The organism is Sphaerisporangium sp. NPDC049003, assembly GCF_043197795.1.
Classification (GTDB): Bacteria; Actinomycetota; Actinomycetes; order Streptosporangiales; family Streptosporangiaceae; genus Sphaerisporangium.
On record NZ_JBICTU010000008.1, the window covers coordinates 1 to 57,671 of the forward strand.

At 70.0% G+C, this 57,671-nt stretch carries 47 protein-coding genes and 1 pseudogene (1 of these 48 running past the window's edge); 37 read left to right on the plus strand and 11 right to left on the minus strand.

The window, feature by feature from the left end; translation table 11 throughout:
* Positions 1-111 precede the first annotated feature (111 nt).
* Positions 112-882: an SAM-dependent methyltransferase gene (locus tag ACGFIV_RS10530; RefSeq protein WP_392833850.1), complete on the minus strand. Its 771-nt coding sequence runs from the start codon at positions 880-882 to the stop codon at positions 112-114.
* A 279-nt stretch (positions 883-1,161) separates the two neighbouring features.
* On the opposite strand from ACGFIV_RS10530, the gene pgm reads away from it, so the two are divergent.
* The 5 genes from pgm to ACGFIV_RS10555 all read left to right on the plus strand — a co-directional run bounded on the left by pgm (position 1,162) and on the right by ACGFIV_RS10555 (position 5,360).
* Positions 1,162-2,817 (plus strand): phosphoglucomutase (alpha-D-glucose-1,6-bisphosphate-dependent), encoded by a 1,656-nt coding sequence (gene pgm / locus ACGFIV_RS10535; protein WP_392833853.1) that lies wholly within the window; start codon positions 1,162-1,164, stop codon positions 2,815-2,817.
* A 41-nt stretch (positions 2,818-2,858) separates the two neighbouring features.
* A complete protein-coding gene (locus ACGFIV_RS10540; RefSeq protein WP_392833855.1) occupies positions 2,859-3,029 on the plus strand; it encodes a hypothetical protein in 171 nt (56 codons plus the stop codon).
* A 495-nt stretch (positions 3,030-3,524) separates the two neighbouring features.
* Positions 3,525-4,508, plus strand: coding sequence for a hypothetical protein (locus ACGFIV_RS10545; RefSeq protein ID WP_392833858.1), 984 nt, complete (start codon positions 3,525-3,527; stop codon positions 4,506-4,508).
* 261 nt (positions 4,509-4,769) lie between these two features.
* Positions 4,770-4,940: a hypothetical protein gene (locus tag ACGFIV_RS10550; RefSeq protein ID WP_392833860.1), complete on the plus strand. Its 171-nt coding sequence runs from the start codon at positions 4,770-4,772 to the stop codon at positions 4,938-4,940.
* Positions 4,941-5,012: 72 nt separating this feature from the next.
* Positions 5,013-5,360, plus strand: a complete 348-nt coding sequence (locus tag ACGFIV_RS10555; RefSeq protein WP_392833863.1) for a hypothetical protein — start codon at positions 5,013-5,015, stop codon at positions 5,358-5,360.
* 75 nt (positions 5,361-5,435) lie between these two features.
* On the opposite strand, the gene ACGFIV_RS10560 is transcribed toward ACGFIV_RS10555, so the two are convergent.
* From ACGFIV_RS10560 to ACGFIV_RS10585, 6 genes are all read right to left on the minus strand, one after another.
* Positions 5,436-6,113, minus strand: a complete 678-nt coding sequence (locus tag ACGFIV_RS10560; protein WP_358550535.1) for a uracil-DNA glycosylase — start codon at positions 6,111-6,113, stop codon at positions 5,436-5,438.
* A 41-nt stretch (positions 6,114-6,154) separates the two neighbouring features.
* The gene (locus tag ACGFIV_RS10565; protein ID WP_392833868.1) at positions 6,155-6,634 is read right to left on the minus strand and encodes a hypothetical protein; all 480 of its coding nucleotides are present in this window, start codon (positions 6,632-6,634) and stop codon (positions 6,155-6,157) included.
* A gap of 90 nt (positions 6,635-6,724) precedes the next feature.
* The gene (locus tag ACGFIV_RS10570; RefSeq protein WP_392833871.1) at positions 6,725-7,627 is read right to left on the minus strand and encodes a carbohydrate ABC transporter permease; all 903 of its coding nucleotides are present in this window, start codon (positions 7,625-7,627) and stop codon (positions 6,725-6,727) included.
* Complete coding sequence (locus ACGFIV_RS10575) at positions 7,624-9,165, minus strand: ABC transporter permease subunit (protein WP_392833873.1); 1,542 nt, start codon at positions 9,163-9,165, stop codon at positions 7,624-7,626. Before ACGFIV_RS10575 ends, ACGFIV_RS10570 begins: the two co-directional genes overlap by 4 nt.
* An 11-nt stretch (positions 9,166-9,176) precedes the next feature.
* The gene (locus ACGFIV_RS10580) at positions 9,177-10,496 is read right to left on the minus strand and encodes an ABC transporter substrate-binding protein (protein WP_392833876.1); all 1,320 of its coding nucleotides are present in this window, start codon (positions 10,494-10,496) and stop codon (positions 9,177-9,179) included.
* Between the two features lie 92 nt (positions 10,497-10,588).
* Complete coding sequence (locus ACGFIV_RS10585; RefSeq protein ID WP_392833879.1) at positions 10,589-11,848, minus strand: ABC transporter substrate-binding protein; 1,260 nt, start codon at positions 11,846-11,848, stop codon at positions 10,589-10,591.
* A gap of 131 nt (positions 11,849-11,979) precedes the next feature.
* Here ACGFIV_RS10585 and ACGFIV_RS10590 point away from each other — a divergent pair, with 131 nt between their 5' ends.
* From ACGFIV_RS10590 to ACGFIV_RS10600, 3 genes are all read left to right on the plus strand, one after another.
* Positions 11,980-12,486, plus strand: a complete 507-nt coding sequence (locus ACGFIV_RS10590; RefSeq protein ID WP_358550547.1) for a PadR family transcriptional regulator — start codon at positions 11,980-11,982, stop codon at positions 12,484-12,486.
* A 99-nt stretch (positions 12,487-12,585) separates the two neighbouring features.
* Complete coding sequence (locus ACGFIV_RS10595) at positions 12,586-13,332, plus strand: ABC transporter ATP-binding protein (protein ID WP_358550549.1); 747 nt, start codon at positions 12,586-12,588, stop codon at positions 13,330-13,332.
* Between the two features lie 28 nt (positions 13,333-13,360).
* On the plus strand, positions 13,361-15,637 hold the full coding sequence (locus ACGFIV_RS10600) for an ABC transporter permease (protein ID WP_392833884.1): 2,277 nt from the start codon (positions 13,361-13,363) through the stop codon (positions 15,635-15,637).
* Between the two features lie 39 nt (positions 15,638-15,676).
* On the opposite strand, the gene treS is transcribed toward ACGFIV_RS10600, so the two are convergent.
* Complete coding sequence (gene treS, locus ACGFIV_RS10605; RefSeq protein ID WP_358550553.1) at positions 15,677-17,365, minus strand: maltose alpha-D-glucosyltransferase; 1,689 nt, start codon at positions 17,363-17,365, stop codon at positions 15,677-15,679.
* A 307-nt stretch (positions 17,366-17,672) separates the two neighbouring features.
* Positions 17,673-19,415, minus strand: a complete 1,743-nt coding sequence (locus tag ACGFIV_RS10610) for an asparagine synthetase B family protein (protein WP_358550555.1) — start codon at positions 19,413-19,415, stop codon at positions 17,673-17,675.
* A 113-nt stretch (positions 19,416-19,528) separates the two neighbouring features.
* Between ACGFIV_RS10610 and ACGFIV_RS10615 the strand changes: the two genes are divergently transcribed.
* The 9 genes from ACGFIV_RS10615 (at position 19,529) to ACGFIV_RS10655 (ending at position 33,829) form a co-directional block, all read left to right on the plus strand.
* Positions 19,529-21,520 carry a hypothetical protein gene (locus tag ACGFIV_RS10615; RefSeq protein WP_358550557.1) on the plus strand — a complete coding sequence of 664 codons (1,992 nt, stop codon included), beginning with the start codon at positions 19,529-19,531 and terminating at the stop codon, positions 21,518-21,520.
* 230 nt (positions 21,521-21,750) lie between these two features.
* Positions 21,751-22,959, plus strand: coding sequence for an ice-binding family protein (locus tag ACGFIV_RS10620; protein WP_358550559.1), 1,209 nt, complete (start codon positions 21,751-21,753; stop codon positions 22,957-22,959).
* A 975-nt stretch (positions 22,960-23,934) separates the two neighbouring features.
* The gene (locus tag ACGFIV_RS10625) at positions 23,935-24,651 is read left to right on the plus strand and encodes a hypothetical protein (RefSeq protein WP_392833891.1); all 717 of its coding nucleotides are present in this window, start codon (positions 23,935-23,937) and stop codon (positions 24,649-24,651) included.
* 1,643 nt (positions 24,652-26,294) lie between these two features.
* Positions 26,295-26,882, plus strand: a complete 588-nt coding sequence (locus ACGFIV_RS10630) for a hypothetical protein (RefSeq protein WP_358550563.1) — start codon at positions 26,295-26,297, stop codon at positions 26,880-26,882.
* Positions 26,883-27,008: 126 nt separating this feature from the next.
* A complete protein-coding gene (locus tag ACGFIV_RS10635) occupies positions 27,009-27,863 on the plus strand; it encodes an anticodon-binding protein (protein WP_358550573.1) in 855 nt (284 codons plus the stop codon).
* Positions 27,864-27,990: 127 nt separating this feature from the next.
* The gene (lysA, locus tag ACGFIV_RS10640) at positions 27,991-29,373 is read left to right on the plus strand and encodes a diaminopimelate decarboxylase (RefSeq protein ID WP_358550565.1); all 1,383 of its coding nucleotides are present in this window, start codon (positions 27,991-27,993) and stop codon (positions 29,371-29,373) included.
* 101 nt (positions 29,374-29,474) lie between these two features.
* Complete coding sequence (locus ACGFIV_RS10645) at positions 29,475-30,761, plus strand: homoserine dehydrogenase (RefSeq protein ID WP_358550575.1); 1,287 nt, start codon at positions 29,475-29,477, stop codon at positions 30,759-30,761.
* A 93-nt stretch (positions 30,762-30,854) separates the two neighbouring features.
* The gene (locus ACGFIV_RS10650) at positions 30,855-31,970 is read left to right on the plus strand and encodes a glycosyltransferase family 2 protein (protein ID WP_392833896.1); all 1,116 of its coding nucleotides are present in this window, start codon (positions 30,855-30,857) and stop codon (positions 31,968-31,970) included.
* On the plus strand, positions 31,967-33,829 hold the full coding sequence (locus ACGFIV_RS10655; RefSeq protein ID WP_392833898.1) for a glycosyltransferase: 1,863 nt from the start codon (positions 31,967-31,969) through the stop codon (positions 33,827-33,829). The genes ACGFIV_RS10650 and ACGFIV_RS10655 overlap by 4 nt, the downstream gene beginning before the upstream one ends.
* 138 nt (positions 33,830-33,967) lie before the next feature.
* On the opposite strand, the gene ACGFIV_RS10660 is transcribed toward ACGFIV_RS10655, so the two are convergent.
* Both ACGFIV_RS10660 and ACGFIV_RS10665 read right to left on the minus strand, forming a co-directional pair.
* Positions 33,968-35,641 carry a glycosyltransferase gene (locus ACGFIV_RS10660; RefSeq protein ID WP_392833901.1) on the minus strand — a complete coding sequence of 558 codons (1,674 nt, stop codon included), beginning with the start codon at positions 35,639-35,641 and terminating at the stop codon, positions 33,968-33,970.
* A gap of 300 nt (positions 35,642-35,941) precedes the next feature.
* A complete protein-coding gene (locus ACGFIV_RS10665) occupies positions 35,942-37,144 on the minus strand; it encodes a class I SAM-dependent methyltransferase (protein WP_392833904.1) in 1,203 nt (400 codons plus the stop codon).
* Between the two features lie 329 nt (positions 37,145-37,473).
* Between ACGFIV_RS10665 and thrC the strand changes: the two genes are divergently transcribed.
* The 20 genes and pseudogenes from thrC to atpA form a co-directional block, all read left to right on the plus strand.
* The gene (thrC, locus tag ACGFIV_RS10670; RefSeq protein ID WP_358551059.1) at positions 37,474-38,532 is read left to right on the plus strand and encodes a threonine synthase; all 1,059 of its coding nucleotides are present in this window, start codon (positions 37,474-37,476) and stop codon (positions 38,530-38,532) included.
* Between the two features lie 140 nt (positions 38,533-38,672).
* The gene (gene thrB, locus ACGFIV_RS10675) at positions 38,673-39,602 is read left to right on the plus strand and encodes a homoserine kinase (protein ID WP_358551061.1); all 930 of its coding nucleotides are present in this window, start codon (positions 38,673-38,675) and stop codon (positions 39,600-39,602) included.
* Between the two features lie 451 nt (positions 39,603-40,053).
* A complete protein-coding gene (gene rho, locus ACGFIV_RS10680) occupies positions 40,054-42,090 on the plus strand; it encodes a transcription termination factor Rho (RefSeq protein ID WP_392833909.1) in 2,037 nt (678 codons plus the stop codon).
* A gap of 249 nt (positions 42,091-42,339) precedes the next feature.
* Positions 42,340-43,635 (plus strand): sensor domain-containing protein, encoded by a 1,296-nt coding sequence (locus ACGFIV_RS10685; protein ID WP_358551066.1) that lies wholly within the window; start codon positions 42,340-42,342, stop codon positions 43,633-43,635.
* A gap of 22 nt (positions 43,636-43,657) precedes the next feature.
* Positions 43,658-44,305 carry a response regulator transcription factor gene (locus ACGFIV_RS10690; protein ID WP_358551129.1) on the plus strand — a complete coding sequence of 216 codons (648 nt, stop codon included), beginning with the start codon at positions 43,658-43,660 and terminating at the stop codon, positions 44,303-44,305.
* A 381-nt stretch (positions 44,306-44,686) separates the two neighbouring features.
* Positions 44,687-44,905: a 50S ribosomal protein L31 gene (gene rpmE / locus ACGFIV_RS10695; RefSeq protein WP_358551068.1), complete on the plus strand. Its 219-nt coding sequence runs from the start codon at positions 44,687-44,689 to the stop codon at positions 44,903-44,905.
* Between the two features lie 96 nt (positions 44,906-45,001).
* A complete protein-coding gene (gene prfA, locus ACGFIV_RS10700; RefSeq protein ID WP_358551070.1) occupies positions 45,002-46,072 on the plus strand; it encodes a peptide chain release factor 1 in 1,071 nt (356 codons plus the stop codon).
* 23 nt (positions 46,073-46,095) lie between these two features.
* Positions 46,096-46,950: a peptide chain release factor N(5)-glutamine methyltransferase gene (prmC, locus tag ACGFIV_RS10705; RefSeq protein ID WP_358551072.1), complete on the plus strand. Its 855-nt coding sequence runs from the start codon at positions 46,096-46,098 to the stop codon at positions 46,948-46,950.
* A 59-nt stretch (positions 46,951-47,009) separates the two neighbouring features.
* Positions 47,010-47,643, plus strand: a pseudogene (locus tag ACGFIV_RS10710) (L-threonylcarbamoyladenylate synthase); the annotation flags it as partial.
* Between the two features lie 601 nt (positions 47,644-48,244).
* Positions 48,245-49,921 (plus strand): hypothetical protein, encoded by a 1,677-nt coding sequence (locus ACGFIV_RS10715; protein WP_392833916.1) that lies wholly within the window; start codon positions 48,245-48,247, stop codon positions 49,919-49,921.
* Between the two features lie 16 nt (positions 49,922-49,937).
* Positions 49,938-50,321 carry a hypothetical protein gene (locus ACGFIV_RS10720; RefSeq protein WP_358551076.1) on the plus strand — a complete coding sequence of 128 codons (384 nt, stop codon included), beginning with the start codon at positions 49,938-49,940 and terminating at the stop codon, positions 50,319-50,321.
* A gap of 139 nt (positions 50,322-50,460) precedes the next feature.
* The gene (gene glyA, locus ACGFIV_RS10725) at positions 50,461-51,747 is read left to right on the plus strand and encodes a serine hydroxymethyltransferase (RefSeq protein ID WP_392833919.1); all 1,287 of its coding nucleotides are present in this window, start codon (positions 50,461-50,463) and stop codon (positions 51,745-51,747) included.
* Positions 51,748-51,807: 60 nt separating this feature from the next.
* The gene (locus tag ACGFIV_RS10730; RefSeq protein WP_358551080.1) at positions 51,808-53,049 is read left to right on the plus strand and encodes an MraY family glycosyltransferase; all 1,242 of its coding nucleotides are present in this window, start codon (positions 51,808-51,810) and stop codon (positions 53,047-53,049) included.
* A 206-nt stretch (positions 53,050-53,255) separates the two neighbouring features.
* On the plus strand, positions 53,256-53,678 hold the full coding sequence (locus ACGFIV_RS10735) for a hypothetical protein (RefSeq protein ID WP_358551082.1): 423 nt from the start codon (positions 53,256-53,258) through the stop codon (positions 53,676-53,678).
* Positions 53,679-53,756: 78 nt separating this feature from the next.
* Positions 53,757-53,969 carry an AtpZ/AtpI family protein gene (locus ACGFIV_RS10740; protein ID WP_358551084.1) on the plus strand — a complete coding sequence of 71 codons (213 nt, stop codon included), beginning with the start codon at positions 53,757-53,759 and terminating at the stop codon, positions 53,967-53,969.
* Positions 53,970-54,027: 58 nt separating this feature from the next.
* Positions 54,028-54,819 carry a F0F1 ATP synthase subunit A gene (gene atpB / locus ACGFIV_RS10745; RefSeq protein ID WP_358551086.1) on the plus strand — a complete coding sequence of 264 codons (792 nt, stop codon included), beginning with the start codon at positions 54,028-54,030 and terminating at the stop codon, positions 54,817-54,819.
* Between the two features lie 67 nt (positions 54,820-54,886).
* Positions 54,887-55,120, plus strand: coding sequence for an ATP synthase F0 subunit C (gene atpE, locus ACGFIV_RS10750; protein ID WP_248964339.1), 234 nt, complete (start codon positions 54,887-54,889; stop codon positions 55,118-55,120).
* A gap of 31 nt (positions 55,121-55,151) precedes the next feature.
* Positions 55,152-55,700: a F0F1 ATP synthase subunit B gene (locus ACGFIV_RS10755; protein ID WP_358551088.1), complete on the plus strand. Its 549-nt coding sequence runs from the start codon at positions 55,152-55,154 to the stop codon at positions 55,698-55,700.
* Positions 55,700-56,509, plus strand: coding sequence for a F0F1 ATP synthase subunit delta (locus ACGFIV_RS10760; RefSeq protein ID WP_358551090.1), 810 nt, complete (start codon positions 55,700-55,702; stop codon positions 56,507-56,509). The genes ACGFIV_RS10755 and ACGFIV_RS10760 overlap by 1 nt, the downstream gene beginning before the upstream one ends.
* Before the next feature lie 40 nt (positions 56,510-56,549).
* Positions 56,550-57,671, plus strand: the 5' portion of a protein-coding gene (gene atpA / locus ACGFIV_RS10765) for a F0F1 ATP synthase subunit alpha (protein WP_358551092.1). Its footprint extends 528 nt past the window's final position; the window shows 1,122 of its 1,650 coding nt (coding positions 1-1,122); it begins with the start codon at positions 56,550-56,552; the stop codon falls past the right edge of the window.

The following is a 57,671-nucleotide window of genomic DNA, read 5'->3' on the forward strand; positions in this document are numbered from 1 at the left end:
CCCGCTACGACAAAGCCCCGGAAAGCTACGAGGCCGGACTCCACCTCCGAGGCTCGATCATGTGGCTGAAGCTCCTCACCTCAACCACATGATCCGAACTCCAAACAGCTCCTAGCGCTTGCGGGCCACCCCGCCCCAGCCCAGGGACGCGAAGCGTCTGATCAGGTGGGGCGGGATGAAGTGGCTGGTGTCCAGGAGTTCGAAATCTCCGAAGAAGAGGTTGATCTCCTCGGTGGATCGTGGCAGCACGGGCGTGTTCGTACGGGAGTAGATCTGCCGCAGCCGCTCGGTGTCGTCCCCGCGCTCGCCGGTCGTGGTGAGGTGCGTGATCGCCAGGTAGCTGCCCGGCGCCACCATCTCGCGGAGCCTGGCCACGTGCTCGTGCGGTTCGTCGACGAAGTGGAGCATCGCCACCATCAGCAGGCCGACGGGCCGGTTCCAGTCGATGAGCCCGGTCTGGGAGACCTTGGCGTGGATGTCCTCGGGCTTGCGGACATCGCCGTTGACCATGGCGACCGTGGAGGTCTTGGCCAGCAGCGCCCTGCCGTGGACGCACACGACGGGATCGTTGTCGACGTACACCGTGCGGGCCGCGGGATCCACGGAGTGGGCCACCTGGTGCACGTTGTCCCGGGTGGGCAGGCCCGCGCCGATGTCGAGGAACTGCCGGATCCCGATCTCCCCGGCCAGGTGGCGGACCACCTTGCCGAGGAACTCCCGGTTGCCCCGGACGCCGTCACGGGACTCGGGGAACACCCTGACGATCCGCTCGGCCGCCTCGCGGTCGGCGGCGAAATTGTCCTTGCCGCCGAGCATGTAGTCGTAGATACGCGCCGAGTTCGCCGTGTGGACGTCGACTCCACCCGGGGCCTCACCGATCATCGCGTCCTCCAAGCCTCGCGCCGACGCCATCCGCACGAGCCCCCGTATGCGTGTGGTGCAGCGGCTTCGAGGATACCGGAAACATTCCTTACAGACCGGTTCAAATGCCCGGATCGTATGGTGTCGGACACCCGGAGTACGAGGAGGCGACGGCCGCTGATCGGACGGGCTGAGTACCATCGGCCCTGGCGCACCTCGGGACGATTGATAGCCGTATGAACCGGATGTCACGCGGGTAGTGCCCATCTGACCGGAACGAGCGTGGGACGAGGAGTTCTCATGGTGCACGAGCGCGCTGGGAAGCCGGCGCAGGCGTCCGATCTGGTGGATGTGCCCCGTCTCGTGACGGCGTACTACGCCCTGCACCCCGACCCGGGACGCCCGGGACAGCGCGTCTCCTTCGGAACCTCCGGCCATCGGGGATCGTCCCTCGCCACCGCGTTCAACGAGGAGCACATCCTCGCCACCAGCCAGGCCGTCTGCGAGTACAGGGCGCGGCAGGGCGTCGACGGGCCGCTGTTCCTCGGCGTGGACACGCACGCGCTGTCGGAGCCCGCGCGTGTCACCGCGCTGGAGGTCTTCGCCGCCAACGGCGTCTCCGTGCTGATCGACAGCCGCGACGGCTACACCCCGACCCCGGCGGTGTCGCACGCGATCCTCGCCCACAACCGGGGGCGTACCACCGGCCTGGCGGACGGGGTCGTGGTCACCCCCTCGCACAACCCGCCGGGCGACGGCGGGTACAAGTACAACCCGCCGAACGGCGGCCCGGCCGAGACCGACGCCACCTCCTGGATCCAGGACCGCGCCAACGCGCTGATCGCCGGAGGACTGAAGGAGGTCCGGCGGATCCCGTACGAGCGCGCGGTGACGGCTGAGACCACCGGCCGGTACGACTTCCTCGGCTCGTACGTGGACGACCTGCCCTCGGTGATCGACGTGGAGGCGATCCGCGGGGCATCGGTGCGCATCGGAGCCGATCCGCTGGGCGGCGCGAGCGTGGCGTACTGGGGGGAGATCGCCGAGCGGCACGGGCTGGACCTGACCGTGGTGAACCCCGGGGTGGACCCCACCTGGCGGTTCATGACGCTCGACTGGGACGGCAAGATCCGCATGGACTGCTCCTCCCCGTACGCGATGGCCTCCCTCATCGCGAACCGGTCGGCCTTCCAGGTGTCCACGGGCAACGACGCGGACGCCGACAGGCACGGCATCGTGACGCCGGACGCCGGGTTGATGAACCCCAACCACTACCTGGCCGTCGCGATCTCCTACCTGTGGAGCCACCGTCCCGGGTGGGCGTCCGGCGCCCGGGTCGGCAAGACGATGGTCAGCAGCGGCATGATCGACCGGGTGGTCGCCGACCTCGGCCGCGAGCTGTACGAGGTGCCGGTCGGGTTCAAGTGGTTCGTCGGCGGCCTGCTCGACGGGTCGCTGGGCTTCGGCGGCGAGGAGAGCGCGGGCGCCTCGTTCCTCCGCCGCGACGGTTCGATCTGGACCACCGACAAGGACGGCATCATCCTCGCCCTGCTGGCGTCGGAGATCGTCGCGGTGACCGGGAGGTCGCCCAGCGAGCACTACGCCGACCTGGTGGGCAGGTTCGGCGAACCGGCGTACGCCCGCGTCGACGCCCCCGCCACGCGGGAGGAGAAGGCCGCGCTCGCACGGCTGTCGGCGAACGACGTCACCGCGGCCACGCTCGCGGGCGAGCCGGTGAGCGCGGTCCAGAACTCCGCCCCGGGGAACGGCGCCGCCCTCGGCGGGATCAAGGTCTCCACCGAGAACGCCTGGTTCGCGGCCCGCCCGTCCGGAACGGAGGACGTGTACAAGATCTACGCGGAGTCGTTCAAGGGACCGGACCACCTCGCCCAGGTGCAGGAGGAGGCACGAGCCCTGGTCGGCGTGACCCTCCGCCAAGCGGGCGAGGGCACCTAAAACGCCGGTCATGTAACCCTGGCTGGCCTTATGGTCACGAGTTGTTACACGAGGCGCTGCAGGCGGAGCTGGCGGGCAGGTACGCCAGGCCGCCAGGGGGCATCCGCCAATGCCGCCCGCGCGATTGGCGGGGCGCGCTGATCTTGCAGCATACCGATGCCTCCGATGATGATGAGGTGATCGAGGCCACGGTGATGGCCGCCTTCAGTTGATGCTGGACTGGATGGACGCCGAGCGCGCGCCCGTTCTCCAAGGGCACCCGGGTGGGGTCTCGTAGGCGTCTGATCGAGCCAACGTGGATGGTCGGCTGACCGAGCGCACCATCGAGGTTGCGCAGGGCAGCGGAGGGTTCTGAATTCGGGCGTTGCGGGCGGCTCTGGATTCCTCCCCGTTATGTGGGCCGGGAAGCTGGAGGACAACCAACGGCACACATGAGGCCACCAGCTCGCTTTCCAGGGCGAGGGATGGCCTTTCCCATGTGCTGCCCCGACTTGGCCGTCCCGCCGAAAGGCGGCCGAGATCGTCGACAATCGCACCAGCTCTGTTAGGAATTTCGATCCCGGCTGCACCGCGACGCTCTGGCAATATGTCGGATGGGGGGGCGGGTATATCAACGTGTATCCGAACGGCGCCATCCCCAACCTGGTCAACCTCGGCTTCGACAACAAGGCGAGCTCCCTCACCTGGAGCTGCGGCTGATCCCCGGCATGGCCGATTTCCCCGATACAGATAGCAACAGAGCAGTGGTTATGATGAGCAATAATCACCGGACTAGGTGGCACCGAGTCGCACTCGTGCTGCTTTCCTCTGCCTCGCTGGCCGCGTGCGGCGCCGAGCAGGCGACCACGTTCGTGAAGGCCGGGGCGGGAGCCGAGGCGTCCGTCCAAATCCCCCGCCTTTTGACGACTCAGGCTACGGTACTACCGCTTGACGCGTACAAGCCCACCGGTGAGCAAATGGCGGACCTGACGAGTGCGGTGCGTTACTCCCTCGCCTCCTGCATGAACGGCTTCGGGTTCATGAACTACACGAAGAAGCGGATTCATACCAAGACGGCGCCTTTCCCGAAGGACCGGCGCTACCTGTTCATCGATCCCTCCAAGGCCGCCCAGTACGGATATGCCGGCGCGCCGGACGCGGAACTGAGCGCCAAGCCACCGTCCGCTTCGTCCAGCACCCACTCCTCGAAGATCAGCCCCGAAGAGGAGAGCGTCTACACGGGCAAGGGACAGCGCCTCTACAAGGGCCGTCAGGTGCCGGAAGGAGGCTGTCTCGGCGCGGCCAGGCAGGCCGTCACCCGCGGAGTCGCCGCGGACGACGAATGGCTGATCACACAGTTGGAGGGGCAGGCCTTCCAGCGCGCCGAGGACGACTCCAGAGTGGCCGAAGTTGCGGCGCAGTGGAGCGCCTACATGAAGAGGGCCGGTTACGACTACAGCACTCCTGCGGCGGCGTGGGAGGACCCGCAGTGGCGCAGTCGGCGCGATGGCGGCGCGCTTTTGGACAAGGAGAAGGCCACCGCCACCGCCGACATGAACTGCAAGCTTGAGGTGAACTACCTCGGAGTGCGCGTCGCCGCCGAAACCGAGGAGCAGCAGAGAGCCATCGACGCCCGGGGCGACGACCTGAAGAAATTCCAGTCGAATCTGCAGATCAAGTTGGCCAATGCCAGGAAGCTGCTCGGTGACTGACACCCGCCAGCATCCACCGGCATAGGAGAGGGCCGAATCTTCGGCCCTCTCCGCCGGCGGCCTCACGGAGGTGAGGCGTCCGGACGTCCTCCCATGCCCGGCCGTGGCCTATGTGGTGGGTCGGCCGAGGGCCTGTATCCGCGTGGAAGGGAACAGCGTGTACCTTTTAGGCCGCCGGTTCACCACCCGATTAGTGGCACTCCTGGTCGTTCCCGTGCTGGCCAGACCAACCCCGGGTACTCCACGGTGTACGGCGCCCGGGTGCACCAGGACATCCTGCCGGACAGCGGCAAGGTCGCCATCTCCTACACGGTGAGCACGAGCGCGGCCAACGCCACCTGCTGGACGCGCGGCGACTACTTCCCCGAGAATCAGTACCCGCGCTTCGTCGATGTGCCGGTCACGGCGTTCTTCTCGCCGAAGGTCCCCTAACGGTCCTCACCGTCGTCATGGCAGGCGGCCCGGGCCGGACGAGTGTGCCGCCTGCCGGTTCGAGGGAGGATGATGGCTCTGTCAGCACCCCGTGACAACCGTGCGGTCTCGACCGCGTTGATGGTCGTGGCGCTTGTTTCCCTGAGCGCCTGCCAGATCGGGCCGGACGAGCTGTTCACCGTGGTCAACGGCACCGAGGACACCGTCGTGGTGACCTGGAACGGCCTCGCGTACGCGACGCTACCTCCTGAAGAGCAAAAGCAGATCGCGTTGCCGGGCGACCACTGCGACAGCATTCCTCCACCGGAGGACCGGCTATCCGCCACCTCGGACAAGGGCGAGCGTTATGACTACCCCGGTCCTGTCTGCAACGGCAGGACGTGGCGGGTGGGTCCGGCGGTCTCCCCCTCGCCGAAGTGAAGGGCTCAGGCTGGGGCTTGCGCGGCTCGGTCGATGCGCTCGCTCACCTTGGTGAGCGAGCGCGGGGCGTACGGGTCAGGGGAGCTTCCACTCGACGGGGCCGGCGCCCTGCTTGTCGAGGAGCTGGTTCGCTCGGCTGAACGGGCGGGTGCCGAAGAAGCCGTTGCGCGCGGACAGGGGACTCGGGTGCGCGGACTCGATGCACGGCACCTGCCCGAGCATCGGCTTGAGCGACCGGGCGTCGCGCCCCCACAAGATGGCGACGAGCGGGCCGCCCCGGGCCACGAGCGCGTGGATGGCCTGCTCGGTGACCTCCTCCCAGCCCTTGCCGCGATGGGAGGCGGGCTTGCCGGGGGCCACGGTGAGCACCCTGTTGAGCAGCAGCACGCCCTGCTCGGTCCACGGGGTGAGGTCGCCGTTGCCCGGAGGGGGATAGCCGAGGTCGGCGGTGTACTCCTTGAAGATGTTGACCAGGCTGCCCGGCAGCGGGCGCACGTCCGGGGCGACGGAGAAGCTCAGGCCGACGGGGTGGCCGGGGGTGGGGTAGGGATCCTGCCCGACGATCAGCACACGCACCTGGTCGAGGGGCTGCTGGAACGCCCTCAGCACGTTGGCCCCTGCGGGGAGGTACTGCCTGCCCTCGGCGATCTCCTGCCTGAGGAAGTCGCCGAGCGCGGCGATGCGCCCGGCGACGGGCTCCAGGGCGGTTGCCCACCCGGATTCGACGACTTCGTTCAATGGACGACCGGTCATGTCCGGATCTTAGCCGCGCCGTGGAGCGGACGGACGGGGAACTAGTTGAGTCCGAAGTGGACCAGCAGCAGGTCGAGCTTGCCGTGGGTACCGGCTACCTCGGTTCGGATTTCGGCGACCTCGGCTTGGATTCCGGTGACCTTGGTTTCGATTCCGGATACCTTGGCTTGGAGTTCGGTCACCTCGGCTCGGACCTCGGCGAGCTCGGACTTGGTGACCATCTCGGCCTTCATGTCGCTGACATCCAGCCGGAGGTCGATGAACCGGGTGCGAAGGTCGTTGAGCCCGGATTCGACGTTGACCATGCGCTTGCTGATGTCGTGGACCTGCACGATGAGGTCGTGCTGGCCGTCCTTGAGGTGCTTGAGCTCGCTGAAGACGCCGTCGAGCAGGTGGGAGTGCTTCATCGCCTCTGTGGCGGTGCGATGCGACTCCTGCGCGGTCGTGGCGAGGAGGGCACGCAGGTCGTCGAGCTCGTGAGCCCTGACGACGACCTCGGGGGGTGTCGGTGCTTCAACCATGAGCGTGACTATATCGTCACGCCCCGTGTCGGAGGCGGGATTTCCCGGGTGCCCGCCTGCCCCCGAGAGGCGGGCGCCCGGGAAGACGACCTACTTCACCGAGCCGGCGAGCAGGCCCTGGACGAAGTAGCGCTGGAAGGAGAAGAACAGCACCAGGGGGATGATCAGCGACAGGAAGGCTCCCGGCGCGAGGATGTCCACGTTGGTGCCGAACTGCCGCATCTGCGACTGCAGGGCCTTGGTCATCGGCTGGGAGCCGGTGTCGGCGAAGACCAGGGCGACGAGCAGGTCGTTCCACACCCACAGGAACTGGAAGATGCCGAGCGAGGCGACCGCGGGCTTGGCCAGCGGGAACACCACCGTCGCGAAGATCTTCCACTCCGCCGCGCCGTCCATGCGCGCGGCTTCGAGCAGCTCCTTGGGGATGCCGACGAAGAAGTTGCGCAGCAGGAAGATGGCGAAGGGCAGTCCGAAGGCCACGTGGAACAACACCACACCGGGAATCGACCCAAAAATCCCGAGAAATCCGTACATCTTGGCGATGGGGATCAGGGCGATCTGGATCGGCACCACGAGCAGCGCGATGACCACCAGGAACAGCCCGTCACGCCCCGGGAACTCCATCCAGGCGAACGCGTACCCCGCCATGGCCGCGATGCCGATGACCAGGACGGTCGCCGGCACCGTGATCGCCACGGTGTTCCAGAACGACGAGGTGAACCCGCTCGCCAGCAGGTTGCTGTAGTTCTCGAAGGTCAGCTGCGCGGGCTTGGTGAGGAAGGTCCACCACCCGCTGGAGTTGTTGTCGGTGTCGCCACGCAGCGACACCACCAGCAGGCCGAGCGTGGGGAGCAGCCAGAACAGGGCCAGCACGATCAGGACGACCTGGACCAGCCCGCCGCCGAGCCGGTCGACGACCCTGCCGAGAACTCCCCGCTGCGGTGCGCCCGCGCTGCCGGCCCTGGCCGGCTGGGACGCGGTGAGAGTCGTCATGCCTGGTCCCTCCGGAACCGCCGAATGTTGATGACCATGAACGGCAGCACCAGCACGAGCAGGAAGATCGCCAGTGCGCTGCCCAGGCCCTGGTTCCCGCCGCCGCCGAACGACACGCGCCACATCTCCAGCGCGATCACGTTGGCGTTCGGCTGCACCGATCCCGGAGCGATGACGAAGACCAGGTCGAATACCTTCAACGTATTGATGATCATCGTGACCAGGACGACGAGGAGCACCGGCGAGAGCAGCGGGATGGTGATGCGCCGGAACACCTGCCATTCCGTCGCGCCGTCGATGCGGGCCGCCTCCAGCGCGTCACGCGGGATGGCCGACAGGCCCGCCGCGATCAGCACCATGGCGAACCCGGCCCAAACCCAGATGAAGGCGCCGATGATGGCCGGGGTGATGAGCGCGGGACCGAGCCAGGTGACCCCCGAGAACGGCTGGGCGAAGTTCGACTGCGGCAGCCTCACGTCGTACGAGCCGGCCGGCAGTCCGGCGAAGTGGAAGCTCCCGTCGGGAGCGGTCGTGGTGGTCGCCTTGACCGCACCGCCGGAGACCGCCTCCACGGTCACGTCCGGAAGGCCCTTCTCGTTGCCGTCCATCTGGTTGGCCGTGCCGCCGCCCGGGGTGAAGTCGAGCCACACCGTGCCGGCGATCTCGCCCGGCGCCGCGGACGCGGGCTTGGCGGCGGCGGCGCCGGACGGGAGGGCGTCCGGCTTCATGCCGACCAGCGGGATGAGCACCTGCTGCCCGGCCTGGGCGGGCTGCCTGCTGACGACCGCGCCCTTGTCCACCAGCACGGGCGCCTGGTCGTTCTCGCGGGGCCGGGCGCCGGGGTAGCCGCTGCTCGGGGCGAACACGTCGTGTACCGAGGTGATGATGGCGTTCGCCACGCCCTTGTCGGGGTCCTGCTCGTACACCAGCCGGAAGATGACCCCGGAGGCCAGCAGCGACACCGCCATGGGCATGAACACGATCAGCTTGAAGGCGGTGGCCCAGCGGATCCGCTCGGTCAGCACCGCGAAGATGAGGCCGAGTACGGTCACCAGGCTGGGGGCCACCACGACCCAGATCAGGTTGTTCCTGATCGTGCTCAGGGTGCCCGAGTCGCTGAAGATGGCCCCGTAGTTGTCCAGTCCGACGAAGGTGCCGCCGTTCGCGTCGTACAGGCTGCGGATGATCGAGTAGATGATCGGATAGACCACCCATGCCCCGAGCAGGATGAACGCCGGGAGCAGGAAGAACACGGCGACCTTGGGGGAAGGACCGAGGTTGCCCGAGCCGCCGTAGGCGGCCTTCGCCGCGGCGGGGCCGCCGGTGACGATCGCCGGGGGAGCGCCGCTCGTGGTCCCGTCCTCGCCGGTGGCGACGTCCTCAAGGACGGGGTGGGGGGTGCCGGATGGTCTCGCTTCGGCGGGCGTGGTGCCACCCGCCGCCTCTGTGGTCGCGTCTGGTCCGGGGGAGGCCCCGCGGGCGACGGCGGTCTCGCCGTCGCCACGCGGGGTCTGCGGGCCGTCCAACCGTTCGGTCACGGCCTTCGCCCCTACTTCTTCCAGGCCTTGGCGGCGTCCGCCTCAAGCTTCTCCTGCGTGCCCTTGATGTCCTTGGGGTTGCGCAGGAAGTCCTGGAGGGCCTTCCATTCGCCCTTGCCGTCGGTGCCGCCGAAGGCGCTCGGCGCCAGGTCGGACATGTCATACCGGACGGCATCGCCCGCGGAGATGATCGTCTGCGCGAGCTGCTTGGTCAGGTCGTCCGGGTAGTTGTCGGGGGAGACGTTGCGGTTCGGGGAGAGGTAGCCGGGGTTCTTCGCCCAGATCGAGCCGCCCTCGGAGGAGGCGAGGTACTCCAGCAGGGCCATGGCGCCCTTGGAGTCCTTCATCGCCACCGCGACGTCGCCGCCGAGGACGACGGGGGCGGTGTCGCCGGCCTTGGGGAACGGCATGATCTTGGCGTCCTCGCCGATCTTCGCGCCGGACTGCGCGGCCGAGGAGGCGACGAAGTCGGCCTCGATCACCATGGCGGCCTTCTTCTGGCCGTAGACCTGGGTGGCGCAGGTCGGGAAGTCGGTCTGCAGGGCGCCGGAGGAGCCGCCCAGCATGAACTCCTTCTTGCCGAAGATCTGGCCCATCTTCTCCAGGGCCGTGGTCACCGAGGGGTCGGTCCACGGGATCTCGTGCTTGGAGAGCTTGTCGTAGTTCTCCGGGCCCGCGGTGGACAGGTAGACGTTCTCGAACAGGTCGGTCAGCGTCCAGCCGGAGGCGCCGCAGAGGGCGAACGGGGCGGTGCCGGAGTCGGCCAGGGCCTGCGCGGTCTTGCCGATCAGCTCGTCCCACGTGGTGGCGGGCTGGGTGCCGGCGTCGTCGAACGCGGGGGCGCGGTACCAGATCAGGGACTTGTGCGCGGCCTTGACCAGCACGCCGTACACCTGGCCGTTGGCCGAGCCGAGGCTCTTCCAGTACGGGGTGTAGTTCTGGTCGATCTGCGCCTGGACCTCGCTGGACAGGGGCTTGAGGGAGTTCTGGTCGGCGTACTGCTGCACGAGGCCGGGCTGCGGCAGGACCGCGACGTCCGGCGGGTTGCCGCCCTGGATGCGCGGGCCGAGGTAGGCGCCGGTGTCCTCACCGGTCGAGGCGTAGGTGACCTTGGCGCCGGTCTTCTCCTCGAAGGCGGTGAGCACCTTCTGGAAGCTCTTCTGCTCGTCGCCGGTCCACTTGGCCGCGATCTCGATCGTCGTACCGGCCAGGGACTTGGCGGCCGGAGCGCTGGCGCTGCCCGAGGGGGTGGTGGTGTCACTGGACTGACCGCCGCACGCGGCGGCCGCGAGCATGAGCCCGGCCACCACCGCAGTCGTCTTGGCACGCATGGTGCTACCTCCTGTTGAAGGCCCCGAAATGAAGGATGAGTTTTTTTTGGGATGAGGTGATTCGGGATGATGGGCGGGGGGATCGCCCCCGCCTATTGGGTGCGGATGATCTCGCTGAGTTGCTGCTTCAGGGAGGCGACTGTCTCGTCGCTGGGTTTCCTGAGGTTGAGCGCGTCGGAGACGGCGCTTGAGATGACCAGGCTGACCTGGTCGTATTTGGAGCTGACCGGTCTCGGCCGGGCAGACATGATGCTCTGCTTGAGCACCGGGAGATAGGGATAACGCTTGATGAGGGCGGGGTCGTCGTACAGCTCCGACCACACCGGGGGGAAGGAGCCGTCGGTGAGCACGCTCCGCTCGTTCGCAAGGCCCGTGAAGTAGCGGATGAACTCCAGCGCCGACTTCTGGTGCCTGGAGTACGCGCTGATGGCCAGGTTCAGCCCGCCCAGCGTGCTCGACCCCGGCCCGGTGAGGCCGGGCAGCCGCGTCACCGCGAACTTGCCCGCGATGCCCGACCGCGTGGCGGGGCCGTACGCGTGCGGCCAGTTGCGGGCGAACAGCAACTCGCCCTGCTGGAACGCCAGCCGCGACTCCTCCTCCTTGAAGGAGAGCGCGTCCTGCGGGATCCAGCCCTGCCGGACGCCGTCGACCAGGAAGTCGAGTCCGGTCCTGGCGCTCGCGAGGTCGAGGGTGACCCTGGTGCCGTCCGGGCTGAGGATCTGGCCGCCCGCCGACTGCACGGCTTCGGCGTAGTTGACGGTCAGGCCCTCGTAGGGGAGGAACTGCCCGGCGTAGCCTTCGAGCTTGTACTTCTTGCCAAGGCGGGTGGCCTGGTCGCGCAGCTCGGCCCAGGTTTTGGGCGGCTTGAGGTGCTCGGCGTCCAAGATGTCCTTGCGGTAGTAGAGCAGCCCCGCGTTGCTGGTGTACGGCACCGCGTAGAGCTTGCCCTGGTAGAGAGCCGTGTCCACGACCGGCTGAAGGAACTTGTCGAGCGGGAACATGCTCCGGTCGAGGGGCACGATCCAGCCGGCGTCGGCGAACTCCGCCGTCCAGACCACGTCCAGGCCGAGCACGTCGTAGCGCTCGCTCCTGGCCTGGAGGTTGGCGACCATCTGCGCGCGCTGCTCGTCGGCGGCCTCGGGAAGCTCAAGGAGGGTGACCTGCTCCCTGGGATGCGCGCGGTTCCACCGGTCGATCAGCGGCTGGATGTAGCCGGTCGTGTCACGCCCGGTCGCGAAGGTCATCGGACCTGTGCCGTCCGTGTCCCCGCTCTGGACCTCATGGCGCTCGCCGAGCCCCGCGCAGCCGCTGAGCAGCACCGCCGCCAGCAGAAGGGGAGCCAAGCGTCGCACGTGTCCTCCGGGTTTTGATTAGGTTACATGCGTGTTATGTAGATGCATGCATGTTATGCATAGCGATAATGTGAACGTCAACGGATTACCCCGTAACACTCAGGTAACGTGAAGCCCGAGGGAGGTGGGGCGTGCGGCTCCATTTGCTGGCGCTCCTGTCAAAGGAACCTGCCCACGGGTACGAGCTCAAACAGGCCCTTGAGCAGGTGTTCGGCTCCGCCTACCCCTCCCCCAACATCGGGCAGATCTACGTCACGCTGGGCAGGCTCGAAAAGGACGGCCTGGTCCGCAGCGTCGACGTCGAGCAGTCGAACCGCCCGAACAAGAAGGTCTACTACTGCACGGCCGAGGGCCGTGAGGCCCTGGACGAGTGGGTCGACTCGCCCACCGAGGGGCCGAGGGTGAGGGACGAGTTCTTCATGAAGCTCGTGCTCGCGCCCCTGACCGGTATCGCCGACCGCATGGCGCTGATCAACCGGCAGCGCCGGCATTATCTCGCTATCATGCGCGATCTGGTAGAACTCGCCCAGCAGACCGACCGGGAGAACCGCCCCGCGCAGCTGCTGATCGAAGGTGCCATGCTCCATCTCCAAGCGGACCTGGACTGGCTGGAACGCTGCCAGGAGGACCTGGCCTGACTGAGTGAAGTCGCGGGTGAGGGCAACGGCGCCCTCATCCCGCGTGAGCGGAGCGATCGCCATGCACACCATGCACGCCATGCACAGGGAACCACCGCGGTGACCGCGCCCAGTGCCATCCACACGGTGAACCTGGTGAAGATCTACCAGACCGGCGGCCTGCCCGTGCCCGCGGTGCGGGGCATCGACCTGCGGGTCGAGCCCGGGGAGTTCGTGGCGATCATGGGCCCGTCCGGCTCGGGCAAGTCCACGCTCGTCCACATGCTCGGCGGCCTCGACACGCGCACCAGCGGGGAGATCTGGGTGGAGGGCAGGCGCGCCGACACCCTCAACGAGAGCGCGTGGGCGATCCTGCGCCGCCAGAAGATCGGCTTCGTCTTCCAGTTCTTCAACCTCGTCGACAACATGACGGTCGCCGACAACGTCGAGCTTCCCGCGCTGCTGGGCGGCGCGTCCCCCAAGCACGCCCGCGAGCGCAGGGAGTACCTCCTCAGCGAGCTGGGGCTGACCGACAAGGCCGACGCCGCCCCCGCCCAGCTGTCCGGCGGCGAGCAGCAGCGGGTCGCGCTGGCCAGGGCGCTCGCCAACCACCCCCACGTGCTGCTGGCGGACGAGCCCACCGGCAACCTCGACAGCCGCAACACCCGCGACGTGCTCCGCCTCATCGCCGAGGTGCACCGGCAGGGCCAGACGATCGTCATGGTCACCCACGACGCCCGGGTGGCGGGGCTGGCCGACCGGGTGGTGACCCTCCTCGACGGCCAGATCGTCGACGACGGAGCCGTCGGCCATGTCCGCCGCCGCCCCAAGGGCGGGGCCGGCGACGTGGTCGAGTTGCGGGGATAGGGCAGACGATGAGGCACGGCGAGGCTCGATGAGTCACAGCACGACCAGGGCCGAGTACCGGTGGATCCGCGCCGACCTGCGGGCCAGGCGGGCACAGGCGCTGCTCACGGTGCTCGCGGTGGCCGGCATCGTCAGCGCGCTCATCACCGCCGCCACCCTCCTGGAGGACGGCACCAACCCCTGGCGCGGCCTGTTCGAACGTGGCGACGGCGCCCACGTGTGGATCCACACCAAGGACGCCCCCGACCCCGCGACGCTCAGGGCCCTCGACGGCGTCACCGATGTGGCCGGGCCGTACCGCAGCGCTCCCGCGACGCTGGTCCAGGGCGGGAAGAAGACCCCGGTCGCCCTCCAGGAGATGGCGGCCGTGCTTCCCGCGGTGGGTCGTCCCCTCGTGCGGGAGGGCCGCTGGCTCGACCCGGGCGACCCGGAGGGCGTGGTGGTGGAGCGGTCGTTCGCGCAGGCGACGGGCCTGCGCCCCGGCGGCTCGTTCACGGTCATCGGCCTCAACGGCGCCACGCACGCGCTCAGGGTGACCGGGCTCGCCGAGAGCGGCGACCAGGGCTTCTACCCCGAGTGGACCCCCGGGCTCGCCTGGACGCTCGCCGGGACGCTCGACCAGGTGGAGCCCGCGCTCGGGCGCAGCGAGTCAGTGACCGGGCTGCGGCTGGCCGACCCGGCGGCGACCTCCCTGATCGTCCAGCGTACGATCACCAAGCTCGCGGGCCAGGTGCAGCGGGTGTCCACCTGGCGCGAGGTCCAGGCCTCCATGGCGCTGGACAACCGGCTGCTCGGGGTGCTGCTCGCGCTCTTCGGCGTCGCCGGGCTCGTGGCCGCGGCCCTTGCCATCGCCAACGCGACCGGCGGCCGGGTGCTCACTCAGCAGCGCGACATCGCCACGCTGAAGTCGCTGGGATTCACCCGGCGCCAGGTCGTCCGCATGCTGCTCGCCGAGCACGGCACCCTCGGGCTGGCCGGCATCGTGCTCGGCGTGGTCTGCGGGCGGCTGATCACCGTGTACGCGCTGGCCGAGACCGTGGTGGTCCCGCTCTCCTCGGCCCCGCTGCTGGCCATCGCCCTCGGTACGGCCCTGGTGGTGCTGGTGGCCGTCTGGCTGCCCGCGTGGCGCGGTGGCCGCACGCCGCCGATCCCCGCCGCCCCGGCCGCCCCGCCACGCGGGCACCTGTCGCGCATGGCCCGGCTGGCCCTTCTCGTACGGCTGCCGCCCGCGCTGGTGCTCGGGGCCAGGGACGCCTTCACGCGAAGGCTCCCGGCCCTGCTGACGTCGTTCGGCCTCGCGATCCCGATGATGATGATCACCATCGGCCTGGGCTGCTGGGCGTCGCTGGACGCCTTCAAGAGCCATCCGGAGCAGGTCGGCCAGGCCGCCGCGCTGACCGTACGGCCCGGAAGCCTCACCTCCGAAAGGGCCAACCGGGTGGCGCTCGCCGACGCGGACGTGGTGGCCGCCTACCCCGGGGCCGAGGTGGACGCGCTGGTCCCCGGGCAGACCCGCACCGTGCGCACCAGGGCGATCGGCACCATCACCGACCCCTACCCCTTCTCGGTCGTCGAGGGACGCCCGTACCGCGACCGGGGAGAGGCCGTGGCGGGCCAGGGCCTGCTCGACCTGCTGAACGTGCGCATCGGCGACCGCACGCGGCTGACGATCGGCGGCACGCCCCTGATCGTGCGCATCGTCGGGCGCGTCCTTGAGCCCGAGCAGGACGGTGAGGTGCTCTCGGTGGCGATCGACAGCCTCGCCCCGAAGGACGCCCTCCCGCCGCAGTTCTACGGCCTCGTGCTGCGCCAGGGGGCCGACCCCGCGGCCGTACGGTCACGGCTCCAGGCGCGGTCGCTGGAGGTGTCCCAGGTGGTGAACCCGGCCGACCGGCTCTCGGTCATCCGGGTGATCATCGTCGCGCTCGTGGTGGTGCTGGCACTGCTCGGCCTGGCCAACCTGCTGACGGCGAGCGCGCTCGGACTGCGTGACCACGCGCTGGACCTCGCCGTGCTCAAGGCCATGGGGCTGACCCCGCGCCAGGTCATGGCGACCCTGGTGACCGGCACGGGGCTCCTCGCCGTGCTCGGCGTCGGCGCGGGCGCGGCGGCGGGGGCCCTGGTGTCGTCGGGGCTGATCGACCTGCAGGGCGCCTCAAGCGGCATCGGGGCGGGCATCGGCCGCTCGCCGGCGCCGCTGGCCCTGCTCGTCGCGATCGTGACGGTCGTCGGCGCGGCCCTGCTGGTCGCGCTGATCCCCGCTCGCAGGGCCGCCCGCGCCCGGATCCCGGTGACCCCCCGCTGAGGGTCACCGGGCCGGTGCGTCGCGTTTCCGCGCGCCGTCTCAGCGCTCGGTGAGCGAGAACCAGTAGAAGCCGTGCCCCGGCAGGGTGAGCAGGTAGGGAAGCTCACCGATCACGGGGAAGGCCACGTCGCCCCGGCACTCCACCGGCGTCATGCCGGCGAACCGCCGCAGGTCCAGCTCCACCGGCTGGGGGTGCTTGGAGAGGTTGTTGACGCACAGCATGCGGTCGTCGCCCTCTTCCCTGACGAACGCCAGCACGCTGTAGTTCGGCGACCACAGCTCGGTGTAGGCGCCGGTGCCGAACACCGGGTGCCTCCGCCGCACCTCCAGCATCTTCTTGGTGAAGTGCAGCAGGGACGAGCCGCTCTTCATCTGGGCCTCGACGTTGACGGCCTGGTAGCCGTAGATCGGGTCCATGATGGCCGGCAGGTAGAGGCGGCCGGGGTCGCCGCTGGAGAAGCCGGCGTTGCGGTCGGGGCTCCACTGCATCGGCGTGCGGACCGAGTCGCGGTCCTCCAGCCAGATGTTGTCGCCCATGCCGATCTCGTCGCCGTAGTACATGACCGGGGAGCCCGGCATGGACAGCAGCAGCGCGGTGAACAGCTCGATCTGGTCGCGGTCGTTCTCCAGCAGCGGGGCGAGCCTGCGCCGGATGCCCAGGTAGGCCCGCATGCGCGGGTCCTTGGCGTACTCCGCGTGCATGTAGTCGCGCTCTTCCTCGGTGACCGTCTCAAGCGTCAGCTCGTCGTGGTTGCGGAGGAAGATGCCCCACTGGGCGGTCTCGGGGAGCTTGGGGGTGCGGGACATGATCTCCGAGATCGGCTCCCGCGACTGCCGGCGCACCGCCATGAAGATCCGCGGCATGAGCGGGAAGTGGAACGCCATGTGGCACTCGTCGCCGCCCACGGTCGGGTCGCCGAAGTACTCCACGACGTCCTCGGGCCAGCCGTTGGCCTCCGCGAGCAGCACCCGGTCGGGGTACAGGCGGTCCACCTCGGCCCTGACCCGCTTGAGGTAGGCGTGGGTCTCCGGCAGGCCGGAGCACGCGGTGCCCTCGCGCTCGAAGAGGTACGGCACGGCGTCCAGGCGGAAGCCGTCGATGCCCAGGTCGAGCCAGAACCTCAGAACCTCAAGCATCGCGTCCTGAACGGCCGGGTTCTCGTAGTTGAGGTCGGGCTGGTGGTGGAAGAACCTGTGCCAGTAGTACTGGCCGCGCACCGGGTCGTAGGTCCAGTTGGACTCCTCGGCGCCCACGAAGATGATGGGAGCGTCCGGATAGCGGGTGGGATCGTCCGACCACACGTAGAAGTCCCCGTACGGCCCGGCCGGGTCGTGCCGGGACGCCTGGAACCAGGGGTGCTTGTCGCTGGTGTGGTTCATCACCAGGTCGGTGATGATGCGGATGCCCCGCTGGTGTGCCTGCTCGATCAGCTGCACGAAGTCCCCGAGGTCGCCGAACTCCTGGAGGATCTTCATGTAGTCGGCGATGTCGTAGCCGCCGTCGCGCAGCGGCGACTCGTACAGCGGCAGCAGCCACAGGCAGTCGACGCCGAGCCACTGCAGGTAGTCGAGCTTCTCGATCAAACCCCGCAGGTCCCCGGTCCCGTCGCCGTTGGAGTCACGGAAGCCGCGCACGAGCACTTCGTAGAAGACGGCTCTCTTGTACCACCGGGGGTCGGACGAGATGAAGTCTTCAGAAACGGATTCCGGGCATGGTGAAGCGCTCATAGGTATCGCTCGCATCAAGAGAGTAGGGCGGTGCAAACACAAGGGGGCTCGCGCCGTCGGAGCCGTCATCCCTGCGGCTCCCGCCCCACGTCGGCACCGAAGGGGTGGCTCGGTGCGCAGCGTGTTTCGGCGCTGTTTCGCGGAAGACTAGCAGGCCATAAGGGTCATCCGAAGACGATCAGCCTGGGACGGGCAGCGTCCCAACCGCGTAATCGGTCACAGTCCCGAGATCGCCCACGTAACGCCCCGCGTACCCTCCGTGTCTCCGCAGGTCGGAAGGCGGTTCCGGGGCGGGTGGCAAAGGGGTTCACGGCGTGCCCGGCCACGGTGGCGTGAGGTCGCCGAGCACGTCCTCGTAGTCCGTCAGCCAGGAACCGAAAAGCACCAGACCCCGCAGCCAGAAACGCGAGTTCCACGAGCCGAAGGCGGTCAGCGCGTCCGGCCCGCCGGCGATCACGTCGAGCATCCCCTCCGACATGAGCCCCCGGACGGTCGCGGCCTTCAGCAGCATCCGGTGGTTCCACTCGCGGGCGGCCGGGCCGCTGGACCGCAGCGGCACCCGGCGGTGCGGCAGCGCGCCGTTGGTGGAAGGAAGGGCCGCCACGCGCGGGTTCGCCGCGCGGAGGATCTCGCGGTAGAACTTCCCGCCCTCCTTCCGTTCCACGGGTACCGACAGCGTGGCGTCGAAGAAGTCCGGATACAGGAAGGGGAAGACCGGGGTGGCCTCGGGGCCGACGAGGTTCACGGGGGAGCGGGCGATCCCCCGGGCCGTACGGGTGTGGAGCACGCTCAGCGGGAGCTCCGACCTGTGGCCGCGCAGCATCGAGGTCGCCTGGGAGAACGCCGCGCCGACCCGGTCGTCCACGAAGGCGAGCGCGGGCTCCGACAGCATCGGCAGGTGCGGCTCTCCGGTCGCGAGGGCGGCGAGCAGGGCGGCCTGCCTGTCGGCGGAGGATCCGGCGCCCACCGCGTCCGCGGTGATCAGGAAGTTCTTCATCAGCGGCCCGCCCGCCAGGCCGTCCACGACCGCACGCCCCGCCTGGTGCACCTCCCTGGCGAAGGGGGAGTACCAGGCGTGGTGGCTGGTCAGGTACTCCAGCCTGCGCGCCGCCCACCGCGCCTCGCCGGGGTAGGCGGAGGGGTCCTGCGGGACGATCCGGTGGGAGATGCCCAGCTCGCGGGTGATGTAGCGGGCGAAGTCGATGTCGTTGTCCAGGCCGTCGTCCGGGCTGGTCGTCCACGACTCGACGTCCATCTTGCGGGCCGTCGCCACCGAGGCCAGCAGCCGCGAGTCGTACCCGCCGCTCACCGGCACCAGCAGCGGCCGGTCGTCGAAGGGCTTGAGCGCCTCGTGCAGCAGCGCGACGATGTCCCCGGCCGTGACGCCCCGGTCGAACGGCTCTTCCCGCACCCACCGGGGGGTCCGCTTCTCCACGGTGATCCTGCGGGCCGAGCGCGACCAGATCAGGGCGGTCGAACCGGGCAGCCGCCTGACCTCCCGGTAGGGCGTGTCCTCCAGCAGCGGGTAGGTCAGCTTGAGGATGGCCGCCCAGGCGTCCCAGTTGACCTCGTACGGCCTGCGGGCGAGCGCCAGCAGCGGCTCGATGTTGCCCGCGAAGTAGATCGCGTCGCCGTCGGACAGGTAGTAGACGTCGATCAGCCCGAACGCGCCCGTGTGCAGGGTGACGGCACCGGGTTCGTCGATCAGCCCGGGGGTCTCCCACGTCTCGCCCGCCGCCCACCAGGACATCGCTTCCGCCGGCCGCCGCTCCGCCCAGGCGAAGCGCCTGCCGCCGCCGTCCGCGGCGAAGCGCCTGTCGCCGCCGTCCGGAGCGGGGCGATCGCCGCCGCCGTCCGGGGGGAGGCGCCTGTCGTCGCCGTAAGGGGCGAGGGGCGAGGAGCTCAGCAGCGCCGCGTCCGGCGCACGGTGGACCTCGCGCACCTCGGGGCCCGCCTCACGGAGCAGTTCCAGCCTGGCCGGGTCGTAGGCCCCGATCGCACCGCAGACGTACGGCCGCGCCGCGTACTCCGGCCACTTGCCCTTGCGCACTGGATCTCCCCCCTCAGCGAGTACCTGCCGAGTGTACGGACTTGTCGGGGTTCGAGATGGTCGGCCCAGATCTGCGATTATTCTTGCTCGACGTCTGGGGACACGGTGATGGCATGAGTGAAGAGTTGGAGAGCGCCCGGTCGGCTCTCGAAGCGGCCGTGGCGGCGGCTTCCGGCGCCGCCGAGCTCACCCGCCTGCTGGCCGACTACCAGGAACGGCTCGCGCGGGCCGCCGTGTCGGAGGCCGAGGCCGTGACGCGCATGCGGGAGGCCGAGGCCCGGCTGAAGGCCGCCGAGCGGCAGGCGGCGCAGTTGGCGAAGAGCCTCGCCGAGCAGCGCTACCAGACAGAGGTGGCCCAGTGGCGCCTGGAATCCGTGCAGGCCAGCCGGTGGTCCAAGCTGGGCGACGCCATCCACACCAAGAAGCCCGGCGAGGTCGCCCGCACCCTCCGCACCCCTGTCAGCAAGCGCCCGGCGCCGAGGCGGTCCGACTTCTCGCCGGTCCCGCCGCCCGTCGAGGTCCCGCCCGTCGCTCCGGTCGTCCCCGAGACGGCGGGGCCGGTGGTGTCCACGGCCATGGCCGAGGGCTTCGTGGTGCCCAAGGGACCCCTCGCGCGGCCGTACCTCACCGTGGCCGCCATCGTGGACCGGCAGTCCGAGGCCCTGTTCCGCTACGAGTGGCGCCAGGTCACCAACTTCGGGCCCGACAACTGGCGGGCCATGCTGGACGAGCACCGGCCCCACCTGCTGTTCGTCGAGTCCGTACGGCCGGGGCCCCGGCAGGGCAACGGCGGGCGGTGGCTGGAGGAGCTCGCCGGACGGTCCCGGGGCCTGCGCGACCTGGTCGAGGAGTGCGGCCGCAGGGGCATCCGGACGATGTTCTGGCACTCCGGCGGCCCGATCTCGACCAGCGTGCCCGTGGCCTCGCTCTTCGACCACGTGCTGGCGACCTCGGAGGCCAGGGCGCGCGAGTGGCGGGCCGCGCTGCGCCACGACCGCGTCGGGATCCTCTCCCACGCCGTGCAACCCCGCGTCCACAACCTCATCCCCGCGGCCACCGCACGGGCCGGCGTCGGGCTGCTCGGCACCGCCGTCCTGGGCTACCCGCCGCCGGACACCGGATGGCGACCGCTGATCACCGACAAGGCGACCTATGACGACCTGCTGACCGCGTACCGCTCGGTCTCGATGGTGCTCGCCGGCCCGGACGCCGACGCGCGGACCGTGGAGGAGCTGTACGCCTGCGGCACCCCGATCATGCAGCTCGCCGCCCCGGTCGCCGGGGACGAGGCCTCGCTGCGGCGGGCCGTGGACTCGATCGGCGAGTACCTGGCGGCCGACTTCGAGTGCGCGTCGGAAGCCCACGTGGCCTGGCGTGCCACGGTCCCGGTCACCCCGCTGCTCGACCCGCTGCTCGACACCGCCGGGCTGCCCTCCGTACGGAACTCCGCCACGGTCACGGCCGTCACGGCGGTCACGAACGCCACGGAGCTCGACCACCTGCTCGCCCAGCTCCGGCGGCAGGCCCATGCCCCCGGCCAGCTCGTGATCGTGGCCGAAGGCCTGGACGCCGCCGTAGTCGAGAAGGCCGCGCGAGCGGTGTACGGCGGTGAGGTGGTGGTACGTGACACGGGCTCGCCGGTGACCCGGGGCGCCGCGCTCGACCGGGCGCTCCGGCTGGCCGACGGAGACCTCGTCGCCGTCCTCGACCCCCGCGACCTGTACGGCGAGCACCACCTGGCCGACCTGGCGCGGTACTTCTCGGCGGTGGAGGCCGAGATCCTCGGCAAGGCCTCGTTCTACGCGCACATCCCGGCCACGGGGGCGACGCTGCTGCGCCGGCCCGGCGCCGAGCACCGCTTCCTGCCCGAGCTCGCCGGCGGAACGCTGCTGGGCCGCCGCCAGACTCTGGTCGATCTGGGCATCGCCGATGTTTCGGAAGAATGGGACGACGTGCTGATGCGCCAGTGCCGCACTGACGGCATCCGCGTCTACTCGGCCGACCGCTATTCGTATGTGTGCGTCCGAGGCGCCGCCGAGAGCAGGCTCCTGGCCTCCTCCACCCTCACCGGCTATCTCCCCGCCGAACCCCTTGCCATGATCTGATTCTCCCGTGCTCGGCGTGAGCCCCTCATGCGCCGATTCTTCTATGTCGGTCCGTACGGAAAAACCTGCTGTTTCAGGATCGTTTCGTGTATTTCCAGAAACGGCCCCCGGCTCAGGACTTCCGCATGTCGGACGACGATGGCCTGGCGAGTGATCAGTAAGGTCGGAAGGTGTGACGCGGCATCGGTAATGCGTCTGGACTGGGCAATACCGAAAGAAGGGGGAGTTCGATGCTGGACTCCGGTCGCCCTCGCGTCGTGCCGAGGAAAATCGTCCGTTCCACGCTGGCGGGAGCTCTCACGGTATTGGTCGCGATGGGCGCGGTGACGGCGAGCCCTCGTACGGCGAGTGCGGCGGCCACGCCGCCGGTCGCGCTGGGTACGGCCGCGAACTTCGCGGTACTGGCCCAGACGGCCGTGACGAACAGCGGCGCGAGCGTCGTCACCGGAGATCTGGGGCTCACCGCGAGCGCGGCGGTGACGGGCTTCCCGCCCGGCGTCGTGGTCGGAACCATCCATACCGCCGACGCAACGGCTGTGCAGGCCGGGATCGACCTGGGCGTCGCCTACGACGACGCCGCCTCCCGCACTCCCGACGCCACCATCCCGACGGAACTCGGCGGAACCACTCTGACGCCCGGCGTCTACAACTCCGCCTCGGGCACCTTCCAGATCACCGGAAACCTGACGCTGGACGGCCAGGGCGACCCGAACGCGGTCTTCATCTTCCAGGCAGCCTCCACGCTCATCACCGCAGCCGCCAGCACGGTCACCCTCATCGGCGGCGCGCAGGCGTGCAACGTCTTCTGGCAGGTCGGAAGCTCGGCCACCCTTGGAGTCGGCAGCGCTCTCGCCGGCGACATCCTCGCCCAGACCTCGATCACGGTCACGAGCGGCGCGACCGTGAACGGCCGGGCTCTGGCCCGCGACGCGGTCGTCACCCTGGACACGAACACCGTCACCCTGGCCGTCTGCCAGGCCCCTCCCGACAGGTCCACCACGACCACGCTGAACTCGACGTGCGCCATAAACCAGAACAGTCCGATCACCTTCGTCGCGACGGTCACGTCTTCCGGTTCGACCATCCCGACGGGCTCGGTCGAATTCTTCAGCGACGGAGTGAGCATCGGCACGGCCCCGGTGGACGCGACCGGCCACGCCACGCTGACCGTCGCGAACCTCGCCGAGGGCACGCACCAGATCGTCGCCACTTACTCCGGCTCGGCCGACCTGGATCCCAGCACCTCACCGGTGTTCGTCCAGGGCGTGGACTCCCAGGGTTTCTGCCTGATACAGCCCTGCGGGTGCCAGACATGCACGTCGCCGGCAACGGGCCTGTCCACCAAAGCGAGCAGCCGGCCGGCGCCTCGTACGGGCCTCTCTTCCGGCCGGCCCTTCCTCGGACAGGGCGGCGCTACTCGGAGTACGGGCAGCCTTTAGGCCGAGAACTCTCTGTGGCACCTATCGAGGAATGCGGCATAAACCCGTTTATGTGCGATAGAATATCGGCTTTTTCCGTCTTCATGGTGTTAATTTAACATCCGGGCATCGGGCGGGCGCATTCCAAAGGATCTATCGGGTATCTCGCTGTGGCCATCGCTGAAGCGTCACAGAGGCCGCCCTCGCGGCCCCAATAGACACGGAATGAAATGAATTCGAGTGGTAACAGGCATATTCTGATCGCGCAGTCCGGCAGGCGCGCCCAGACGTGGGGTGTCGTCGCCGCCATGGTCGGGTCCTTCCTCGCGGCATCGTGTCGGGAGTACACCCTCACGGAGAAGCCGGGAACCATTCGACTCAATTCAGATGCCAAATACGACGAGACGGTTCCCTACCGCCATTCCGGCGCGACCTCCCAAAAGCCGCACCTCCATGTGAAGCCCCACTGCCGGAAGACCTGCTGTAAACGATGCAAGGGCAAAAAGGCCCACTGCGCATGCCCCCGCGGCCCCCGCCTCCCTACAGCCAAGAAGAGCCCGAAGAGCCCGAAGAGCCCAAAGGGAACAAAAACCGCGAAAGGTCCGATCGGTCCGAAAGGTCCGATCGGACCAGAAGGCCCCGTTGGCCTCGAAGGCCCTCTGGGACCCGAAGGCCCTAAAGGACCCATCGGACCCGAAGGACCCATCGGACCCGAAGGACCCATCGGACCCGAAGGACCCATCGGACCCGAAGGACCCATCGGACCCGAAGGACCTACGGGACAACAAGGATCGATCGGACCAGAAGGACCCGCAGGCCTGCCGGGACCACTAGGTCCACAAGGGGTGGCGGGCCCACTAGGTCCACAAGGCGTGGCAGGGCCGGCGGGGCCGGCAGGCGCGGCGGGCCCGATAGGCGCGACAGGCCCGGCAGGACCCGTAGGGCCAGAAGGCCCGGCAGGTACGACTGGACCTGCGGGCCCGCCAGGACCAGAGGGTGTCCCCGGACCGACAGGTGCGACAGGTGCAGCAGGCCCGGCAGGCCCAGCAGGCCTGGCAGGCCCGGCAGGGCCGGCAGGGCCGGCAGGGCCGGCAGGGCCGGCAGGGCCGGCAGGGCCGGCAGGGCCGGCAGGGCCGGCAGGGCCGGCAGGGCCAGTGGGTGCAGCGGGTCCGGTGGGTCCCGTTGGACCGATCGGTCCTGCAGGTGTTCAGGGTGAGACCGGCCCTGCGGGACCCGAAGGCGCCACCGGACCTGCGGGTCCCACAGGTGCGACCGGGGCAACGGGAGCCGCAGGTCCTGCAGGTCAGACGGGTGCCACAGGTGCGCAGGGTCCCCCAGGTCCGGTTGGTCCGGCTGGGCCGCAGGGTGTGGTCGGGCCAGCAGGGCCTCAGGGTGTGGCAGGGCCTGCGGGTCCGGTGGGTGCGGCGGGGCCGATGGGTGCCACAGGTGCCGAGGGTCCTGTGGGTCCGATTGGTCCCGCAGGGCCGCAGGGTGAGATTGGTCCTGCGGGCCCGGTCGGCGCAACAGGCGCGACGGGTCCGGTTGGTCCGGCTGGGCCTCAGGGTGTGGTCGGTCCGGCTGGGCCTCAGGGTGTGGCGGGGACTGCTGGGCCTCAGGGTGAGATTGGTCCTGTGGGTCCGGTCGGTGCGACAGGTGCGACGGGTCCTATTGGTCCTGCGGGTCCGGTTGGTCCGGCTGGGCCGCAGGGTGTAGTCGGTCCAGCAGGGCTTCAAGGTGTGGCGGGGCCTGCGGGTCCGCAGGGTGCGATTGGTCCTGCGGGCCCAGTCGGCGCAACAGGCGCAACAGGCGCGACGGGTCCCATTGGGCCTGCGGGACCGATGGGCGCGTCGGGTGCGACGGGTCCAGTTGGTCCGGCTGGGCCGCAGGGTGTGGTCGGGCCAGCAGGGCCGCAGGGTGTGGTCGGGCCAGCAGGGCCGCAGGGTGCGGCAGGCCCTGCGGGTCCGGTGGGCGAGACAGGTGCGACGGGTCCGATTGGTCCTGCGGGTGCGCTTGGTCCGGCTGGGCCGCAGGGTGAGATTGGTCCTGCGGGCCCGGTCGGCGCAACAGGCGCAACAGGCGCAACAGGTGCGACGGGTCCCAGTGGTCCTGCGGGACCGGTGGGCGCGTCGGGTGCGACGGGTCCGATCGGTCCTGTGGGTCCGCTTGGTCCTGCTGGGCCGCAGGGTGAGATTGGTCCTGCGGGTTCGGTGGGCGCGACAGGCGCGACAGGTGCGACGGGTCCGATTGGTCCTGCGGGTCCGGTTGGTCCGGTTGGGCCGCAGGGTGTGGTCGGGCCAGCAGGGCCTCAGGGTGTGGCAGGCCCTGCGGGTCCAGTGGGCGAGACAGGTGCAACGGGTCCGGCCGGTCCTCCGGGTGCGCTTGGTCCGGCTGGGCCGCAGGGTGTAGTCGGTCCGGCCGGGCCTCAGGGTGTGGCGGGGTCTGCGGGTCCGCAGGGTGAGATTGGTCCTGCGGGTCCGGTCGGCGCGACAGGTGCGACAGGCGCGACGGGTCCGGTTGGTCCGGCCGGGCCTCAGGGTGTGGCAGGGCCTGCGGGTCCGGTGGGTGCGGCGGGGCCTGCGGGTGCCACAGGTGCCGAGGGTCCCGCAGGGCCGGTGGGTCCTGCGGGTGCTCAGGGTGAGACCGGCGATCCGGGCCCCGTGGGTGCAACAGGTGCGACGGGCCCTGTTGGTCCCGCGGGGCCGCAGGGTGAGACTGGTCCTGCGGGGCCGGTCGGCGCGACAGGTGCCACCGGCCCTGCGGGGCCGGTTGGTCCTGCCGGGCAGCAGGGTGTGGTCGGTCCGCCTGGGCCGCAGGGTGTGGTCGGGCCAGCAGGGCCTCAGGGTGTGGCAGGGCCTGCGGGTCCGGTGGGCGCGACGGGTGCAACAGGTGCAACAGGTCCTGAGGGTCCAGTAGGCGCAACGGGTGCAACAGGTGCAACAGGTGCAACAGGTCCTGAGGGTCCAGTAGGCGCAACGGGCGAAACGGGGCCGCAGGGCCCGATAGGGGCTGCGGGTCCTCCTGGTCCGACAGGTCTCACTGGTGCGACAGGAGCGGTGGGCCCGGTGGGTCCTATTGGGCCAGCTGGTCCGACGGGTCCGATCGGTCCGACGGGTCCGACGGGGGCAACCGGTGCGACAGGGGAGTTGGGGCCGGAGGGTCCTGCTGGTCCTGCTGGTCCCACGGGTGCCACGGGGGCGGAGGGGCCTGTGGGGCCGCAGGGGCCGCCGGGGAGTTGTCAGCTGACGTGTGCCGGCGACAAGTGGGGTGTCATCGGCCGGAACTCGTCGGGTGGGCCGAGCGCCGTCTACCGCACCGGCCCGTACGGCCGAAACCCTGCCGGGAACTCCGCGGCCACCGTGCCGCCGCCCTACGGCGTCGGCAGCCTGGGAATCATCGTCAGCGACACCGACACGATCGCCTTCGGCAACGAGACGGATTTCGCGGAGCTGCCGATCAGTGACATCACCATCCTGAAGTACTGGGCGTTCGCCGGAACCAACTCTCCCGCTGACGTCTCACCACCGGGGATCAACATAGAGGTGGACCCCAATGTGGGTTCGACGGACTACGCGACCCTGATCTATCTGCCCGATACCTCTACCAGCCCCTCGGCCCCCGCCCCCCAGCTTCCCAACACCTGGCAGCAGTACGACACCGGCGCGGCGGGCAGCCAGTGGTACGCCAGCGGAGCGACGGGCAGCCTGATCAACTGCACCATTTCCTCTCCATGCTCGTTCGACGTGCTCAAGTCCAGGTTGCCGGACGCGGTGATCACCCTCAGCCTGGGGTTCGCCAAGGGCATGGGCAGCCCCTTCATAGGTGCGATCGACGGACTGCAGGTGAACAACACGATCTATGACTTCGAGCCTTTCGGAGTGCGCAAGACGGCCCTGGTGCCCGCGCCGGTGCCGGGCGAGGCCGCGAAACCCGCGTCGAAAAGGTGAAAGATCAGCGCATAGATCCACGAACCGGCCGAACCCCCCCCACCCCTTCCCCGGCCGAACCGCCGGGGGGAGGGGTGCGCTGACCCCGGGCATCTCGGTGGGTCCTAATAGGCTGCGTGGGTGTTCATGCGCGCGTTGGGCGTGGTGCTCGGGTCGCCGCCCGTTCCGCAGGGTTCCTGGGAGCGCCGGGCGGAGTACGTCTCCGCCGTGGCGCTCCGGAGGGCTGACAGGGCCCCGCGCGAGGTGGCGGAGGAGCTGGCGGTACGGCTTCGCCCGCTGGCCGGGGTCCGGGCGGTCGACGTCCGGGCTAACGGTTTCCTGGTCATCGAGGTGGCCGTACCGGGTGAGATCGTGCGCGAGATCCTGGCCGAACCCCTCTCCCCGCCACGGGGAGCCTGTGAGCAGGGTGCCGATGAGGCGGGTCCGTGGCCGGACTTCCCCCGTACATGGGACAACCCTGGATTTGTCGTCAGATACGCCTATGTACGGGCGGGAGCCGTACTGCGCTGGGCGCGTGATCTGGGGCTCTGGGGGGTGGAGGGCCGCCGGACGGGGGCGCGGGACGACGATCTGGGGTACGAGCACGACGATCACGGCTTCACGGCGGGTGAGAGCGCCGGAGCGCCGGACCACGGGCGGCTCGACGATCATGCCCTGAGCGAGCCGGAACACGATGCCGAGGCGTGCAAGCCCGCCGTTTTCCGGCCCGAGGCGCTCGCCGATCCTCGTGATCGGGCGGTGCTGAGGGTGCTGGCCGAGCTGCCGAGCAGGCGCGAGAGCCGGGATCCGGGCTGGCAGGCGTACCTGGAGCGGCTGGCGGAGGCCTACCACGACGCCTTCGAGCACGCGCCCGCGCTTCCCAAGGGAGACGAGGCGCCGACCGCCGCCCACGGAGCCCGGCTGTGGATGGCGGCGGCCGTACGACGGGTCATCGGCGAGGGGTTGACGGAGTTGCGTCAGACCGCTCCCCACAAAATATGAATAAAGCGGGCAAAACGCCGGAAGCGGTATGCCTGGCGGCTTACCGTTCTGGAGATCTTTCAGGTCGTCGTCTCGCTGGTTGGGCAACGGGCGCGGTGGGATCACGGGGTCGGATAGCCTCATGCGGGTGAGTCGATTCGCCCATCCCGCCGGTGACCGGCACGCGGAGGTGCTGCCCGAGGAGCGGCCTCCGCAGGCCCCCGCCGACCTCAACATGCTCGTCCCCACCATCTGGCCGCGAATGTCCGGCCGTGTGGACGGAGCGATCACGATCGCCGGCGTGGACGTCCGCGATCTCGCCCGTGAGTTCGGCACCCCTCTGTACGTGGTCGACGAGGACGACTTCCGTTCCCGCTGCCGCGACTACAAGGCCGCCTTCCAGGGCGACGACGTCTATTACGCGGGCAAGGCGTTCCTGTGCAAGGAGGTCGCCCGCTGGGTCGACCAGGAGGGCCTCGGGCTCGACGTCTGCAGCGGCGGCGAGCTCGCCGTGGCGCTGAGCGTCGGCTTCCCGCCCGAGCGCATCGCCCTGCACGGCAACAACAAGTCGTACGCCGAGCTTGAGAGGGCCCTGCGGGCCGGGGTCGGCCACATCGTCGTCGACTCCTTCGACGAGATCGCCCGCGTCGGCTACCTCGCCGAGGAGCTGGGCGTGCGGCCCAAGATCCAGATCCGGGTGACCACCGGCGTCGAGGCGCACACGCACGAGTTCATCGCGACGGCCCACGACGACCAGAAGTTCGGCCTCTCGCTCAACAGCGGCGCGGCGGCCGAGGCCGTGCGCCGGATCCTGGCCCTGCCACAGCTTGAGCTGGTCGGCCTGCACTCCCACATCGGGTCGCAGATCTTCGATACGGCGGGCTTCGAGGTCGCCGCCCGGCGCCTCGCGGTGCTGCTGACGCAGATCAAGCGGGAACACGGCGTCGTCCTGCCGGAGCTCGACCTCGGCGGCGGCTACGGCATCGCCTACGTCGAGGGTGACGACGCGCCCGACATCAAGGTGATCGCCGACAGCCTGCGCGAGATCGTCGCCCGGGTCTGCGAGAACGCGGGCCTGCCCGTCCCCCGGCTCACGGTCGAGCCCGGACGGGCCATCGCCGGGCCCGGCGGCGTCACGGTCTACGAGGTCGGCACGGTCAAGGACGTCGAGGGCCTGCGGTCGTACGTCAGCGTCGACGGCGGCATGAGCGACAACCTCCGCACCGCGCTGTACGGGGCCGACTACACCTGCGTGCTGGCGTCCCGCACCAGCGACGCTCGCCCCGTCCTGTCCCGCGTGGTGGGCAAGCACTGCGAGAGCGGTGACATCGTGGTCCGCGACGTGTGGCTGCCGAGGGACATCGCGGCGGGCGACCTGCTCGCGGTCCCGGCCACGGGCGCCTACTGCCGGTCGCTGGCGCACAACTACAACTACCTCCCGAGGCCCGCGGTGGTCGCGGTGAGGGACGGCGTGCCGCGCGTGATCGTCCGCAGGGAGACCGAGGACGACCTGTTGAGGGGGCAAGCGTGAAACCTTTCGCACCGGAAGGGTCCGAGGGCGCTCAGGAGGTCCACGAGCCGGCCTCCGACAAGCGCGGAAGGCACGAGAGGCCGGGCGAGGCCGGCAGGCCGCTGAAGGTCGCGCTGCTCGGCTGCGGAGTCGTCGGCTCGCAGGTCGTGAGGCTGATGCACGAGCAGGCCGACGACCTCGCCGCCCGCATCGGCGCCCCGCTGGAGCTCGCCGGGGTGGCCGTCAGGCGCCTCGGCCGCAAGCGCGAGGGCGACGTCGACCCGGCGCTGCTGACCACCGACGCCGAGGCCCTGGTGACCAGGGACGACGTCGACATCGTGGTCGAGGTGATCGGCGGCATCGAGCCGGCCAGGTCGCTCATCCTGGCCGCCATGTCCACGGGCAAGTCGATCGTCACCGCCAACAAGGCCCTGCTCGCCGAGGACGGCGCCACGATCCACGGCTCCGCCAAGGAGAACGGCGTCGATCTGTACTTCGAGGCCAGCGTGGCCGGGACGATCCCGCTGGTCCGCCCGCTGCGCGAGTCCCTGGCGGGCGACCGCGTCCACCGCGTGCTCGGCATCGTGAACGGCACCACCAACTACATCCTCGACAAGATGGACACCTCGGGCGCCTCGTTCACCGACGCGCTCGACGAGGCCCAGTCCCTCGGGTACGCCGAGGCCGACCCGACGGCCGACGTCGAGGGCTTCGACGCCGCCGCGAAGGCCGCCATCGTCGCCGGGCTGGCCTTCCACAGCCGCGTGACGGCCGCCGACGTGCACCGCGAGGGCATCACCGAGATCACCGCGACCGACGTGGCCAGCGCCAAGGCCATGGGGTACGTCATCAAGCTGCTGGCCATCTGCGCCAGGTCCGACGACGGCCGCTCGGTCGGCGTCCGCGTCCACCCTGCGATGATCCCGAGGAGTCACCCGCTGGCCGGGGTCCGCGAGGCGTACAACGCGGTGTTCGTCGAGGCCGAGTCCGCGGGCCAGCTGATGTTCTACGGCAAGGGCGCCGGGGGGGCGCCCACCGCCTCGGCCGTGCTGGGCGATCTGGTGGCCGTCGCGCGCAACCGCCTCGCGGGCACCCACGGGCCGCAGGAGTCGACCTACGCCGACCTGCCCGTGCACCCGATGGGCGAGACGGTCACGCGCTACCACGTGTCCCTGGACGTCGCCGACAAGCCGGGCGTGCTGGCCAGGGTCGCCGACATCTTCGCCAAGCACGACGTGTCGATCCAGACCGTGCGCCAGGAGGGCCACGGCGACGACGCCCAGCTCGTGCTCGTCACGCACAGGGCACACGACGCCGCGCTGTCCGCCACGATAGACGACCTGCGCGAGCTGGACATCGTCAGAGGCGTGACCAGCATGATGCGCGTCGAGGGCGACGACACGCGCTGACCTCGGGCTCGGGTGCCAGGTCTGGACGGCGGGCCTGGGTGACGACGGCCGTCTTCCCCCGCCCCCCGCGGGGCCGGATTGAGAGGTGGCGTGTTGGGAGAGGGCGACCCCACACCGCTCGGCTACGTACGCACTCCCTCGGCCGGCCCTGCCGACCTGGCCTTCGAGGACGGGCGGCCCCTGCTCGCCGGTGAGGCCGCCGGTCTCCCCCTGAGCGCGGCCGACATCGTACGGCTCCGTCCCTTCGACGGGCTGCGCGTCCGCTGGCCCGAGGGACGGGCGGGGGTGCTGGAGACCATCTACGGCCTGGCCTCGGCCGGGGTCCCGGTGTACGCCGGCGAGGTGCCCGCCTGGGTCGGGCAGGCCGATGCCGGGCTCGCCCGGTTGCTCACCTCCTGGGCACCCGGCCCGCGCGACGAGTCGCTCCGGTCGGTGAGCGACCTGCGCAGGGAGGAGCACAGCCTGCGGCTGCGGCGTCACGCGACGCCTCCCGTGCGCCCGTCCGGCGCCTCCGTGCCGAAGGTCAGCGTGGTGATGTCGAGCAAACGGCCGCACCTGCTCGGGTCGGCGCTCGACCAGATCGCCCGCCAGCGCCACGTCGAGGTGGAGGTCCTGCTCGGGCTGCACGGCGTCCCCGCCTCTCAGCAGGACGTGCGCCGGGCGCTCGACGGCTTCCCGCTGCCGGTCACGGTGGTGGAGGCGGACGAGGCCACGCCGTTCGGCGAGGTGCTCAACCAGGCGGCGGCCAGGGCGAGCGGCGACGAGATCGCCAAATGGGACGACGACGACTGGTACTCCCCGGAGCACCTCTCCGACCTGCTGCTGGCCCGAGGGTACAGCGGGGCCGACATCGTGGGCACGACGGCGGAGTTCTTCTACCTGGAGCCGCTGAACGTCACGGTCCGCCGCACCGACTACACCAGCGAGATCTGGTCGGACCACGTCGCCGGCGGCACGATCTTCCTCGCTCGGGCGAAATTTCATGAAATAGGCGGGTTTGAGGGGGTGCCGCGGGCGGTGGACGCCCAGTTCCTGAAGACCGCCCACGCCGCCGGCGCCCGCATCTACCGCACCCAGGGCCTCGGCTACGTCCTGCGCCGATCGCTCGCCGCCGGCCACACCTGGCAGCTTCCCCTCGCGCATTTCCTGCGCGTCGCGGCGAACCAGTGGCGCGGTTTCCGCCCGAGCCGGATCCTGGAAGCCTCATGACACCACGGATCCGCGGTAACGACTACACGGTGCTCGACCCGCCCGCGCTCGGCGCCTGGACGCCGGCCCTGCGGGTGAGCGTCGTGGTTCCGGCCCACAACGGCCAGGAGAAGCTCGACCTGGCGCTCGCCGGTCTCTCCGTCCAGAGCTATCCCGGGGAACTGGTCGAGGTCGTCGTCGTCGACAACGGCAGCAGCCCGGCCCTGCGCCTGCCGCAGATCCGCCCGCCCGGCACCAGGCTGATCGTCTGCGACACGCCCGGGAGGGCCGACGCGCGCAACGCCGGGCTCGCCGCCGCGACCGGCGACGTGATCCACTGGCTCGACTCCGACGTGGTCGCCGACCGGCACGAGGTCGAGGCGCACATGCGCTGGCACCACCTCGCGCCGTACCTGGTGGTGACCAGCTACCTGCGGTTCACGACGGCCGCGCTGCCTCCGCCGGAGGTCGTGGCGGCGGCGGACGACCTCGCCAAGCTCTTCGAGCCCGCCGAGCCCCACGAGTGGCTGGTCGACCTGGTCCAGCGCACCAACGGCCTCACCGAGACCCCCAACCGCGCCTTCAGCCTCCACGTGGGCGGCGCCACCTCCGTGAACCGCCGGCTCATCGACGCCGCGGGGCCCATGGACGAGGAGCTCATCCTCGGCCAGGACACCGAGATGGGCTACCGCCTGGCACAGGCGGGGGCGGTGTTCGTCCCCGAGCCGCTGGCCAGGGGGTTCCACCTCGGGCCGTCGATGCGGATGCGCGACAAGCAGCCCATCGACCGGGTCAGCCACGCCCTGATCGGCGACCGCGTCCCGCAGTACCGCTGGCTCCGCGCCCATCCGACGCGCCAGTGGAAGGTGCCGTACCTGGAGGTCGTGGTCGAGGCCGAGGGCTACGAGGAGACCCGTGCCACCGTGGACGCCGTCCTCGCCGGCACGGTCCCCGACGTCTCGGTGCTGCTGACCGGCCCCTGGGACACCCTGGTCCCCGAGCGCCGGGCCCCCCTCACCGACCCCCGTCTCGACCTGACCCTCGTCCACGGCCACTACGCCCACGAGAGCCGGGTACGGCTCATGCCGTCCGAGGCCGAGCGACTCGCGCCGTTCCGGCTCCGCCTCCCGGCGGGCTGGGTGCCGGGGGAGGACACCCTCGCCCGCCTGCTCGACCTCGCGGTGGACGGCGGGTACGGCCTGGTCAGCGTGCTGCTCGCCGAGGCTCCTGAGGGCGTGGCCGAGGCCCGGCTGGAGCGCCGCTCCGCCTTCGCCCGCGCCGCCCTAGTCACCCACCCGGCCCCCGCCCCCGCCACGCGTCCGAACGGGGAAGGGGACGCGCGTCCGTACGGTGAGGCGGACGCCGGCCCGTACGGTGAGGCGGGCGCGCGTCCGTACGGTGAGGCGGACCTCGGCCCGTACGGGGAGGCGGACGCGCGGCGGTACGACGAAGCGGTGGACGACGTCTTCGGCTCGCTCTGGATCGACGGTGAGACGCTGGGCTTCCTGCCCGCCTCGGAGAGCTCCCCGGGCAAGGGCCGCCGGATGGCCTACCGCGCCAGGCTGGAGACCGAGGCCGAGGTGGTCAAGCTCACCAAGGAGGTCGAACGGCTGCGCGGCCAGGTGAGCAAGTGGCGCGAGGAGTCCGGCCGGTGGCGCAAGACCGCCGTCGATCTTCGCCGCGAGGTCGGCGGCCTGCGGAGGGAGGTCGCGGCGCTCAAGGCGAGCCGCCTGCGCACCATGATCAAACGACTTTCCGCCAGGCGGGCCGGATCATCGCGCCTGGACAACGGCTCCGCGCCGTCCCTGCCGCCCGAGGAGGAGACCGGCCCGCAGACCTCGCCGAGCACCGAGGGCCCCTCACCGCGGCCCGCCGGTTAGCGCCTCACCGCTCCGACCCCGATCAGCGAACCTCTGCCGGCGCCTGCCTGTGAGCGTCCCGCCCGCCGGCGCTTGCCTGTGAGCGTCCCGCCCGCCGGGCGTCCGCCTGTGAGCGCCCCTGCCGGCCGGCGTCTGTGTTCAGCGTCCGCGGAGGGCCGTACGCAGGCGGCTGGCCAGCCTCTCGCGTGCCGGGCGCGAGGCGGCGCGGGCGGGCTGGCGCGTATGCCCCGCCGGCTCCGGCCCTGGCCGGTCACCGGGGGCCGCATCGCTGACCTGCGGCTCCCCGGCCGGCGTGGCCGCAGGCTCTCCCGCCGGTGCGGACGTCGGCTCTCCGGCCGATGTGGTCCGCGCGGCCTCAGCCGTGTCGTCCCCGGCGGGCCTGGTCTTGGGCCTGTTCGCCAGGGGCCAGAATCGGCCGGCCTCGCCGCGGCGTACCCCGTGGGTCCGCTCGATCACCTCTGCGAGATCCTCGCCGGGCGCGGCGAGCAGGCGGGCGCGGTTGAGGGCGTCGGTGCGCTCCAGCCGCGCCGTGCGGCCGTCGGGGAACTCCACCACGAGCAGCCCGGCCCGTTCATCGGTGACCGCCTTGATCATCAGCTCCAGCGAACGGCGTCCCAGCGGCACGTCCACGGGACCGGTGTACCGGAACGGGATGGGAGCCGGGTCGGGGACGACCGCCGGGGCGATGCGGACGTTCTTGTCATACCGGAACTGCTCGTGCACCAGTCGCAGCTCGAAGTGAGGATCGTCGAGCACCGGGTGGCGGTCCTGGGTCAGTTCGGGCCACGGGCCGGCGAGCGTGACCGCCACATCGGGCAGGCTCCCGCCCAGCGCCGCGCTCACGGCCGCGCGCACCTCCGGCTCGGTGGAGCCCTCCGCGTCGAGCACCACCTCGACGTACGGCACCAGCCAGCTCCTGCCGCCCTCCTTGCGCAGGTCGCGGCGGAGCGGAATCCGATGGGCCAGGAACGGGGACACGACCCGGACGGTCGCCTCCTTGTCGACGCGCTGCGCCGGGATCCCGAGGTGGACGGCCCGCGCCTCCATGTCGGGGACGAACACGGCGCCGCTCATCGCGAGCCGGTAGGCGAACTCGGTGTCCTCGCCCCTGAGGACCTCGGGGTCCAGGCCGCCCACCTGGTAGAACAGGGAACGGCGGAACGAGACCGTGGGCCCGGTGCAGACGTGGTACGGGTTCTTGCTGGCACGCAGCCCGTCCAGGCGGCGGATGGTCGACTCGGTCGAGCTGGGCACGGCTCCTGACATGTCGAAGAGCGTGTCGAGCCCTCCCTCACGCACTGCCGCGTGCACCTCGGCCGCCGTCAGGGCGGGCTCCTTCACGAAGACCTTGGCGCCGATCGTCACCACGTAGTCGGTGAGGTGGTGCCAGCGCATGAGGGCCTCGATGTGCTCCCGGCAGACCACCATGTCCGCGTCGAGGCGCTGGACGATCTCCCCTCCGGCGGCCCGCACCCCGGTGTTCAGCGCGTGGGCCGTGCCCCAGCCGCCGGGCGCGCCCGGGACCAGGCGCGTGTGCTCAGGGCGGATCTCGGGCAGCCGCAGCGGCGGTTCGCTGCCGTCGTCGACGACCACGACTTCCATCAGGCCCGACGGGTATGTCTGCGCCGCCAGCGCGGCGAGCGTCAGGTCGAGGCGCCGCTGCCCGCCGTGGGCGGGGATGACCACGCTGACCGGCAGGCCCGGCGTCCACTCGCCCAGCGGGGGCGGGACCAGCGTGGAGTAGTCGTTGTGGCGGATGACGGGCCGGTCGCCCGCCCGGGTCGTGCTGGGGGTTCTCGGGGTGTCAGTCACGAGGAGGAAGCCCTTGCCTCAAGCGTTCGTCGGTGACGTGCTGTGGTGGCGCGATCGACGCGGCGGTCAGGATGGGCGCTCCTTCGGGTCCGGTTCGCCGCCGGGAGCCGACCCTATACAAGGAGCCTGTGAACTTCATAGGAGGCCCTGACACCTCACGATGACCGTCACCTGGGGATCCTTCAATGCCCATGGAATCCGTCCGGTAACCACGATCTTCGGCGTCACCCGGCACGTCCCCGCACCCCGCGTGCGCCCGTTCCCGGGCGCGCGGCCTTTCTCCGAAGAGCCTTCGACGGCCTACTTCGCGGGCGTCACGGGCGCCGGCGCTTCCGTACGGGCCGGCAGGGCGGGCCTCGTCGCGTCCGCCGACCCCGTGATCACCATGGGACGTTTCGCGGCGACCGGCGCCACCGCCTCCCGGCCCGTGACCTTCCCACCCGTGACCTTTCCGCCCGCGATCTTTCCGCCCGCGGGGTACCGTACGCGGCGGTAGGCCGTGATGAGCCGCCATGCCCGCGACCGGCGCAGCCGGGCGATCAGCTCGCGATACTCGGCGAGGCGGCCTTCGAGATGGCCCACCCGGTGCCTGAGGCGGGCCGCCTCGGCGCTCAGCTCGGCGTTGCGGCCGAGCAGATCCTCTCCGGCGCGCATGAGCGTGCCCTCGCGCGCGGCCATCTCGGCGCAGAGCGCCCGCAGTTCGCCGATCTCGCCGTGGAGGCGCCGCTCCCGCTGGAGGAACGCGGTCTCGGCCCGGCTCAGCGCGAAACCGGGTGTGCCGCGTCGCTCGTCCCGGCGTACCGCCACCCCGGCCAGGTGCTGCCGCAGCACGGTGAGCTCGCGGATCTCGAACAGGGGCTCCACCAGGTGACGGAGGCTGCCGTGGTAGAAGACCCGCCGCCGCTCGGCGTCGTCGTCCCGCCCGGGGCCCGCCGCGGCGAGCTCGGCGTCCTCGGGCCGCTCGGCGCTTCCTGCCCGGGCGAGCCGCAGGACCTCCTCGCTCACGCCGTACGGCACCGTGAACACGAGCGTCGCCCCCGGCCGGAGCGTCCGGTGGAGCTCACTGAGGACCTGGACGGGATCCCCGACGCGGTCGAGGATCTCCCCGGCGACCGCCGCGTCGAACGCGCCGTCCGGAACGCCGTCCAGGCCGTGCCCGTCGCCCACCGTGAAGTCCGTGCGCGACGCCACGTCGGCCGGGAGCCGGTCGCGGCGGCGGCGCGCGTGCGCGATGGCGGGCGGCTCGACGTCGATCCCGCTCACCCGGTCGCCCCGCTCGGCGAGCAGCAGCGTGAGCTCACTGTCGTCGCAGCCCAGATCGAGCACGGTGACGGGGCGCCCCGGGCGGCTCGCGGGCAGGTGGTCGAGGATCCAGTGCACGCGGTCGAGGCGCCCGGCCTCCCGTACGTCCGTGCCGCGTGCCGCGTGGACGTTCGCGATGTCATGAGGGGCCGGGTTCACTTCGGTGCCGTGACAAGCGTGGAAGACCTGGTCGTCGGTCACGGCGACGTTTCCCCTCCGGGCGTCATGATGTCGCCCCCGCTTTCGGGGACTGTGGTCGCCCAAGTCTGGTGGAAAAGATGCTAAAGAGACAGTGAGGATTTCGGGGGTTCTTCAGGGGTGCGGTCTTGCCCGCATTCGGCGCCGGGGCGAGCGAGCCTGCCCGAGGATTGGTGTCAACGGTTTACAAAGGTGGTCCAGCCTGTGGACAGGCGACGCGGAGGGGGGTCCACCCCCCGTAGACTCGTTGCCTGATACCGCTGGTAGCGGACCCAATGGTTACGCGCCGTCGGGCCCGCTTCGCGCTGGGCCGGGCGCGGGAGGAGCATCCAATGTTCAGGGCGTGGCGTGGCCTTATCGAGGAATACCGTGACCGGCTCCCCGTGACCACGACGACGCCCGTGGTCACTTTGCTCGAAGGCGGCACACCGCTGGTCCCCGCCAGGCGCGTCTCCGCCCTCACCGGGTGTGAGGTCCATCTCAAGGTGGAGGGGCTCAACCCCACCGGCAGTTTCAAGGACCGCGGCATGACCGTGGCGATCAGCAAGGCCCTCGAAGAGGGCGCCAAGGCGGTCATCTGCGCCTCCACGGGCAACACCAGCGCCTCAGCCGCCGCCTACGCCGTACGGGCCGGGCTGACCTGCGCGGTCCTCGTGCCGCGAGGCAAGATCGCGATGGGCAAGCTGGCCCAGGCCCTCGTCCACGGCGCCAAGCTGCTCCAGGTCGACGGCTCCTTCGACGACTGCCTCGACATGACGAGGAAGCTCGCGGAGAACTACCCCATCGCCCTGGTCAACTCGGTCAACCCCCACCGGCTCCAGGGGCAGAAGACCGCGGCCTTCGAGATCGTCGACGCCCTCGGCGACGCGCCCGACGTGCACTGCATCCCCGTCGGCAACGCCGGCAACATCTCGGCCTACTGGATGGGCTACCGCGAGTACGCCGCCGACGGCGCGGCCACCAGGACCCCGCGCATGCTGGGCTTCCAGGCCAGCGGAGCGGCGCCCATCGTCAACGGCGCGCCCGTCACCCACCCGCACACCATCGCCACGGCTATCCGCATCGGCAACCCGGCCTCCTGGAAGCTCGCCGAGGCCGCACGCGACGAGTCCGGCGGAGCCATCCAGGCCGTCACCGACCGGCAGATCGCCGCGGCGTACAAGCTTCTCGCCCAAGAGGAGGGCGTGTTCGTCGAGCTGGCCTCGGCCGCGAGCGTGGCGGGCCTGCTCCAGGCCCACGAGCAGGGGCTGCTCCGCCAGGGCGAGCGCGTCGTCTGCACCGTCACGGGCAACGGCCTGAAGGACCCCGACTGGGCGATCTCCGGAGCCCCGACCCCGCTGACGATCCCCGTCGACGCCTTCGCGGCCGCCGCCGCCCTTGAGCTCGCCTGACGCGTTCGCGATCACCCGAGCCCGACGAGAACGACCATTCGCGATCACCCGAGCCCGACGAAAGACCGTTCGCGATCCCCGGCCCCGAGGCGACGACCCGTTCGCGATCGCCAGAGCCCGACGAGACAACGAGGAAACGCATGGCAACGAGCAACACCGTCGTCGTCCGCGTGCCCGCCACCAGCGCGAATCTCGGCCCGGGCTTCGACTCGCTGGGCCTCGCGCTCGCCCTGTACGACGAGGTCGAGGCCGGCCTCGTCGACCGGGTGCCCTCGGGCGGCAGTGCCGTCGAGGTCCAGGTCGAGGGCGAGGGGGCGGGGGAGCTCGACACCGGCGAGGGTCACCTGATCGTGAGGGCGATGCGCGCCACCTTCGACCGCGCCGGCGTGCCGCAGCCATTGGGCGTCCGGCTGCGGTGCCTCAACCGCATCCCGCACGCCCGTGGGCTCGGTTCCTCCTCCGCCGCCATCTGCGCGGGGATCATGGCCGCCCGGGCGCTCGCCGCGCCCGGGATGCCGGACGACGAGGTGTTCGCGCTGGCCACCGAGATCGAGGGCCACCCCGACAACGTCGCGCCATGCCTTTCCGGAGGTCTCACCATCGCGTGGACCGACCTGTCCGGAACTCCGCGTAAGCTGAAGTTGAGCCCGCATGGGGGCGTCCGACCTGTGGTGTGTGTGCCGAGAACCCGGCTCTCCACCGAGGAGGCGCGCGGGCTACTGCCGAAGGACGTGCCGCATGCCGACGCAGCGGCGAACGCCGGACGCGCCGCCCTGCTCATCGCGGCGCTCACCCAGCGGCCGGAGAGCGGGTTGTTGCTCGCCGCCACCGAAGACCGTTTGCATCAGACCTACCGCGCGCCTGCGATGCCGGGCACGGCTGATCTGGTAGAACGTCTCCGCGTGGCCGGGGTGCCCGCCGTTGTGTCGGGAGCCGGACCGACGGTTCTTGTGTTCGGAACGACGGATACCCATGATTTGATCGCGTCGGAAGTGGGTAGTGACTGGCACATCCAGCCATTGGACGTCGACCAGTCTGGCGCGAGCGTTCAGTTTCCCGAGACACGCTGATGCATCTTCGACCTTCAGGGAATAGCAGTGTGCGCTGGTGATGTTAGGCTGATAGCCGCACCAGATGCCCCCGTTGCGGGTGCGTGCTTGTCAGCCATACATCGCTGGATCGCGCCTTCCGTCGCAAGACGTAGGCCGCACAGCGGGCTTCCCGAATTGATCACCTCCGGTTGGTCCACATCCGGTTGGCGCGTCGAGAAGCGGCGTAATCGGGGACATGCGCGTTCGACGGACATCGACATCTGGTCGGCGGTAACCAGCCGGGGGGAGACCCCCGGGCCCCCAACGGCTCGCGAATCTCGACGGTGACGGCCATGTGCCGGTTCGACGCACCGGCTTCCCGACACCTTAGGAATTCGTACAGCCCGACCCGGTCTGTCCCGCCGGGTCGCACCACCGGGACGCCTGGCTGATCGTGGCCGACGCCCGACCCCTGGGAAGGACCTTTTAGTTGAGCGACACCACCGAACTCCTCTCCGACGTCTCCGGCGCAGTGCCGCCGGTCGCCGGCGACACCCCCACCCGCGCCGCGGCCAAGCCGCGCCGTCGCTCCGGCACCGGCCTGTCCGCCATGGTGCTGCCCGAGTTGCAGGCTCTCGCGTCGAGTCTGGGCATCAGCGGGACCGGACGGATGCGTAAGAGCCAGCTCATCGCGGCCATCCAGGAGAAGCAGGGCGTAACTGCTGACGGTGCCTCTACCTCCGCCGAGCCCAAGGCCGCGCCGGCTCCCACGGTCACGGCCGCGCCTGCGGTCACCGCGGAGCCGGTAGCCGAGCGACCGGCCCGTACCCGCCGGGAACGTTCCCGCCCCGCACCGGTCGAGACCGTCGTCGAGACCCGCGAAGAGCGGGCCTCCGTCGTGGAGGCGCAGGCCGTCGAGCAGGCTCCCGTCGCCGCCGCGTCCGCCCCCGCTTCCGCGCCCGTCGAGGCCGGTCAGCCCGACACGCGTCCCGAGCGCGGCGAGTCCCGCCGTGAGCGCGGCGAGCGCGGCGAGCGCCGTGGCCGGGGCAACGACCGTCGCGACCGTGGCGACAACCGCCCCGACAACCGCAACGACAACAGCCGTCCCGAGCAGCGCGCCGCCGACGCGGGCGACGCTCCGGGCCGTCGTGAGCAGTCCCGTGACCAGGGTCGCGAGCAGACGCGCGACCAGGGCCGTGACCAGTCCCGTGACCAAGGTCGTGACCAGGGCCGTGAGCAGACGCGCGACCAGTCCCGTGGCCAGTCCCGTGACCAGGGTCCCGACCCGCAGGGCGACGACGACCGCCGCGGCCGCCGTGGCCGGTTCAGGGAGCGCAACCGTCGTGGCCGCGACCGCTTCGACAGCAACGAGCCCGTGATCGGTGACGACGACGTCCTCATCCCGATCGCCGGCATCCTCGACATCCTCGACAACTACGCGTTCGTGCGCACCAGCGGATACCTGCCGGGCTCCAACGACGTGTACGTCTCGCTGGCGCAGATCCGCCGAAACGGCCTGCGTAAGGGCGACGTCATCACCGGTGCCGTCCGCCAGCCGCGTGACGGCGAGCGCCGCGAGAAGTTCAACGCCCTCGTGCGGCTCGACACCGTCAACGGCATGGACCCCGAGCAGGGGCGCAACCGGCCGGACTTCTCCAAGCTGACCCCGCTGTACCCGCAGGAGCGGCTGCGCCTGGAGACCGACCCCAGCATCCTGACGACCCGCATCATCGACCTGGTCGCTCCCATCGGCAAGGGCCAGCGTGGTCTCATCGTCTCCCCGCCGAAGGCCGGCAAGACGATGGTGCTCCAGGCGATCGCCAACGCGATCACCCGGAACAACCCCGAGTGCCACCTGATGGTCGTCCTCGTGGACGAGCGTCCGGAAGAGGTCACCGACATGCAGAGGTCGGTGAAGGGCGAGGTCATCCACTCGACCTTCGACCGTCCCGCCGAGGACCACACCACCGTCGCCGAGCTCGCCATCGAGCGCGCCAAGCGGCTGGTGGAGCTGGGCCACGACGTGGTCGTGCTCCTCGACTCCATCACCCGCCTCGGCCGCGCGTACAACCTCGCGGCCCCGGCGTCCGGGCGCATCCTGTCCGGTGGTGTCGACTCGACCGCGCTGTACCCGCCCAAGCGGTTCTTCGGCGCGGCCCGCAACATCGAGAACGGCGGCTCGCTGACGATCCTCGCCACGGCGCTGGTGGAGACCGGCTCCAAGATGGACGAGGTCATCTTCGAGGAGTTCAAGGGCACCGGCAACGCCGAGCTCAAGCTCAACCGCTCCCTGGCCGACAAGCGCATCTTCCCCGCGGTGGACGTCGACGCGTCCGGCACCCGTAAGGAAGAGATCCTGATGTCCAGGGACGAGCTGCAGATCGTCTGGAAGCTGCGTCGCGTGCTTCACGCCCTCGACATGCAGCAGGCGCTTGAGCTCCTGCTGGAGAAGATGCGGGAGACGCAGTCCAACGCGGAGTTCCTGCTCCAGGTCCAGAAGACCACGGTCAGCTCCGAGCGCGACTAGCACGACCAGCGCGACCAGTTAGAGCAGTACGACCGCCGTGACGGCGGATGAAGGCGGGGCGGAGGGCCGGATGGCCCGCCGCCCCTTCTTCGTGTCCGGCCCGGCGGCGCTCCCGTCCGTCGAGGTGGGGCTGTCCCCACACTAGGACTCACGCCTTCCCCATGGCATCGGGGCCGGGGACTTGGCAGGCTCGTACCGTCCGGTCGCGTGACGGCACCCGACCGGGTGCCCGACAGGAGGAGCCACAGGATGACTGCCGAGGCGGCGGTGACAGGGCGCCCCCCGTTGCGCGAACGGGTGCCGTTGGGGCCCCGCGGGCCTCTCGGCCTGCTCGTCGACCCCATGACCTGGCGGGCCGCGCCGTACCTGATGGTCAGCATCGCCTTCGGCGTCACCTGGTTCGTGATCCTCGCGACGGCCGTGCCCGCCGCGCTGACGCTGGTCCTGGTCTGGATCGGACTGCCGCTGCTGGTGCTGACGATGCTGCTGTGGCGCGGGGGAGCCATGCTGGAGCGGCGTCTCCTGCGGCTCGCTCTGGGCGTCACCATTCCCGATCCCTACCGGCCGAGGCCCGAGCGGGGGCTCGGCGCGCATCTGGGGTGGCTGTTCGGCGACCTGGCCACCTGGAAGGACCTCGGTTACCTGCTGCTCCTGTTCCCGCTCGGCCTGGTCGAGTTCTTCGTGTCGCTGACGCTGTGGGTGTGCTCCATCGGGTTCCTCGTCCAGCCGGTCCTCGTGGCCATGGGCCAGACGACCTCGATCACCGACCGGCTGGTGATCGACAGCGTGCCCGGGTCGCTGCCGTGGGCCTTCCTCGGGCTGCTCCTCCTGGTCGCAACGCTCTACATCGTCCGGGCCATGGCCTGGCTCCACGGCACGCTGGCCACCGCGCTCCTCGGTCCCGGCGACGAGGCGCGGGTCATGCACCTGCGGGCGAGCCGGGCCCGTGGCGTGGACGCCGCCGAGGCTGAGCGGCGCAGGATCGAGCGCGACCTGCACGACGGGGCCCAGCAGCGGCTGCTCTCGGTGGCCATGGACCTCGGAAGGGCCCAGGCGAAGCTCGACTCCCATCCCGAGGAGGCTCGGGAGCTGCTCGCCCAGGCCCATGCGGGGACCAAGGCCGCGATCACCGAGTTACGCGATCTCGCGCGCGGCATCTACCCGGCAATCCTCACCGACAGGGGCCTCGACGCGGCGCTCTCCGCGCTCGCCGCCCGGGCGCCGGTCCGCGTCGAGGTGTCGGTCGAGATCACCGAACGGCCGCCCGCGGCGGTCGAGAGCATCGCGTACTTCATCGTCGCCGAGTCGCTGACCAACATCGCCAGGCATTCGGTGGCCACGGAGGCGTCGGTCAAGGTGAGCCGCGAGCACGACCGCGTGGTGGTCGAGGTACGGGACAACGGCGTCGGCGGCGCGGAGGCACGACCGGGGGGCGGGCTCGCCGGGCTCGCCGACCGCGCGGCGACGATCGACGGCTCGCTGACCGTCGAAAGCCCGCCGGGCGGCCCCACGCTCGTCCGCGCCCGGCTACCGTACGAATGGTGACGGTCCTCATGTGGCGGGCGCCATGCGGGTGGTGATCGCGGAGGACTCCGTCCTGCTGCGCGAAGGCATGATCAGGCTGCTCGCCGACGGCGGTATCGACACGGTCGCCGCGACGGGCGACGGCCCCGGGCTGGTCGAGGCCGTGCGCGTCTACCAGCCCGATCTCGCGGTCGTCGACGTGCGCATGCCGCCGAGCCACACCGACGAGGGTCTCCGGGCGGCGCTCGCGGCCCGTGCGCTGGTGCCCGGCCTGCCCGTGCTGGTGCTCTCCCAGTACGTCGAGGAGCGGTACGCCACCGAGCTCATCGGGCGCGGCGCGGCGGCGGTGGGCTACCTGCTCAAGGAGCGGGTAGCCGACGTGGCCGAGTTCCTCGACGCGGTGCGCCGGGTCGCCTCGGGCGGTACGGTCATCGACCCCGAGGTCGTCATGCAACTGCTGAGCCGCCACCGGCACGACCGGCCGACCGACTCGCTGACCGCCAGGGAGTCGGAGGTGCTGGGGCTGATGGCGGAGGGCCGGTCCAACAACGCGATCGCCGGGCGGTTGCGCGTCACCGAGGGCGCGGTCGAGAAGCACATCTCCGGCATCTTCGGTAAGCTCGGTCTCGACCCCACGCCCGACGACCACCGCCGGGTGCTCGCGGTCCTGGCCTATCTCGGCCACGGCTGACAGGGCGATGCCGATCGTCACCGGGCGCGCGGAGCCCGCCGCGGCCGTGCGGCGCGGGCGGGCGCGCGTGGAACTCGTGGGAGAAGCCTGACCCGGGGATTGCGCAACGCTTACCGCCAGGTGTTGAATTTTTGGGAAATATTGGGGTGCGCTGGCTTAGGCTCGGCAGGCCGCCGGAGATCGCTCCGGTGGTGCCGTGTCAGGGTCCTGTCCCGCCCGGGAACGGGTCCCTCCCGCCCGGGAATGATCGATGGCCTGGTGTGGTTACAGGATCTGGCACACTGGTAGCCGAACCACGGCGGTTCCGGTTCCCGCCCGCCCGCGCGTCACCTGACCGCGAGAGACGAAGGCGACCCGGCGACCGCGCCAGAGAGGATTGAAATGAAGCCCGACATTCACCCGGAGTACGGCATCACGCAGGTGACGTGCAGCTGTGGCAGCAGCTTCACCACCCGCAGCACCGCCAAGAACGGCGTCATCCACGCCGACGTGTGCTCGGCCTGCCACCCGTTCTACACGGGCAAGCAGAAGATCCTGGACACCGGTGGCCGGGTCGCCCGCTTCGAGAAGCGTTTCGGCAAGAAGCCCGCGAGCAAGTAGCTCGGCGAGAAGCGCCGGCTCGGAATCGTCCCCCTTTCCGGGGGGCGTGCCCGGGTCGGCGTTCTTGGTGATGGCCCCGGTTCTTGCCTGTTCGTGATGGAAGAAGGACACACGGTGAACCTCGACGAGTTGCTCAACGAGTACGCGGAGCTTGAGCAGAAGCTCGCCGACCCCGCCGTGCACGCCGACCAGAACCAGGCACGGACCCTCGGCAAGCGCTACGCGCAGCTGACGCCCATCGTCTCCACCTACCGTGAGCTCGAAGGCGTGCGCGACGACCTTCAGGCCGCCAAGGAGCTCGCCGGCGAGGACCCGGCCTTCGCCGAGGAGGCCGTCGAGCTCGAAGGCCGCATCTCCCCGCTGGAGGAGCGGCTCACGCACCTGCTCGTCCCGCGCGACCCCAACGACGACAAAGACATCATCATGGAGATCAAGGCCGGCGAGGGCGGCGAGGAGTCCGCCCTGTTCGCCGGGGACCTGCTCCGCATGTATCTCCGGTACGCCGAGCGCGTCGGCTGGAAGACCGAGATCATCGACGCGCAGCACTCCGACCTCGGCGGCTACAAGGACGTCACGGTCGCGGTGAAGGGCAAGGGCGCCGACGGGGTCTGGTCGCGCCTGAAGTTCGAGGGCGGGGTCCACCGGGTCCAGCGTGTCCCGGTCACCGAGTCGCAGGGCCGCATCCACACCTCCGCCGCCGGTGTCCTCGTGTACCCCGAGGCGGAGGACGTCGAGGTGCAGATCGACCCCAACGACCTCCGCATCGACGTGTTCCGCAGCTCCGGTCCCGGCGGGCAGAGCGTCAACACCACCGACTCGGCCGTGCGCATCACCCACGTGCCGACCGGCGTGGTCGTCTCCTGCCAGAACGAGAAGAGCCAGTTGCAGAACAAGGAGTCCGCCCTGCGGATCCTGCGCGCGCGGCTGCTGTCCATCGCCCAGGAGGAGGCCGACGCCGCGGCCTCGGCCGAGCGGAAGTCGCAGGTGCGCACGGTCGACCGCTCCGAGCGCGTCCGCACCTACAACTTCCCGGAGAACCGCATCTCCGACCACCGCGTAGGGTTCAAGGCCTACAACCTCGACCACGTCCTCGACGGCGATCTCTCCGCGGTCATACAGGCACTGACGGACGCCGAGATGGCGGACAAGCTCGCCTCCCACTCGTAACGACACAATCGACGAAAACTCCCATGACCCTCCTGATGGACGAGATAGCGCTCGCCACCGCCCGGCTCGCCGAGGCGGGTGTGCCCTCACCGCGAACCGACGCTGAGGAGATCGCGGCGTTCGTCCATGGCGTGCGGCGTGGCCAGCTCCACACGGTGCCCGATTCGGAGTTCGACGCGCTGTTCTGGGAGGGCATCGCGCGGCGCGAGGCACGGGAGCCGTTGCAGCACATCACCGGGCGCGCCTACTTCCGTTATCTGTCGCTGGAGGTCGGTCCGGGCGTCTTCGTGCCCCGTCCCGAGACCGAGGTGGTTGCGGGCTGGGCGATCGACCGGCTACGCGAGATGGACGTCGCGTCCCCGGTCGTGGTCGACCTCGGCACCGGCTCGGGGGCCATCGCCCTGTCGATCGCCCAGGAGGTCGCGCTCGCCCAGGTACACGCGGTCGAGGTCGATCCGGTGGCGTACGGCTGGGCCAAGCAGAACATCGTGGAGCATGGTCAGGGCCGCGTGTCCCTCCACCCCGAGGATCTCGCCGACTGCCTTCCCGAGCTCGACGGCCAGGTGGACCTGGTCGTCTCCAACCCGCCATACATCCCTCCGGGGGCCGTGCCACGCGATCCCGAGGTGCGCGACTACGATCCGTCCCGCGCCCTGTACGGCTCGGGGGAGGACGGTCTTGACGAGGTACGCGCGGTCGAGCGTACGGCCCGGCGGTTACTGCGTCCCGGCGGCCTGGTGGCCGTCGAGCACGCCGACCAGCAGGGATCGGCCGTCTACCTCGTGTTCTCCGAGGAACGTGGCTGGCGGGACGCTCGCAACAACGCCGATCTCGCCAACCGCGATCGTTTCGTCACGGCACGATTCGGCCAGGAATAGGGGCCCGCGCACCGGTCACCCGGCGCCGGGGCCCCACCCACTTGGGAGGATGAGAAGTCGTGAGTCGACGCTATGACTCTTCGAACATAGAGGAGCGTGCCGCAGGGCTGGCCGACGCGGCGTCGGCCATCCGGGCCGGCGAGCTCGTGGTCATACCGACGGACACGGTCTACGGCATCGGGGCCGACGCCTTCACCCCGTCGGCGGTCGCCGACCTGCTGGAGGCCAAGGGGCGCGGCAGAGACATGCCCGTCCCCGTCCTGGTCGGCACCGTCCGCGCGGCGGCCGCCCTGGTCGAGGATCTCGGCATGTACGGGCAAGATCTGATCGACTCGTTCTGGCCGGGCCCGCTGACGCTGGTCTGCCGGGCGAGCCGCTCGCTCAACTGGGACCTCGGGGACTCCAAGGGCACGGTCGCGATCCGGATGCCGCTGCACGCGGTCGCGCTGGAGTTGCTGAAGGAGACGGGGCCCATGGCGGTGAGCAGCGCCAACCGGTCCGGCGCGCCGCCCGCGACGACCGCGGCGGACGCCGAGGAGCAGCTGGGGGAGTCGGTCACGGTCTACCTCGACGGCGGCGCGTGCGCCGACAACACGCCTTCCACGATCATCGACCTGACGACGCCCGTGCCCCGGGTGCTGCGCAAGGGCGCCATCTCGGTCGAGAAGCTGCGGAGCGTGATCGGGTACGTCGCGACGGACGCCGACCCGGAGCCGGAGCCGGAGAAGTCGGAGCCTGATAAGTCGGAAGTGTCCGACAAGGCCGACCTCACCGGGACTGATCTCACGGATAAGAGCGACCTCGCGAACAAGAGTGACCTCACCGACAAGGCGGACCTCGCCGACAAGGATGATCTTGCGGACAAGGGTGACCTGATCGGGAAGGTCGACCAGGCTGACAAGCCGGATCAGGCCGACGACAAGCCCGAGACGGTCGGCAAGGGCGACGGGCCGGTCGTGAGCGATCCCGCGGAGAAGATCGACCGAGCCGGCCCGGCCGACTCGGAGACGCCCGAAAAGTCCGGCCCGGCGGACGCCACGAAGAAAGACGGCTGACGCTGCGCGGGGACGCGTGTGGCGGCGCCTGGGCCACGGCTCGTGCGCCGCTCCCTTCCCTCGTGACTCATGCCGTATGGCTATCGTCGAGGCGTACAGGCGGTACGTCTCAGTACCGTGATGTGCGTCTGTGCTCTTGAGCGACGGGCTGGAGCGAGGGAGCATAGCTGCGAGCGGGCGAGAGCCCTCTCTGACGCGGACCAGGGGGAGCGGCGATCCACGAGCACCGGGAGACGCCCATGGGCAAGCTGGACGGAATGGACCCGAAGCTGGTCCGTGACCTGTTGGCAGAGGTCGGGCGTGCGGGCACGCAGATGCGCACCGTCGAGTCCCGCATCACCCAGCTGACGAGCGCGGCCGGTCTTTCGGTCCCGGCGACCCACAGGCCCGCCCAGGTGGCGGACGCGGGAGACACGCTGGTCAAGGATGTCGGAGCCCGGCTCGTCCTTCTGGAGAAGAAGGAAAAGCAGAACGATCCGGTGACCGGCCCCAAGGGCATGAAGCCGACCGCGCCTGACAAGCAGGACTCGAAGGCTAAGGACGACAAGTCCGAAAAGGGTGATAAGTCTGACAAGGCCAACAAGGATGGCACTCCCACCTCCGACACCCAGGACGGGTCGCACAAGCAAGACGCCCCGAAGTCCGACAAGGGCCAGGCACCCAAGGCCGACAAGCCGGACAAGGACCACACCCCGAAGTCCGACAAGGACGACGCCCCCAAGGCCGACAAGAGCGACCCAAGCAAGAACGACAGGGACAAGCACGACACCCCGAAGGCCGACAAGGATCACACTCCCAAGGCTGAAAAGGACCCGGCTCCCAAGGCCGACGGGCAGGACAAGACCCACAAGGTGGAGTCTCCGCAGGCCGAGAAGCCCGAGAAGCACGAGTCTCCCAAGGCCGACCAGACCGATCCGTCCCCGAAGGCCGACAAGCCGGACAAGCACGAGGCGCCCAAGGGCGACACCTCGGACCCCAGTCCGAAGGCCGGCAAGCCGGACCACACGCCCAAGCCCGAGCATTCCGACAGGCAGGACGCCCCGCAGGCGGATAGGCCCGACAAGCAGGACGCTAACAAGATCGACGGCTCGGACCCCAGCCCGACGGCTGAAAAATCCGACCCCGCCCCCAAGGCCGATCCTGCTCCCCAGGCTGATCCGGCGCCTACGGGCGATTCGACGCCTCACGCTGATTCCGCACCCCCGGCTGATCCGGCGCCTACGGGGGACTCCGCTCCTAACGGTGATTCCGCGCCCAAGGCTGATTCGGTTCCGACGGGGGATCAGTCGCAGGTCGTGCCTTCGGGTGGGGCCGATGGGCAGCTGGATACGCCGAACGCTGACAATCCCAACGACATCGACACCACGCAGGAGCGCACGCGGGTGATCGACGTCGACGGTGTGAGGGTCGTCGAGGTCACCATGAAGCCGCCCAGCGCGGAGCATCTCCACTGGCTGACCCAGAACATGGACAAGATCCCCCCGCTGGAACAGCCGGTGGTCGTCCCTCCCGACGGGGCCGCGCCTGGTCATCCCCACGCGGACGGGCCCGTCGGCTACATCCAGCCTGACGACCCGTCCGGCTCGGCCAAGCCGTCCGCCCCCCTCGCCCCGGATTCGGGTGGAGACGCGACAGAGCAGGGCCTCGCGGCGCCTCAGGCCGCCGTCCAGCCCGGTCAGCACGTCCAGTCAGGGGTTTACGCCCCCGGCGATGAGGCGGCCCGGAACGGCGCTTACAGCGGCGGCGGCCCCGGCGACGTCGAGACGGGTTCCGTTGAAGTCGGTGGCGCCTTCCCGTCGCATGGTCCCGGTTCGCCGGCCGGGTGGCGGGAAGAGTCCGAGTCGCCGCCGGACGGGTGGGGTTCGAGCTCGTCGTCCGAGGCCGCGGGCGACGTGACATCGCCGTCCGGTTCGTAGAGGAGGGCCGCCCGAGATGTATGCCGACCCGCCGGCGCCGAAGCCGCTCCAGCCCGGGGAGACGCCGCCCGCGTCGTCCTCGTCCGACCCGTTCAGCCCGGACGGCCAGGCGAGCAACTGGAGGTTCAACCCCGAGTACCAGAAGCTCGTGGACCTCTGGCAGCAGACGCAGCCGTTGCTCGAAGGGCTCACCACCTCGCTCGACAAGGCGTACCAGATGGCCCGCAGCCGGGACGTCTGGGACGCGCCGGTCGCCGAGCGGTACGTCCAGGACATGACCGAGTGGCGCAACCGTCTCGGCATGTACCGCCAGGCCGTGCTGACCGCGATCAGCGACCAGGCGGCGGACACCCCCCGCTGGGTGCCGACCGCGTCCACCGCTCCCCACGCCTACAGCTGATCACCGCCCCGGGAGTCCCCGTGAGCCCCCGGAAGTCCTCAGAAGTGCGGTGACCTGGCATGACGAGGCATACAGTGGGGAGATCGGTGGTCCTTACCGCACGCGTTTCCGCGCGGGGGAAAGGAGTGGTGAGCGAGCCATGCACGCGAAAGGACGCGGCCACGAGCGCGCTGATGACTTCTACGGGCCTGATTTCTCCGAGCTTCAGGGGGAAGATCCGGAGATCGCCCAGATCCTGCTCGACGAGCTCGGGCGGCAGCGCGGCGGCCTCCAGCTGATCGCCAGTGAGAACTTCGCCTCGCCCGCCGTGATCGCGGCGCTGGGCTCGACACTCACCAACAAGTACGCCGAGGGGTACCCCGGTCGCCGTTACTACGGCGGCTGCGAGGTGGTCGACCGTGCCGAGCAGCTCGCCATCGACCGGGCGAAAGCGCTGTTCGGGGCCGATCATGCCAACGTCCAGCCCCACTCGGGCTCGTCGGCCAACCTGGCGGCCTACGCGGCGCTGCTCCAGCCGGGCGACACCATGCTCGCGATGGAGCTCTCCCACGGCGGCCACCTGACCCACGGCTCCAAGGTGAACTTCTCCGGGCGCTGGTTCGACGTCGTGGCGTACGGGGTGCGGCGCGACACCGAGACCATCGACTACGACGAGGTTCGCGAGCTCGCGGTCCTGCACCAGCCCAAGCTGATCATCTGCGGCGCCACGGCCTATCCGCGGCTCATCGACTTCACGGTGTTCCGCGGCATCGCCGACGAGGTGGGGGCCTGGCTGCTCGTGGACGCCGCGCACACGATCGGCCTGGTGGCGGGTGGCGCCGTCCCCTCGCCCGTGCCGCACGCCGACGTGGTGACGTTCACGACGCACAAGGCCCTGCGCGGGCCGAGGGGCGGCGGCATCCTGTGCACGGCGGAGCTGGCCGGAAAGATCGACCGGGCGGTGTTCCCGTTCGTCCAGGGCGGCCCGCTGATGCACGCCATAGCGGCCAAGGCGGTGGCCTTCGGCGAGGCGGGGCGGCCCGCGTTCCGCGCGTACGCCGAGCAGGTCGTCGCCAACGCCCGCGCGCTGACCGACGCGCTCGCGGGCGAGGGCATGCGCCCGGTCTCCGGCGGCACCGAGACCCATCTCGCGCTGATCGACCTGCGCGGCATCGGGGTGACGGGTGCGGCGGCCGAGCGGAGCTGCGCCCGTGCGAAGATCACACTCAACCGCAACGCGATCCCGTACGATCCCGAGCCGCCCACGGTGACATCCGGCATCCGCATCGGCACCCCGTGCGTGACGACGCAGGGCATGGGGGTGACGGAGATGAAGGAGATCGCCTCGATGGTCGCGCAGGCCGTGCGCGACGAGGGTGCGGTAGCGTCGGTGGCCGAGCGGGTGACGCAGCTCACCCGGGGTCATCCAGCGTATCCACGCGGTTAATGTGCTGTTCTGTGCAGTTTTCCGGTCACAACTGACCGGACAATCCGGGAAACTAGGTTCGTGCGCGAATACACTCTCATAGCGCTGGTAGCAGCGGCGGTCACGTATCTGCTGGTCCCGCTGGTCAGGGTTTTCGCGCTGCGCATCGGCGCCGCGCCGGAGATCCGCGAGAGAGACGTGCACACGGTCCGCACCCCGCGCCTCGGTGGCCTGGCGATGTACGCCGGCATGCTGGCAGGGCTGTTCGTCGCGAGCCGGCTCGACCACATCGGCCCGAAACTGGCCGATTCCCGGATGGGCGACGGCAAGACCGTCATCGCGCTGGCCCTCGCGGGCGGCGTGATCGTGCTGATCGGCTTCCTCGACGACTGGTGGGGGATGGACGCCTTCATCAAGCTCGGGGGGCAGATCGCCGCCGCCGGGCTGCTGGTCGCGTTCAAGCTCACCCTTTTGTGGGTTCCCCTGCCCAACGGCAACACGATCAGCCTCGACAGCACGCTGCAAACGATCATCACCATGCTGATCGTCGTCGTCGCCATCAACGCGGTGAACTTCGTGGACGGCCTCGACGGCCTCGCGGCCGGCATCGTCTGCATCGCCGCGCTGGCGACGTTCGCGTGGACCATCGCGCTCACCGACAGCATGGACCAGGGCCGCCTCAGCGTCACGGCGGCCATCACCGCCATCCTGATCGGGATGTGCCTCGGATTCCTGCCGCACAACTTCCATCCCGCCAAGATCTTCATGGGCGACACGGGCGCGATGCTGATCGGCCTGGTGCTCGCGACCTCGGTGGTCACGGTGACCGGCACGGTCGACTACACCGGCGCCGCGGGCGACATCAACCGGTTCCCCGTCGTCCTGCCGATCCTGCTTCCGCTTGCGGTGATGGTGCTCCCGCTGGCCGACCTCATCATGGCGGTGGTGCGGCGCACCTCGTACGGGAAGTCGCCCTTCGCGCCCGACCGTGGTCACCTGCACCACCGGCTGCTGCAGGTGGGCCACTCCCACCGGCGCACCGTCCTCATCATGTACGCGTGGACGTTCCTGTTCGCCGCGACCGTCGTGGGCCTGTCGGTCGGCGGCGTGCCGCTGATCGTCTTCCCCGTCGTCGTGCTGCTCGCGCTGGTCGTGCTGGTGATGATGGGCCTGCCGCTCTGGCGTTCAGGCCGGGGCGGCCGCGGCGGGGGCTCCCACGCCTCGGGTCGCCGGGGGCCCGCGCCCGATTCCGGCCCGGCCGCGGACGACCCCCCGGTGCCCGGCGCGGCGACCAGTTCCCGTGCCTCCGCGGCGGCGGGCTGATCCCGCCGTTCCCCTTGATCACCGGTTGGTCCACCAGGTCCCCCAAGCCGGGATGGCGGATCGTCGATTCATCGGTCTACCTGCACGAAAGCCCAGGTAAAGGCACCCATTCCTGAGCTTGTGATACCTTTCACTAGCAAGGGGCGGGCAGGGCTCGCCTCGCAAGGTAGCAATCGCTCGCTTGACAACTGTTTCTTGGAGCACCGATGCAGGCCAACGACGTTCGCGCGCTCAAAAGCGCGGCTGTACCCACCATTGCGGTCGGGCTGGTTGTCGTGGTCGTGTCCGCGCTGATGGCCGGAACCAAGGGTGCGCTGGGAGCGGCGATCGGGGTCGTCGTGGTCGCCGCGTTCTTCACCGCCGGCCTCGTGGCCGTCACCTGGGCGGGCCGGGTCTCGCCGCAGCTGATGATGCTGGCCGCCGTGCTGGGCTACCTGGTCAAGGTCATCCTGCTGATGGTGCTGCTGAGCTCCTTCGCCGACGCCACCGCCTTCACGCCGCGTGCCCTCGGATGGGGCGTCGTCATCTGCACGATCGTGTGGACGATCGGCGAGGTGCGGGCCTTCCTGAAACTCAAAATGCTGTACGTCGACCCCGACGCCAAGGTTCCCGGACAGGGCGGTCGATGATGAGCGTAAGATTCCCCGGGGCCGGTGTGGGGTCCGATATGACTAGTCCCCTGCCCGCCTGCTATCGTCGTGCCCGCGATGAGCGAGCAGCGCAAGCCCGAGGAAGACGGCCGCGACTTCGCCAATGCCGCCTGGTCCGTCCCGAGCACACTGATCGCCGGGATGCTGGTCTGGGGCGGTGTCGGCTGGTTGCTGGACCGTTGGACCGGCGTGGGCGCGTTTTTCCCGATAGGCGTCATCCTCGGGGTCGTGCTCGCCGTCTACCTGGTCTATGTGAAGTACGGCCGCTGAGCGCGCCGACCACATCCCGCAGTCTTCTGTTGATCCACCATCTTGGAGGGAACGCCGCGTGAGCGCGCTGACGGTCCTCGCCGACGGAGAGTTCGAAGCCCCGGGGCCTTCGATCTTCAACTTCCCCCCGCTCTGGCCAGGCGCCCCGGAATGGGCGTCGAAGCCCGCCTTGCTCGCCGTCGCCGGCGCGCTCATTGTCTGCGCGCTCGGGTGGGCCGCCTTCTCCAGGCCGAAGCTCGTGCCTCGCGGCATGCAGAACATGGGTGAGCTCGGTTACCTCTTCGTCCGCGACCAGGTGGCCCGCCCGTTCCTGGGCAAGGACGCCGAGCGCTGGATGCCGCTGCTGCTCTCTTTGTTCTTCCTGATCCTCCTCTACAACGTCTTCGGTGTCGTGCCGTTCGTCCAGATTCCGATCGCGTCGCACATCGCTTTCCCGTTCGTCTTCGCGATCACGATCTACGTGATCAAGATCTACCTGGGGATCAAGCACCAGGGGCTCGTCGGCTACTTCAAGAACATGATGTTCCCGCCGGGGCTGCCCAAGCCGATCTACCTGCTGCTGGCTCCGATCGAGTTCCTCTCGAACCTGATCATCGCGCCGTTCACTCACGCCGTCCGACTCTTCGCCAACATGTTCGCCGGTCACATGCTGCTGGCGTTCTTCAGCGCGGTCGGTTTCTGGTTCCTCTTCGAGAGGTTGACCGTCACCGGCGCCGCGGTCGGCGTCCTCGGTGTGGTGATGACCATCGTCATGACCGGGTTCGAGATCTTCATCGAGTTCCTGCAGGCGTTCCTCTTCACGATGCTGGCCGCGATGTACATCGGCGGCTCGCTGCACCCCGAGCACTGAGTCTCTCCACTGACCTGGTACTGACCGGTGAATCTTCACCGGCCGACAAGTAAAGGAAAGCATCACAATGAGCCTTCTCGCTGAGGTCTCCGGCAACGTCACCGCCATCGGCTATGGTCTCGCCGCCATCGGCCCCGGCATCGGCGTCGGCATCATCTTCGGTCAGGGCGTGCAGGCGATCGCCCGCCAGCCCGAGGCCTACGGCCTGATCCGCCAGAACATGCTGCTGGGCTTCGTCCTCACCGAGGCGCTGGCCCTCATCGGTCTGGTCGCGCCGTTCATTTTCCAGGGCATCAAGTAACGCGAACAACCCCTGACGAAAGGCTGCAGCCATGACTCTGGGAGCCAAGCTCCTCGCCGCGGAAGCGGAGAATCCGCTCATCCCGCATGCTTACGAGCTCATCGTCGGCGGCTTCGCGTTCCTGGTCGTCTTCATCGTCGTCGGCAGGATCCTCACCCCGCGCATCCAGAAGACGCTGGAGGAGCGGACCGAGGCCATCGAAGGTGGCATCAAGAAGGCCGAGGACGCCCAGGCCGAAGCCCAGCGCACGCTGGAGGAGTACAAGGCCAAGCTGAACGAGGCACGTCACGAGGCCGCCCGCATGCGGGAAGAGGCTCGTGAGCAGGCCGCGCAGATCAAGGTCGAGCTCCGTGAAGAGGCCCAGGCCGAGGCCCGGCGCCTGGTCGAGGCGGCGCACGCGCAGATCGAGGCCGACCGCCAGCAGGCGTTCGCCCAGCTGCGCGGTGAACTGGGTCGCCTCGCGACCGAGCTCGCCGGCCGCATCGTCGGGGAGTCGCTCGAAGACGAGACCCGGCAGAGCCGTGTCGTGGACCGGTTCCTTGAGGAGCTCGAGTCCGCGGGCGGGGCGGCGGTGCGCTGATGAGGGGCCTGAGCCGCACCTCGTTCGGCGCCGTCGAAGAGCGTTTCAACGCGGTGGCCGCGACGGCGGACCTCGGCCGCCTGGCCGAGGACCTGCACGGCGTCGCCGTCCTGCTCGACCGTGAGCACGGGCTCCGGCGCAACCTCGCCGACCCCGCCCGTTCCGCGGAGCAGAAGGCCGAGGTCCTGCGGTCCCTGCTGGGCGGCAAGATCAGTGACGCCGCCCTGGAGACGGTCGTCGCGGCCGTCTCCGCCAAGTGGTCCAGGTCAGCCGACCTCTCGGACGCGCTGGAGCGGCTCAGCGTCATCGCCTCGGCCGCCGAGGCCGAGTCCCAGGGCAGGCTCGACGACGTGGAGGACGAGCTTTTCCGGTTCGGCCGCATCGTCGAGGCGAACCCCTCGCTGCGCCTGGCGCTGGTCGACCCGGCCGTTCCGGGCGAGGCCAAGCGGCAACTGCTCGCCGACCTGCTCGGCGACCGGGTCGCGCCGTCCTCGCTGCGACTGATCACCCAGCTCGCGCTGCACCCGCGAGGACGTAGCTTGGAACGAGGGCTGGACACCTACATCCAGCTCGTCGCGGAGCAGCGGCAACAGCTTGTCGCCGTGGTGCGGAGCGCGGTTCCGCTGAGCGACGGCCAGAGGGAGCGTCTCGCGACCTGGCTGCGCACCACGTACGGTCGTGACATCCACCTGAACACCGAGGTGGATCCGCGGGTGCTGGGTGGATTCTCGGTCAGGCTCGGCGACGAGTTGATCGACACCACGATCGCAGGACGTATTGAAGATGTCCGCCGCCGGTTGGCCGGCTAGCAGTGTCGAGGCGGCCGATGATTAGGGAGACTGAGAAGAGATGGCGGAGCTGACGATCCGGCCGGACGAGATCCGGGACGCGCTTGAGCGGTTCGTTCAGGCGTACGAGCCGGAAGGCGGGGCGCGGGAGGAGATCGGGACCGTCGTCGACGCCGGCGACGGCATCGCCCACATCTCCGGCCTTCCCTCGGCGATGGCGAACGAACTGCTCGAGTTCGAGGACGGTACGCGCGGTCTGGCGCTGAACCTGGACGTCCGGGAGATCGGCGTCGTCGTCCTCGGCGACTTCAGCGGTGTCGAGGAGGGCCAGTCGGTCCGCCGGACGGGCGAGGTCCTGTCCGTGCCGGTCGGGGACAACTTCCTCGGCCGCGTGGTCGACCCGCTGGGCAACCCCCTGGACGGCAAGGGCACCATCGAGGCCGAGGGGCGCCGTCCCCTCGAAGTCCAGGCGCCCTCGGTCGTCCAGCGTCAGCCGGTGAAGGAGCCGCTGCAGACCGGCCTCAAGGCGATCGACGCCATGACGCCGATCGGCCGCGGCCAGCGCCAGCTGATCATCGGTGACCGCGGTACGGGCAAGACCGCGATCGCCGTGGACACGATCCTCAACCAGCGCGAGAACTGGGCCACCGGCGACCCGTCGAAGCAGGTTCGCTGCGTCTACGTCGCGGTCGGCCAGAAGGGTTCCACGATCGCGCAGGTCAGGGCCCGCCTGGAGGAGGCGGGCGCGATGGAGTACACCACCATCGTCGCCGCCCCCGCCTCGGACCCGGCCGGTTACAAGTACCTCGCGCCCTACACCGGTTCGGCCATCGGCCAGCACTGGATGTACCAGGGCAAGCACGTTCTCATCGTCTTCGACGACCTGACCAAGCAGGCCGACGCCTACCGCGCCGTGTCCCTGCTGCTGCGCCGTCCGCCGGGCCGTGAGGCGTTCCCCGGCGACGTCTTCTACTTGCACTCGCGTCTGCTGGAGCGCTGCGCCAAGCTCTCCGACGACCTCGGCGCGGGATCGATGACCGGTCTTCCGATCATCGAGACGAAGGGCAACGACGTCTCGGCGTTCATCCCGACCAACGTCATCTCCATCACCGACGGTCAGTGCTTCCTGGAGACCGACCTGTTCAACGCGGGTGTCCGTCCGGCGATCAACGTCGGTGTCTCG

Coding starts and splice junctions, on each gene's coding strand:
- ACGFIV_RS10530 (WP_392833850.1), bottom strand. CDS start 882: ATGATCGGTGAGGCCCCGGGTGGAGTCGACGTCCACACGGCGAACTCG.
- pgm (WP_392833853.1), top strand. CDS start 1,162: ATGGTGCACGAGCGCGCTGGGAAGCCGGCGCAGGCGTCCGATCTGGTG.
- ACGFIV_RS10545 (WP_392833858.1), top strand. CDS start 3,525: ATGGCCGATTTCCCCGATACAGATAGCAACAGAGCAGTGGTTATGATG.
- ACGFIV_RS10555 (WP_392833863.1), top strand. CDS start 5,013: ATGGCTCTGTCAGCACCCCGTGACAACCGTGCGGTCTCGACCGCGTTG.
- ACGFIV_RS10560 (WP_358550535.1), bottom strand. CDS start 6,113: ATGACCGGTCGTCCATTGAACGAAGTCGTCGAATCCGGGTGGGCAACC.
- ACGFIV_RS10565 (WP_392833868.1), bottom strand. CDS start 6,634: ATGGTTGAAGCACCGACACCCCCCGAGGTCGTCGTCAGGGCTCACGAG.
- ACGFIV_RS10570 (WP_392833871.1), bottom strand. CDS start 7,627: ATGACGACTCTCACCGCGTCCCAGCCGGCCAGGGCCGGCAGCGCGGGC.
- ACGFIV_RS10580 (WP_392833876.1), bottom strand. CDS start 10,496: ATGCGTGCCAAGACGACTGCGGTGGTGGCCGGGCTCATGCTCGCGGCC.
- ACGFIV_RS10600 (WP_392833884.1), top strand. CDS start 13,361: ATGAGTCACAGCACGACCAGGGCCGAGTACCGGTGGATCCGCGCCGAC.
- treS (WP_358550553.1), bottom strand. CDS start 17,365: ATGAGCGCTTCACCATGCCCGGAATCCGTTTCTGAAGACTTCATCTCG.
- ACGFIV_RS10615 (WP_358550557.1), top strand. CDS start 19,529: ATGAGTGAAGAGTTGGAGAGCGCCCGGTCGGCTCTCGAAGCGGCCGTG.
- ACGFIV_RS10620 (WP_358550559.1), top strand. CDS start 21,751: ATGCTGGACTCCGGTCGCCCTCGCGTCGTGCCGAGGAAAATCGTCCGT.
- ACGFIV_RS10635 (WP_358550573.1), top strand. CDS start 27,009: ATGCGCGCGTTGGGCGTGGTGCTCGGGTCGCCGCCCGTTCCGCAGGGT.
- ACGFIV_RS10655 (WP_392833898.1), top strand. CDS start 31,967: ATGACACCACGGATCCGCGGTAACGACTACACGGTGCTCGACCCGCCC.
- thrC (WP_358551059.1), top strand. CDS start 37,474: ATGTTCAGGGCGTGGCGTGGCCTTATCGAGGAATACCGTGACCGGCTC.
- thrB (WP_358551061.1), top strand. CDS start 38,673: ATGGCAACGAGCAACACCGTCGTCGTCCGCGTGCCCGCCACCAGCGCG.
- ACGFIV_RS10685 (WP_358551066.1), top strand. CDS start 42,340: ATGACTGCCGAGGCGGCGGTGACAGGGCGCCCCCCGTTGCGCGAACGG.
- ACGFIV_RS10690 (WP_358551129.1), top strand. CDS start 43,658: ATGCGGGTGGTGATCGCGGAGGACTCCGTCCTGCTGCGCGAAGGCATG.
- rpmE (WP_358551068.1), top strand. CDS start 44,687: ATGAAGCCCGACATTCACCCGGAGTACGGCATCACGCAGGTGACGTGC.
- prfA (WP_358551070.1), top strand. CDS start 45,002: ATGGAAGAAGGACACACGGTGAACCTCGACGAGTTGCTCAACGAGTAC.
- prmC (WP_358551072.1), top strand. CDS start 46,096: ATGACCCTCCTGATGGACGAGATAGCGCTCGCCACCGCCCGGCTCGCC.
- ACGFIV_RS10715 (WP_392833916.1), top strand. CDS start 48,245: ATGGGCAAGCTGGACGGAATGGACCCGAAGCTGGTCCGTGACCTGTTG.
- ACGFIV_RS10720 (WP_358551076.1), top strand. CDS start 49,938: ATGTATGCCGACCCGCCGGCGCCGAAGCCGCTCCAGCCCGGGGAGACG.
- glyA (WP_392833919.1), top strand. CDS start 50,461: ATGCACGCGAAAGGACGCGGCCACGAGCGCGCTGATGACTTCTACGGG.
- ACGFIV_RS10735 (WP_358551082.1), top strand. CDS start 53,256: ATGCAGGCCAACGACGTTCGCGCGCTCAAAAGCGCGGCTGTACCCACC.
- ACGFIV_RS10740 (WP_358551084.1), top strand. CDS start 53,757: ATGAGCGAGCAGCGCAAGCCCGAGGAAGACGGCCGCGACTTCGCCAAT.
- atpE (WP_248964339.1), top strand. CDS start 54,887: ATGAGCCTTCTCGCTGAGGTCTCCGGCAACGTCACCGCCATCGGCTAT.
- ACGFIV_RS10755 (WP_358551088.1), top strand. CDS start 55,152: ATGACTCTGGGAGCCAAGCTCCTCGCCGCGGAAGCGGAGAATCCGCTC.
- ACGFIV_RS10760 (WP_358551090.1), top strand. CDS start 55,700: ATGAGGGGCCTGAGCCGCACCTCGTTCGGCGCCGTCGAAGAGCGTTTC.